General features: G+C 74.0%; 39 protein-coding genes and 1 other RNA gene. 21 read left to right on the top strand and 19 right to left on the bottom strand.

The features are described from left to right. Window positions 1–76: 76 nt before the first annotated feature. From ACFV6D_RS17465 to ACFV6D_RS17455, 3 genes are all read right to left on the bottom strand, one after another. Window positions 77–220 carry a VenA family class IV lanthipeptide gene (locus ACFV6D_RS17465; protein ID WP_159398410.1) on the bottom strand — a complete coding sequence of 48 codons (144 nt, stop codon included), beginning with the start codon at window positions 218–220 and terminating at the stop codon, window positions 77–79. 269 nt (window positions 221–489) lie between these two features. Further along, window positions 490–2,487, bottom strand: a complete 1,998-nt coding sequence (locus tag ACFV6D_RS17460) for an alpha/beta hydrolase family protein (RefSeq protein WP_380560417.1) — start codon at window positions 2,485–2,487, stop codon at window positions 490–492. Next, window positions 2,484–5,702: a lanthionine synthetase LanC family protein gene (locus ACFV6D_RS17455; protein WP_380560416.1), complete on the bottom strand. Its 3,219-nt coding sequence runs from the start codon at window positions 5,700–5,702 to the stop codon at window positions 2,484–2,486. Before ACFV6D_RS17455 ends, ACFV6D_RS17460 begins: the two co-directional genes overlap by 4 nt. 632 nt (window positions 5,703–6,334) lie before the next feature. Between ACFV6D_RS17455 and ACFV6D_RS17450 the strand changes: the two genes are divergently transcribed. Genes ACFV6D_RS17450 through ACFV6D_RS17440 form a run of 3 tightly spaced genes read left to right on the top strand, consistent with a single transcriptional unit; the run spans window position 6,335 to window position 9,079 of the window. Beyond that, window positions 6,335–7,171 (top strand): Nif3-like dinuclear metal center hexameric protein, encoded by an 837-nt coding sequence (locus ACFV6D_RS17450; RefSeq protein WP_380560415.1) that lies wholly within the window; start codon window positions 6,335–6,337, stop codon window positions 7,169–7,171. A 23-nt stretch (window positions 7,172–7,194) separates the two neighbouring features. Then, the gene (locus tag ACFV6D_RS17445) at window positions 7,195–7,938 is read left to right on the top strand and encodes a zinc ribbon domain-containing protein (protein WP_063347374.1); all 744 of its coding nucleotides are present in this window, start codon (window positions 7,195–7,197) and stop codon (window positions 7,936–7,938) included. 4 nt (window positions 7,939–7,942) lie between these two features. After that, window positions 7,943–9,079: a bifunctional RNase H/acid phosphatase gene (locus ACFV6D_RS17440; protein WP_063347373.1), complete on the top strand. Its 1,137-nt coding sequence runs from the start codon at window positions 7,943–7,945 to the stop codon at window positions 9,077–9,079. A 49-nt stretch (window positions 9,080–9,128) separates the two neighbouring features. Here the strand turns inward: ACFV6D_RS17440 and yaaA are convergent, their stop codons facing one another. Continuing rightward, window positions 9,129–9,914 (bottom strand): peroxide stress protein YaaA, encoded by a 786-nt coding sequence (yaaA, locus tag ACFV6D_RS17435; protein ID WP_380560414.1) that lies wholly within the window; start codon window positions 9,912–9,914, stop codon window positions 9,129–9,131. 117 nt (window positions 9,915–10,031) lie between these two features. Then, entirely contained in the window at window positions 10,032–10,472 is a 441-nt protein-coding gene (locus ACFV6D_RS17430) for a DUF3995 domain-containing protein (RefSeq protein ID WP_079135552.1), read from the bottom strand. A 142-nt stretch (window positions 10,473–10,614) separates the two neighbouring features. Here ACFV6D_RS17430 and ACFV6D_RS17425 point away from each other — a divergent pair, with 142 nt between their 5' ends. The 5 genes from ACFV6D_RS17425 (at window position 10,615) to rnpB (ending at window position 14,909) form a co-directional block, all read left to right on the top strand. Beyond that, a complete protein-coding gene (locus ACFV6D_RS17425) occupies window positions 10,615–10,965 on the top strand; it encodes a hypothetical protein (protein ID WP_380560413.1) in 351 nt (116 codons plus the stop codon). After that, on the top strand, window positions 10,962–11,333 hold the full coding sequence (locus tag ACFV6D_RS17420; protein WP_063347370.1) for a type II toxin-antitoxin system death-on-curing family toxin: 372 nt from the start codon (window positions 10,962–10,964) through the stop codon (window positions 11,331–11,333). Before ACFV6D_RS17425 ends, ACFV6D_RS17420 begins: the two co-directional genes overlap by 4 nt. Before the next feature lie 130 nt (window positions 11,334–11,463). Continuing rightward, complete coding sequence (locus ACFV6D_RS17415) at window positions 11,464–12,921, top strand: RNB domain-containing ribonuclease (protein WP_380560412.1); 1,458 nt, start codon at window positions 11,464–11,466, stop codon at window positions 12,919–12,921. Window positions 12,922–13,011: 90 nt separating this feature from the next. Beyond that, window positions 13,012–14,499, top strand: a complete 1,488-nt coding sequence (locus ACFV6D_RS17410; RefSeq protein WP_380560411.1) for an MFS transporter — start codon at window positions 13,012–13,014, stop codon at window positions 14,497–14,499. Between the two features lie 13 nt (window positions 14,500–14,512). Further along, window positions 14,513–14,909: RNase P RNA component class A (gene rnpB, locus ACFV6D_RS17405), an RNA gene on the top strand. Between the two features lie 137 nt (window positions 14,910–15,046). Here the strand turns inward: rnpB and ACFV6D_RS17400 are convergent. Together ACFV6D_RS17400 and ACFV6D_RS17395 are read right to left on the bottom strand one after the other, a co-directional pair. Next, window positions 15,047–15,304, bottom strand: a complete 258-nt coding sequence (locus ACFV6D_RS17400; protein WP_063347367.1) for a hypothetical protein — start codon at window positions 15,302–15,304, stop codon at window positions 15,047–15,049. 100 nt (window positions 15,305–15,404) lie between these two features. Beyond that, a complete protein-coding gene (locus ACFV6D_RS17395; RefSeq protein ID WP_380560410.1) occupies window positions 15,405–15,803 on the bottom strand; it encodes an ACT domain-containing protein in 399 nt (132 codons plus the stop codon). A 187-nt stretch (window positions 15,804–15,990) separates the two neighbouring features. Here ACFV6D_RS17395 and ACFV6D_RS17390 point away from each other — a divergent pair, with 187 nt between their 5' ends. Next, on the top strand, window positions 15,991–16,647 hold the full coding sequence (locus tag ACFV6D_RS17390) for a PadR family transcriptional regulator (RefSeq protein ID WP_380560409.1): 657 nt from the start codon (window positions 15,991–15,993) through the stop codon (window positions 16,645–16,647). 36 nt (window positions 16,648–16,683) lie between these two features. Here ACFV6D_RS17390 and ACFV6D_RS17385 read toward each other — a convergent pair whose 3' ends face one another. Both ACFV6D_RS17385 and ACFV6D_RS17380 read right to left on the bottom strand, forming a co-directional pair. Beyond that, window positions 16,684–16,881 (bottom strand): hypothetical protein, encoded by a 198-nt coding sequence (locus ACFV6D_RS17385; RefSeq protein ID WP_380560408.1) that lies wholly within the window; start codon window positions 16,879–16,881, stop codon window positions 16,684–16,686. Window positions 16,882–16,933: 52 nt separating this feature from the next. Further along, on the bottom strand, window positions 16,934–17,164 hold the full coding sequence (locus ACFV6D_RS17380; protein ID WP_063347363.1) for a hypothetical protein: 231 nt from the start codon (window positions 17,162–17,164) through the stop codon (window positions 16,934–16,936). Window positions 17,165–17,588: 424 nt separating this feature from the next. Here ACFV6D_RS17380 and ACFV6D_RS17375 point away from each other — a divergent pair, with 424 nt between their 5' ends. Beyond that, the gene (locus ACFV6D_RS17375) at window positions 17,589–18,290 is read left to right on the top strand and encodes a bifunctional DNA primase/polymerase (protein ID WP_063347362.1); all 702 of its coding nucleotides are present in this window, start codon (window positions 17,589–17,591) and stop codon (window positions 18,288–18,290) included. A gap of 70 nt (window positions 18,291–18,360) precedes the next feature. Here ACFV6D_RS17375 and map read toward each other — a convergent pair whose 3' ends face one another. Beyond that, a complete protein-coding gene (map, locus tag ACFV6D_RS17370; RefSeq protein ID WP_380560407.1) occupies window positions 18,361–19,206 on the bottom strand; it encodes a type I methionyl aminopeptidase in 846 nt (281 codons plus the stop codon). A gap of 104 nt (window positions 19,207–19,310) precedes the next feature. On the opposite strand from map, the gene ACFV6D_RS17365 reads away from it, so the two are divergent. Continuing rightward, window positions 19,311–19,544 (top strand): hypothetical protein, encoded by a 234-nt coding sequence (locus ACFV6D_RS17365; protein ID WP_063347360.1) that lies wholly within the window; start codon window positions 19,311–19,313, stop codon window positions 19,542–19,544. 57 nt (window positions 19,545–19,601) lie between these two features. Here the strand turns inward: ACFV6D_RS17365 and ACFV6D_RS17360 are convergent, their stop codons facing one another. After that, window positions 19,602–20,987, bottom strand: coding sequence for an MFS transporter (locus ACFV6D_RS17360; RefSeq protein WP_380560406.1), 1,386 nt, complete (start codon window positions 20,985–20,987; stop codon window positions 19,602–19,604). Between the two features lie 112 nt (window positions 20,988–21,099). Then, window positions 21,100–21,705 (bottom strand): hypothetical protein, encoded by a 606-nt coding sequence (locus ACFV6D_RS17355; RefSeq protein ID WP_380560405.1) that lies wholly within the window; start codon window positions 21,703–21,705, stop codon window positions 21,100–21,102. 47 nt (window positions 21,706–21,752) lie between these two features. Here ACFV6D_RS17355 and npdG point away from each other — a divergent pair, with 47 nt between their 5' ends. Continuing rightward, window positions 21,753–22,445, top strand: coding sequence for an NADPH-dependent F420 reductase (gene npdG, locus ACFV6D_RS17350; protein ID WP_380337556.1), 693 nt, complete (start codon window positions 21,753–21,755; stop codon window positions 22,443–22,445). Window positions 22,446–22,634: 189 nt separating this feature from the next. After that, window positions 22,635–22,835 carry a hypothetical protein gene (locus ACFV6D_RS17345; RefSeq protein ID WP_363372195.1) on the top strand — a complete coding sequence of 67 codons (201 nt, stop codon included), beginning with the start codon at window positions 22,635–22,637 and terminating at the stop codon, window positions 22,833–22,835. 166 nt (window positions 22,836–23,001) lie between these two features. Here ACFV6D_RS17345 and ACFV6D_RS17340 read toward each other — a convergent pair whose 3' ends face one another. After that, a complete protein-coding gene (locus tag ACFV6D_RS17340) occupies window positions 23,002–23,817 on the bottom strand; it encodes a site-2 protease family protein (protein ID WP_380560404.1) in 816 nt (271 codons plus the stop codon). A 181-nt stretch (window positions 23,818–23,998) separates the two neighbouring features. Between ACFV6D_RS17340 and ACFV6D_RS17335 the strand changes: the two genes are divergently transcribed. Next, window positions 23,999–27,385: a BTAD domain-containing putative transcriptional regulator gene (locus ACFV6D_RS17335; protein ID WP_380560403.1), complete on the top strand. Its 3,387-nt coding sequence runs from the start codon at window positions 23,999–24,001 to the stop codon at window positions 27,383–27,385. Between the two features lie 108 nt (window positions 27,386–27,493). Here ACFV6D_RS17335 and ACFV6D_RS17330 read toward each other — a convergent pair whose 3' ends face one another. The 3 genes from ACFV6D_RS17330 to panB all read right to left on the bottom strand — a co-directional run bounded on the left by ACFV6D_RS17330 (window position 27,494) and on the right by panB (window position 30,340). Then, window positions 27,494–28,306, bottom strand: coding sequence for an ABC transporter permease (locus ACFV6D_RS17330; protein WP_371516742.1), 813 nt, complete (start codon window positions 28,304–28,306; stop codon window positions 27,494–27,496). Then, entirely contained in the window at window positions 28,303–29,325 is a 1,023-nt protein-coding gene (locus ACFV6D_RS17325) for an ATP-binding cassette domain-containing protein (RefSeq protein ID WP_063347353.1), read from the bottom strand. Before ACFV6D_RS17325 ends, ACFV6D_RS17330 begins: the two co-directional genes overlap by 4 nt. A gap of 145 nt (window positions 29,326–29,470) precedes the next feature. Beyond that, a complete protein-coding gene (gene panB / locus ACFV6D_RS17320) occupies window positions 29,471–30,340 on the bottom strand; it encodes a 3-methyl-2-oxobutanoate hydroxymethyltransferase (RefSeq protein ID WP_063347352.1) in 870 nt (289 codons plus the stop codon). Window positions 30,341–30,608: 268 nt separating this feature from the next. Here panB and ACFV6D_RS17315 point away from each other — a divergent pair, with 268 nt between their 5' ends. The 3 genes from ACFV6D_RS17315 (at window position 30,609) to ACFV6D_RS17305 (ending at window position 34,369) form a co-directional block, all read left to right on the top strand. Next, window positions 30,609–32,219 carry an MFS transporter gene (locus ACFV6D_RS17315; protein WP_063347351.1) on the top strand — a complete coding sequence of 537 codons (1,611 nt, stop codon included), beginning with the start codon at window positions 30,609–30,611 and terminating at the stop codon, window positions 32,217–32,219. 189 nt (window positions 32,220–32,408) lie between these two features. Continuing rightward, entirely contained in the window at window positions 32,409–33,059 is a 651-nt protein-coding gene (locus tag ACFV6D_RS17310) for a TetR/AcrR family transcriptional regulator (protein ID WP_063347350.1), read from the top strand. 440 nt (window positions 33,060–33,499) lie between these two features. Beyond that, entirely contained in the window at window positions 33,500–34,369 is an 870-nt protein-coding gene (locus ACFV6D_RS17305; protein WP_380423754.1) for an endonuclease/exonuclease/phosphatase family protein, read from the top strand. An 8-nt stretch (window positions 34,370–34,377) separates the two neighbouring features. On the opposite strand, the gene ACFV6D_RS17300 is transcribed toward ACFV6D_RS17305, so the two are convergent. Next, on the bottom strand, window positions 34,378–36,132 hold the full coding sequence (locus ACFV6D_RS17300) for an NAD+ synthase (RefSeq protein ID WP_063347346.1): 1,755 nt from the start codon (window positions 36,130–36,132) through the stop codon (window positions 34,378–34,380). Between the two features lie 163 nt (window positions 36,133–36,295). Here ACFV6D_RS17300 and glnA point away from each other — a divergent pair, with 163 nt between their 5' ends. Both glnA and ACFV6D_RS17290 read left to right on the top strand, forming a co-directional pair. Continuing rightward, a complete protein-coding gene (gene glnA / locus ACFV6D_RS17295) occupies window positions 36,296–37,657 on the top strand; it encodes a type I glutamate--ammonia ligase (RefSeq protein WP_063347345.1) in 1,362 nt (453 codons plus the stop codon). A 165-nt stretch (window positions 37,658–37,822) separates the two neighbouring features. Continuing rightward, entirely contained in the window at window positions 37,823–39,040 is a 1,218-nt protein-coding gene (locus ACFV6D_RS17290; RefSeq protein ID WP_063347344.1) for a hypothetical protein, read from the top strand. Here the strand turns inward: ACFV6D_RS17290 and ACFV6D_RS17285 are convergent. Further along, window positions 39,012–40,154 (bottom strand): acyltransferase family protein, encoded by a 1,143-nt coding sequence (locus tag ACFV6D_RS17285; protein WP_380560402.1) that lies wholly within the window; start codon window positions 40,152–40,154, stop codon window positions 39,012–39,014. The two genes, ACFV6D_RS17290 and ACFV6D_RS17285, sit on opposite strands and share 29 nt — an antisense overlap. 206 nt (window positions 40,155–40,360) lie before the next feature. On the opposite strand from ACFV6D_RS17285, the gene ACFV6D_RS17280 reads away from it, so the two are divergent. Continuing rightward, a complete protein-coding gene (locus ACFV6D_RS17280; protein WP_063347342.1) occupies window positions 40,361–43,393 on the top strand; it encodes a bifunctional [glutamine synthetase] adenylyltransferase/[glutamine synthetase]-adenylyl-L-tyrosine phosphorylase in 3,033 nt (1,010 codons plus the stop codon). A gap of 113 nt (window positions 43,394–43,506) precedes the next feature. On the opposite strand, the gene ACFV6D_RS17275 is transcribed toward ACFV6D_RS17280, so the two are convergent. Continuing rightward, entirely contained in the window at window positions 43,507–44,472 is a 966-nt protein-coding gene (locus tag ACFV6D_RS17275) for a phosphatase PAP2 family protein (RefSeq protein WP_063347341.1), read from the bottom strand. Window positions 44,473–44,788: 316 nt separating this feature from the next. Here ACFV6D_RS17275 and pulA point away from each other — a divergent pair, with 316 nt between their 5' ends. Beyond that, complete coding sequence (pulA, locus tag ACFV6D_RS17270; RefSeq protein WP_380560401.1) at window positions 44,789–50,290, top strand: pullulanase-type alpha-1,6-glucosidase; 5,502 nt, start codon at window positions 44,789–44,791, stop codon at window positions 50,288–50,290. Window positions 50,291–50,423: the final 133 nt, after the last annotated feature.

Below are 50,423 nucleotides of genomic sequence, written 5' to 3'. Positions count from 1 at the left end.
TCGCAGAACTCCGGCTCGACCATGGGCTCGCCACCACCGGACAGCACGGCCTTCCACCCACGGCTCACCGCCTGGATCAGCTGTTGGTGAAGATCAGGCAGGTGAGGATGAGACAGGTGTACTGGCAGCCGGCGCCGTGGCCGGTCAGCTCGACGGACTCGGTCTCCGGCAGGTCCTGCAGCGCCGCGAGATCGGTCTCGAAGTCCACCATGTTCTCCATGATCGGGTTCCTCCCCTGGAACTACGCCCGCCGCGATCTGCCTGCGGGCATCGGGTGTCGCCCCCGGGCGGCTCGGTCCGCCGCGCCGGGGTGGTGCCCCGGGCCGCGTCGGGCCCGGGAGTCTGTGTGGTGAGGTGTCGACGTTCTGAGATGTCGAGATGTCGAGGTGCCGACGTCCTGAGGAGTCGAGGTACCGACGTGTCGACGTCCTGAGGAGTCGAGGAGTCGAGGAGTCGAGGGGTCGACGTACCGAGGTGCCGGGGCTCCGGTCAGCCCGGTCGGCCGGTCCGCAGGAAGGCGGCCAGCAGCTCGTGCAGCACGGCCGCGCCCTCCTCGGCGAGCACCTCGTGGCCCGATCCGGCCGCCTCGACGTACCGGAAGTCCGCGCCCTCGACCCGGCCGATCCGCAGCAACTCGTGCCGCAGCGAACGGGACTGGCTCACCGGCACGACCTCGTCCCGGTTGCCGTGCACCACCAGCAGCGGGGCGCTCAGCCGGTGCGCCAGCTGGAGGACGTCGCGCGGGCCACGGGCGTCGGTGATCGGCTCGTCGCCGGCCAGCCGGGTGGTCAACGCCCGTACGGGGGCCGCCGCTTCGGCCAGTAGCCGGGCGCCGGACAGGAACGGTGCGACCACCGCGCAGCGGGACACCTGCTCGGCCGGCGCGTGCGCGGCCGCCAGCAGCGCCAGGAACGCGCCGTAGCTGACCCCGAACAGGGCCGGCGGCTCCAGCCCGAGCGCCGCGCGCTGGCCGGCGATGCCGTCCAGCAGGTACAGCACGTCGTCCAGGTCGGGCCCGCCCCAGGCGCCTCGGATGGCCATCGCGTGCGCCACCCCGTAGCCGGTGGAGCCGCGCTGGTTCGGTGCGATCACGGCCAGGCCCTCGGCGGCCATCCGCTGAAGGGCCGGGTCGAACTCCAGCCGCCAGGCGTCCGCCGGGCCCCCGTGCAGCGCCAGCACCAGGTGCGGGCTGCTCAGCCAGGTGTCCCCGCCGTACACCACGGCCTCCAACGGCCCCGCAGGACCGGCGAGTTCGAGGCTCTGCGCGGGCTGCCAGCGGCCGCCGTCCCCGGGTGCGGTGCTGCCGTCCACCCGCCAACCCGGCGGCTGGGTACGGGGGGTGCGCGGACCGCCGGGCTGCCAGGGCAGCACGGTGTCCCGCCACGGGCCGGGCAGGCCGGAGCCCAGCGGCGCCAGTTGCAGCGGCAGCGGCAGCGGCATCGGGCCGGACCCGGCCTTCGCCGGGCCGTGTGCCAGCAGCGCGTCCACGTCCAGGGCGGCCAGCGCCGCCGGGTGGTCGGGCGAGGAGTAAGGGAGCCGCAGCGCCGCCCCGCCCCAGTGGCCGACCGCGCCGAGCCGGCCGGGCGGCACCGGCAGCTGGTCCAGCCGGCCGGCGGCGGCCCGCCACAGGGCGAGCGCGGAGCCGGCGCCGTGGTCGACCTGCACCGCCACCTGCGGGCCGTCCGCCGTCCGCCGCAGCGCGACCGGCCGCAGGAACATGCCCGCGACGTGCAGGCACTCCGGGAACCGCAGCGGTTCGCCGCCGCCCAGCACGCCCCAGCCGAGCCGGTCGGTGCCCGGTGCGTCGCTGCGCACCATCGCGAACCGGCTGTCCGGGTCGAACAGCACCAGCCGGTCGTTGCTGCGCTCGCCGATCTCCAGCAGCGGGGTGGTCGTGCCGCTGCGCAGGTCCAGCACCACGGTGCGGACGAGCCCCGCGTTCACCCGGTCCAGCGCCAGCAGCGCCCCGGCGTGGTCCAGCCAGGCGCCGCCGCCGTGCAACCCCGGGATCTCGGCGACCCGTTCGGGCTCGCTGCCGTCCGTCCGCACCAGCCAGGCGGTGGTCGCCGGGCGGGTGTCCGTCCCGAGGGCGAGCGCCACCGGCGTGCGCGGACCGGCCCCGGGGGGCGTCGGGATCGGCAGCAGCCGCAGCCCGGGCATCCGGATCGTGGCCACCTGTTGTTCCACGGCGCCGTTCTCGCCGTACGAGAGGCGGACCAGGTCGTGCCGCTCGCCGTCGTGCCGGCAGACCAGCACCGAGCCGTCCGGCAGCGCGACCAGTTGCGAACGCAGGCTCTCCGACCGGTTGCCGGGCAGCGGCAACGCGAGCGGCGTGGCCGGCCCGCCGTCCGACGGCAGCCGCCAACTCTCCACGTACCAGCCGCCGTCGGCGGCCGAGGCGAGGCAGGCGGCGTGACCGCCGTCGGCGGCGAAGGTGAAACTCAGTCGGCGCAGCGCCTGCGCGACGGTCCGGGTGGCCACGTTCATGCCCCGCTCACCCCGCTTGCCGCGCCCTGGGACCGGCGTACGGCGGGCGGCACCGGATCCACCCAGAGCCGGGGGCCGCCGTGCCGCAGCCGCAGCAGGAAGGCCAATGCGCCCGCCGCGCCGGTGCCGTAGCCTGCCGCGCAGCCCGTCCCGGTCTCGTCCGGCAGCACCAGCAGGCCGCCCCGCAGCGCCGACCGAGCAGCGATCAGCTGCGCCAACTCCTCGGCGCTGGACCGAAATTCCGGCTCGTCGGCGACATCGGCGGCCTCGGCGAGGTCGAGCAGGTACTCGCCGTCGCCGGCCAGGCCGTGGCAGGCGCTCACCCCGCCGTGCCAGCGCCCGGCCAGTACGGCCCGCCCGGCGGCCAGCGCCAGCCCGTGCGCGGTGGCGTCGCCGGTGGCCCGCCAGAGCCGCAGCAGGAAGGTGCCCACGCCGGATGAGCCGCTGCACCAGTGCGCCAGCCTGACGCGGTCCGGATCGTCCGCGCTCTGCGGCCACCAGGCGCTCTCGCGCGGCGCGTCCCAGCGGACGGTCGCGGCGAGTGTGCGCCCGGCCTCGACGGCGCCGGCGAGCAGGTCGCGGTCGCCGGTCGCCTCGGCGGCGGCCAGCAGGAAGGTGCCCACACCGGCCACGCCGTGCGCGAAGCCGAGGTGGGTGATCCCGGCGAGCGCCGAGTCGAAGTCCGCCGGTACCGGCCACACCCGCCCGTACGGCTCGTGCCGGGCGGCGGCGAGCAGGGCGCGGCCGCAGTGGGCGGCGCGGTCGAGGAAGGCCGGATCGAGGGAGGTGATGTCTGCCGCCGCAAAGCGGAGTTGGGTGAACCCGGAGCCGGCCGCGCCGTGGCAGACGTCGGGGTTGGGCCACTCGACGGGGATCCGCCGGGCGAGCGCGGCGGCCCGAACGGCCAGCGCGTCGTCGCCCAACGCCCGGGCGGCGTCCAGCAGCGCCCAGGCCGTCCCCGACCGTCCGAAGTGCAGCCCGGGCAGCACCACCGGCTCGGCGGCCAGGCGCTGTTCGATCCACCCGGCGGCCGTCCGTGCCGTCCGCGCGGCCTCCGCGCGCACCTCGCCCGGCAGGCCCTCCGCCGCCACCGCCCGCGCCAGCACCGCCAGCACCCCGGCGGCGCCGTGCTGCACATTGCACGGATCCGTCCGCTCCCCGGCGGGCACGACCGGCCACAACCGGTCCCGCCGCAGCGGCGTGGCCGTGACGGCCAGCTGCCGCAGGCCGTCGCACAGCACCCGGTCGAGGAGGCCGACCGACGCGCGGCAGGCGGCGTCCGCAGCGGCGCCGTCGGGTCGGACGGCAGCCCGGGGGCCGCCGGTCGCGGCGGTCGCGGCGGTCGGGTCGGCCGGGTCGGTCGCGGAACGGTCGTCGTGGGCGTCGGTGGAGTGCTCGGCGGGCGCGGCCCGGTGGGCCGCAGCGCGCCACGGCGGAGCGGCGGCGGCCCGCATGGCACCGGCCCTGGCGGGCGCGGCACTGCCGTCGGCGGCTCGCTGCGGGGGTGCGGTGGCGGCGGCGCCGGTCGGGCCGGCGGCATGCGGGCCGTCGGGGTGCCCGGTGTGCGCGGTCCGCCGGTTCGGGGCCTGCCACAGAGGGGTGACGGCGGCGGTGGTCTCATGCCCGTGCGCGGCACCGGGAGCCCCGCCCGGGCGTGTGTCATCGCCGCGCCGGGCGTCCGCAGTGGCTCCGCCCGCGAGTTCCGCCCTGACCTGGGCGAGGCTCCAGCGCTGCCCCGGCTGTTCGGCCCGGAGGCCGAGGACGGCGGGGGCGAGGCGGCGGGCGGTGGTGCCGGTGCGGGCGGCGAGGGCGAGCCAGCGGCCGAGGCGCTCGGTGACCGGGCGGGCCCGGGGGAGGTCGTCCGGGAGCAGCGGGTCGTGGCCGGTGGCGAGGAGGAAGAGCAGGCCACCGAGGGCGTACAGGTCGACGGCCGGGTCGGCGACGCAGGTGCCGTCGTGGACGAGGCCGAGCCGGCCGGGCCCCTGTTCGGGGGCGCGGTAGCCGGGGGTGCCGGCGGAGCCGGCGGGGCGGCCGGTTTCGGCGGCGAGTTCGAGGTCGACGAGCCGGAGGCGGCCGTCGGGGCGGACCATCACGTTGCCGGGGGAGAGGTCGCGCAGGACGAGTCCTTGGGCGTGCACCCGTTCGACGAGGTCGAGGAGGGCGTGCGCGACCGGTCCGGCGTCGGCCCAGTCGACGTCGGGGCTGCCGTCGCGCCGCAGCCGGGCGGCGACCCACGCGCCGAGCGGCTGTCCGGCGATTCGTTCCTGCACGAGGAAGACGGAGTCGTCCCGTTCGATCAGTTCGATCGGGCGGGGTGCCAGGCCCTGCCCGTCCAGCCGGGTCAGCAGGGCGGCCTCGTGCCGCAGGGCGTCGCGGGCGTCGGTGCCGGCCCGGTCGATCTCGATGTGTGCGCGGGCCTGCTTGACCACGACCTCGGCGCCGCTCGCGGCCTCCCGGCCGAGGAAGACCCCGCCCTTGGTGCTGTGCCGTACGGCGGCGGTGATCGCGTACCGCTCGGCGAGCAGCACGCCCGCGCCGCGTTTCGGCCCCGGCCGGGCCGCACCGGTCTCCAGCGGGTCGCTGGCCCAGGACGGCGCCCGGTAGGAGGCGCCGCGCACGTCCTCGGCCCGTTCGCCGTCCGGCCCGTGCAGGACGGACCGGTACTCCCCGTCGTGGCCGAGCTCGGCGCGGGCCGCGAAGGCGCCGTACCGGTAGTGGACCAGGCTGCCGGGCCGGTAGGGGCGGTCGGAGAGCACGACGGGCCCGGGCAGTCCGGCGGTGGCCCGGTCGAGTCCGGCGGCCAGCCGCCGGAACTGGGCGTCGTCGGCCGGGTAGACGGTGATGAACTTGCCCGCCGAACCCCGATCGCTGTTACGGGAGTTGAGTTCGCGCAGCCGCTGCTCCCCGGCGGCGAACTTGAACGGGCACGGGTCGTCGGCGAGAGCCCGTACGACGGCCGCGAGCACTGCTTCGCCCGCCGCCGAGGCCGCGCTGACGTGGAGCTTCCAGCCCTGCTCCGGGAGTGGAACCGACGCGGGCGGCCTGGCCGTGCACCAGAAGCCCCCGGCGGTGACCTCCCAGTCGCCGCCGCCTCCCCGGCCGCCGGCCTCCGCCAGCGCCGCCCGCGTCGTCTCCGGCCACGGTCCGGCCGCATCCGGCCCGTGGCCCGCCGATTCCCCGCCCCCGGCCGTACGCAGCGATGTGCCCGCCGCCATTCGCCACCACATCCCTTCGTCTCGTCCGCCGCCCGTGGGTGCCCACCTGCTCCGGCACCCGGGCGTGCGGCCCGGCCTGATCGGTTTCCTCGGAAGGAGCGGGAGTGCCGCCCCTGAACGGGAGTGCCGCCTCGGTGTGGCGTGCCGCCCCGGTGCGGCGCACCGCCCTGGTACGGCGGTGCCGCGCCTGGGGCAGTAGCCCCGGCCGCGTCCGCCCCGGGCCCGGTCTCGCCAGGGCCCGTGTCCGGCGGAGCGCCTTCCCGACCCCCGGTCGGGGCAACTCCCGTTCGCAGGACTGAAGTTACTTTCGAGGCGGGAGTGGCTCAACGTAGAGCCGGTCACTTCACTCGTAAGGGTGATCGGGAAGCGGTTTCGAATTCGTGCGAGGGCTCCCGTGTGAGCAGTGGGCGCCGGGCGCGCGGGCGCGTGCGACCGGCGCCGGCCCCTCCCGGGCGCCCCCGCCGCAGATTGACGCGCGTCCGTACGCCATCGGCACCCGTGTCCGAACCGCGCCGCCACCGCGCCGCCGCCGCATCCCCGCTGCACCGGCCGCCCCGCTGCCGCCGCCCCGCCGCCCAGGTCGCCGAACGGCCGAGGCCCGACCGCCCCCGCGCGCACGGTAGTCTCGACAGGTGCCGAAACTGTCCGACGTCATCACCGCGCTCGAAGAGGTCTACCCGCCGCAGTGGGCGGAGGCCTGGGACGCCGTCGGCCTGGTCTGCGGAGACCCCCAGGCCGAGGTCGGCCGCGTGCTGTTCGCCGTCGACCCCGTGCAGACGGTCGTCGACGAGGCCGTCGAGTGGGGCGCCGACCTGGTGGTCACCCACCACCCCCTTTATCTGCGCGGCACCACCAGCGTCGCCGCGACCACCTTCAAGGGCCGGGTCGTGCACACGCTGATCAGCAACGGCATCGCCCTGCACGTCGCGCACACCAACGCCGACCACGCCGACCCCGGCGTCTCGGACGCGCTCGCCGAGGCCGTGGGCCTGCGGGTGACCGGCCCGCTGGTGCCGGACCCGACCGACCCGCTGGGCCGCCGCGGCACCGGCCGCATCGGCTTGCTGGAGCCCCCGCTGCCCCTGTCGGCCTTCGCCGCGCAGGTGGCCGAGGGCCTGCCGGCCACCGCCACGGGCGTCCGGGTCTCCGGCGACCCGGACCGGCTGGTGAGCCGGGTCGCGGTGTGCGGCGGCTCGGGCGACAGCTTCTTCGCCGAGGTGCGGGCGGCCGGGGTGGACGCCTACCTCACCGCCGACCTGCGCCACCACCCCGCGTCCGAGGCCGCCGAGGCGGCGCCGGTCGCCCTGGTCGACGCCGCGCACTGGGCCACCGAGTGGCCCTGGCTCGCCCTGGCCGAGCGGGCCCTGCACGCCGCCGCCGACCGGCGCGGCTGGGCCGTGGAGACCAAGGTCTCCCACCGGGTCACCGACCCGTGGACCGCGCACGCCCCCATGTCCTTCACCGCCTGACCCGATTCACAGGAGCCTTCCCCTTGAACGCCGCGCCCGCCGACCAGATCCGCCTGCTCGACCTCCAGGCCTTCGACTCGAAGCTCGACCAGCTGGCCCACCGGCGCCGGAGCCTGCCCGAGCACGCCGAGATCGAGAAGGCCTCCGCCGACCACACCGCGCTCAAGGACCTGGTGGTCGCCGCCGAGGCCCAGCAGGGCGACACCACGCGTGAGCTGACCAAGGCCGAGCAGGACGTGGAGCAGGTCCGCGCCCGGTCCGCCCGCAACCAGCAGCGCCTGGACTCCGGCGCGATCACCTCGCCGAGGGACCTGGAGAACCTCCAGCACGAGATCGGCTCGCTGGCCAAGCGCCAGGGCGACCTGGAGGAGATCGTGCTGGAGGTCATGGAGCGGCTGGAGAGCGCCCAGACCCGGGTCACCGAGCTGACCGCGCGCCTGCAGCACTCCACCGTCGTCCTCACCGAGGCCGAGACCCGCCGGGACGCCGCCTTCGCCGAGATCGACACCGAGGCCGACAAGGTCAAGCGGGACCGCGAGACCGTCGCCGCCGTCGTCCCCGCCGACCTGCTGAAGGTCTACACCAAGCTGCGCCAGACGCAGGGCGGCGTCGGCGCGGCCCGCCTCTACCAGCGCCGCTGCGAGGGCTGCCGCACCGAGTTCTCCATCACCGAGTTCAACGCCATCAAGGCCGAGCCGGCCGACAAGGTGGTCCGCTGCGAGAACTGCTCGCGGATCCTGGTCCGCACCGCCGATTCGGGCGCCTGACCCGGTGGCGGCTCGCTTCATCGTCGAGGCGGACGGCGGGTCCCGGGGCAACCCGGGGCCGGCCGGCTACGGCGCGGTGGTCCGGGACGGCGACACCGGACAGATCATCGCCGAGGCCGCCGAGTTCATCGGCCACGCCACCAACAACGTGGCCGAGTACAAGGGCCTGATCGCCGGCCTCAAGGCGGCCCGGGAGCTCGACCCGGACGCCTCGGTGGACGTCCGGATGGACTCCAAGCTGGTCGTCGAGCAGATGTCCGGGCGCTGGAAGATCAAGCACCCCGACATGCAGCCGCTCGCCGCCGAGGCCCGCACGATCCTCCCGCGCGCCCGGGTGACGTACACCTGGATCCCGCGCGAGCGGAACAAGGACGCCGACCGGCTCGCCAACGAGGCGATGGACGCGGGCAAGGCCGGCCGCCAGTGGGAGCCCAGGCCGCGGGCCGCCGCGGTGGTGGACGAGCCGCCGCTGGAGACCGCCGCCCCCAAGGCCGGCTGGGCCGCCCCCGCCGACCTCGGCACCCCGACCACCTTCGTCCTGCTCCGCCACGGCGAGACCGCGCTGACCCCGCAGAAGCGCTTCTCCGGCAGCGGCGGCAGCGACCCGGAACTGTCCGACAAGGGCCGCTGGCAGGCCGCGCGGGCCGCCGAGGAACTGGCCGCCCGCGGCAGCATCCAGGCCGTGGTGGCCTCGCCGATGCGCCGCACCCGGGAGACCGCCGAGATCGTCGCCGCCCGGCTCGGCCTGGAGGTCCGGTACGAGGACGGGCTGCGCGAGGTCGACTTCGGCGACTGGGAGGGCCTGACCTTCGCCGAGGTGCAGGAGCGCCACCCGGAGGACCTGGCGGCCTGGCTCGGCTCGGCGAAGGCCAAGCCCACCGGCAGCACGGAGAGCTTCACCACGCTCACCCACCGGGCCGGCGTCGCCCGGGACAAGATCATCGCCCGGCACCCCGGCAGGACCGTGCTGGTGGTCTCCCACGTCAGCCCGATCAAGACGCTGGTCCGGCTGGCGCTCGGCGCCCCGCCGGACGCGCTGTACCGGATGGAGCTGTCCGCCGCCTCTTTCTGCGCCGTCCAGTACTACGCGGACGGCAACGCCTCGCTGCGGCTGCTCAACGACACCTCGCACCTGCGCTGAACGCCTGGCTTCGGGGGAGCGGTGCGGGGGACCGCCCCCCGGAGCGGGCTCAGTGCACCTCGGTGACCACCACGTCCAGCTGCCACGGCTTGCGTGCCGTGCCTTCGGCGGCGAGCTCCACCCGGTGCCCCAGGCTCCGCAGCGCGTCCAGCAGCTCGCCCGGCGTCTTCGGCTCGATCCCCGCGACCAGCAGGTCCCGCACCAGGCGCCCCTTGGTCGCCTTGTTGAAGTGGCTGACGACCGTGCGCTTGCCGTTGCGCTCCTGGAGCACCCGGACGGTCGCCGTCCGGGACGTCACCTCGCCGGCCGGCTTCCACGCCGCCGCGTACGCCGAACTGCGCAGGTCCAGCACCAGCCCGTCCGCCACCTCCGGCAGCACGGACGCCATCGCGCCCCGCCAGTACGCGCCGAGCGCCCCCGGGCCGGGCAGTTTCACGCCCATCGAGCAGCGGTAGGGCGGGATCCGGTCGGAGATCCGCACGGCGCCCCACAGGCCGGAGAAGACCAGCAGCGACCGCTCGGCCCGGCCGTACGCGGCCGCGTCCAGCGTGGCCAGACCCAGGTTGTCGAACAGCACCCCGGTGTACACCTCGCCCGCCGGACGGGCACCCGCCTCAGGCAGCCCGGCGTTGCGGGCGATCTCGCCGCGCAGCCCGGGGCTGAGCCCCAGCACCTCCGCGGCGGTGTCCTCGTCACCCCGGCAGAGACCGACCAGCGCGTCCAGCACCTCGCCGCGCGCGGCCGTCAGCCCGGGAAGCGACAGCCGGTCGAGCGCCACCGGCACCCCGTCCCCGGATGCGGCCTTGCCCTCCGAAGGCGGCAACAGCACCAGCACAGCGGACTCCTCAACACTCTGTGGCGGATGAACCCCGCCACCCTACGCAAAACCGGCGCGCCCCGGGCGGCCCGCCCGCCCCGTCCGTCCGCCCCGAGACGGTTGCCCCGGCCGCGGCTACTCGGCGCCGCCGGCCCCCGCGACCACGGCCGTCCCGGCCGCCAGCGCCAGGCAGAGCGGCGAGTAGTACCGGGTGTCCAGCCGCTTGAACCGCTCCGAGCGCTCGACGGCCCTCCCGAACAGCACCAGGCCGCCGGCGCCGCGCGCCAGCATCACCCCGGCCACCGCCCGCACCCCGGCCCGCCGCAGCCGCCGCGGCCCCACCGCAGGCAGCACCCCGGCCTCCGCCCCCACCAGGTACGCGGCCGTCCCGAGCAGCCCCGCCACCGCGACGCAGGCCGCCGGGGACGGTGGTCCGTCGCCCGCGCCGACCACGGTGTCCGCGAACTCCTCCGGCGTCCGCAGCGGCCACGGCGTCACCGCCCACACCGCGTGCAGCGCCCCCGTCGCCGCCAACACCCCCGACACCGCCGCCCCGGTCACCTTCACCGCACCCATTGCCCGAACCCCCTTCGTGAACGACCACTTGACCCCAGCCTACGAGTGCTCACACCCGGGCCCCACCCCGCCCGGGGGTTGGAAATCCGGTGGGGCCGCCCGGCGTTCGCCACTACGGTGAGCAGCGAGGAGTGTGAGCGAGATGACCCTGCGACCTCTGGACCTGGTGCCCGGCGACGACGACGCCGTGGAGGAGTCCCTGTCCGTGCGCCTGCCCGCCGGCCTGCCGGCGGAGACCCGGCAGGCCCTGGAGTTCGCGGTGCGGGCCGCCGCCGAGGCCGTGATGGCCGGGCGGGTGCGGGTGACCGAGGCCCCGGCCGGGTCGGACACCGCCGAGCTGGCCTTCGAGGTCCGCCAGTCCGAGGTGCCGGACGCGCTCACCGATCAGTCGCAGGAGCCCGGCCAGCAGAGCCGGTCCGAGCGCCGGGCCGCCATGGTCGCCCGGATCCGTGCCGCCAACGCGGAGACGCTGGAGAGGCTCAAGGACCTGTGACCGAGTACCTGGACCTGGAGGACGTCACCTACCTGGCCGGCGGCCCGGAGAACATCCGGGACCTCGGCGGCCTGCTCTCGGCGATCGCCCGTCCGCAGGCGAGCCTGTTCGGCGGGGACGCCTACCCGGACCCGTGGACCAAGGCCGCCGCCCTCGGCCAGAGCCTGTCCCGCAACCACCCGCTGATCGACCGGAACAAGCGCACCGCCTTCGAGGCGATGCTGCTGTTCCTGGACTACAACGGCGAGCCGTACACCGACCCGCACCCGGACGACGCGGTGGCCTTCATGCTCCGGCTGGCCACCGGCGGCTACGACGACGCCGTCGTGCTCGCGGGCAAGGACCTGAAGTCGCTGCTGGGGCGCTGAGCCCACCAGCACCGGCAGTCCAGTGGCACCGGCAGCACCGGCAGCACCGGCAGCCCCGGCCGCCCGGCCGCCCGGCGCGTCCGGCGGGGTGATCCGTCCGGAATCACCCGATTCGCCCTACGCTGCCTGCATGCCTCGCCGAAAACTGCGCGTCAAGGCCGCCGACTCCGCCCGGATCAACACCGAACTGACCGAACTCCGCGCCCGCCTGGAGATCCACACCGAGTGGCCGGAGCCGGTGCTGGCCGAGGCGGAGGAGGCGGCCGAGCGCCCCCGGCTGCCCGAGCACGACGCCACCGACCTGCCGCTGTTCACCGTCGACCCGCCCGGCTCGCGCGACCTCGACCAGGCCATGCACCTGCTCCACCGTTCCGGCGGCGGCTACCGGGTGTACTACGCCATCGCGGACGTCGCCGCCTTCGTCCGTCCGGGCGGCGCCATCGACGCCGAGGCCCGCCGCCGGGTCGAGACCCTGTACTTCCCGGACCACCGCGTCCCGCTGCACCCCGCCCGGATCTCCGAGGACGCCGCCAGCCTGCTGCCCGGCGAGCCCCGGCCCGCCCTGCTCTGGCAGCTGGACCTGGACGCCGACGGCGCCGTGGTGCTCGCCGACCTGCGCCGCGCCCTGGTCCGCTCGCACCGCCGCCTCGACTACGCGGCCGTCCAGCGCGCGGTGGACCTCGGCGGCGCCGACGAACAGCTCGCCCTGCTCGCCACCGTCGGCCGGCTGCGCGAGGAGCAGGAGCGCGCGCGGGGCGGGATCAGCCTCCCGGTGCCCGAGCAGGAGGTCGAGGAGACCCTGCACGGCTACGTCCTCGGCTACCGCGCGCCCGGCCCCGCCGACGGCTGGAACGCGCAGATCTCGCTGCTCACCGGCCTGGCCGCGGCCGACCTGATGCTCGACGCGGGCGTCGGCCTGCTGCGCACCCTGCCCGCCGCGCCCGCCGCCGCGTACGAGCGGCTGCGCCGGATCGCCGCCGCGCTGGACGTGGACTGGCCGCAGGCGCTCCCGTACCCGGAGCTGATCCGCTCCCTGGACCCGGACGCGCCGATGGACGCCGCCTTCCTCAACGCGTGCACCGGCCTGCTGCGCGGCGCCGGCTACCACGCCTTCGACGAGTCCCGGGGCCTGCCCGCCCCGGCCGACCCGGGCCACGCCGCGCTCGCCGCGCCGTACGCACACTGCACCGCGCCGCTGCGCAGGCTCGGCGACCGCTTCGCGCAGGAGGTGTGCGCGGCGGTGGCGGCGGGGGAGGAGGTGCCGGACTGGGCGCGGGAGGCGCTGCCCGCCGTGCCGGGCCTGATGGCGAGCGGGGACCGCCGCGCGGCCGAGGTCGAACGGGCCTGCGTGGACCTGGTGGAGGCGGAGCTGCTGGCCGGCCGGGAGGGCGAGGACTTCACCGCCGTGGTGATCGACGTGGACGAGCGGCGGCCCGCGGCCGGCACGGTGCAGCTGCGCCGGCCCGCCGTCCGGGCCCGCTGCGACGGCGCCGATCCCGGGGCGGTGCTGCCGCTCGGCGGGCTGATCCGGGTCCGGCTGACGCAGGCCGACCCGCTCACCCGCACCGTCCGCTTCGCCGCCGTCTGACCCCTACCGCTTCCACGCGCCCCCGGCGCCGCCACCCGGACGGTCCGTCACGCGGCCCCCGAGCACCGCCCAGGTGGGAGGATCGGTCCCGTGCCCGAAGCCCAGCCCTCCGTCGCCCCGGGGCGCCGCCGCCGACTGCTCGTCCTGGCGATCTGCTGCCTGAGCCTGTTCATCGTCGGCCTGGACAACACCGTGGTGAACATCGCCCTGCCGGCGATCCAGCGGGACCTGGACGCCCCGGCGTCCGGGCTGCAGTGGATCATCGACGCCTACACCCTGGTCCTGGCCTCGCTGCTGATGCTGTTCGGCTCGGTGGCCGACCGCTTCGGCCGCCGCCGGGTGTTCCAGACCGGGCTGCTGTGCTTCGCGCTCGGCTCGCTGCTGTGCAGTCTGGCGCCGAGCCTGGAGTGGCTGGTGGCGTTCCGGGCGTTGCAGGCGGTCGGCGGTTCGATGCTGAACCCGGTGGCGATGTCGATCATCACCAACACCTTCACCGACCCGAAGGAGCGGGCCCGGGCGATCGGCGTCTGGGGCGGCGTGGTCGGCATCTCGATGGCGCTCGGCCCGTTGCTGGGCGGCTTCCTGGTGGAGGGCGCGGGCTGGCCGTCGATCTTCCTGATCAACGTTCCGGTCGCCGTGGTCGCGATGCTCCTGACCGCCCGTTACGTCCCGGAGTCGCGCTCGCCCCGGCCGCGCCGGCTGGACCCGGTCGGGCAGCTGCTGATGATCGTCCTGCTGGGCTGCGGCACCGCGGCCATCATCGAGGGCCCGGGCAGCGGCTGGACGTCCCCGCTGATCCTCGCCCTGGCGGCCGCCGCCGTGGCCGCGCTGATCGCCTTCCCGCTGTGGGAGCGGAGGGTGGCCGAGCCGCTGGTGGACCCGCGGTTCTTCGCCAGCGCGCCGTTCACCGGCGCCACCGTCACCGCGGTCTGCGCCTTCTCGGCCCTGGGCGGCTTCCTCTTCCTCAACACGCTCTACCTGCAGAACGTCCGGCACTACGACCCGTTCGAGGCGGGCCTGTGGACGCTGCCGATGGCCGCGATGATGCTGGTCTGCGCGCCGCTGTCCGGCCGGATCGTCGGCAGCCGGGGCCCGCGCGGCCCGCTGGTCGCGGCCGGGCTGGGCCTGGTCGCGAGCGGGCTGCTGCTGACCAGGCTGGCCGCCGACTCCCCGGCGGCGCTGCTGCTGGCGGCGTACGGGCTGTTCGGCTTCGGCTTCGGCATGGTCAACGCGCCGATCACCAACGCGGCCGTCTCCGGCATGCCGCGCGCCCAGGCGGGGGTGGCCGCGGCGGTCGCCTCGACGAGCCGCCAGATCGGCCAGTCGCTGGGGGTGGCGGTGATCGGTACGGTCGTCACCTCGGCCGTGGTCGGCCCGGTGGCGACGGGCTTCGCCCCGGCCAGCCACGCCGGCTGGTGGATCCTGGTGGGCCTGGGCGCCGCGATCCTCCTCCTCGGCCTGGCGACCACCACCCCGTGGGCGACCGCGACCGCCGTCCGGGTGGCCGCCCGCCTCGGCGGCGATCCGCCCGTGGTCCGCTCCGGTGTACGGGAGGCCCCACCCGAGCGGCTACGATGACCACTACGGCGGAAGAGCCGGCCGGGCGGCCGCGACGGGTCCTTGACCCGCCGAGGAACGTCCGGGCTCCACAGAGCAGGGTAGTGGGTAACGCCCACCCGGGGTGACCCGCGGGACAGTGCCACAGAAAACAGACCGCCCACCGCTTCGGCGGCGGGTAAGGGTGAAACGGTGGTGTAAGAGACCACCAGCGACCGGGGTGACTCGGCCGGCTCGGTAAACCCCACCTGGAGCAAGGTCAAGATCGGTGCCCTCGGGCGCCGTGCGCGGATGACTGAGGGCTGCTCGCCCGAGTCCGCGGGTAGACCGCACGAGGCTGTCGGCAACGGCAGTCCTAGATGGATGGCCGCCTCCCCGGGCCGCGCGAGCACCCCGGGAGACAGAACCCGGCGTACAGGCCGACTCTTCCGCCGCCCTAGCTTGACTGAGGCCCCCTGATCTGCGAAGTCGCAGGTCAGGGGGCCTTTGTCGTGGGGCCGCCCCGGTCGCGCGAGCGGCTCGGGAGACAGAACCGGGGGTACAGGCCGACTGTTCCGCTTGCCTGCCGTTACGCGGGGCGGGCGCCGACGGCGTCGCGGATCTGGTCGCCGAGGCCGCCGTTGACGCGGGCGCAGTTGGCGCAGCAGAAGAAGCGGCCGGCCACTTCGACGCCGTGGCCGACGATGCGGACCTGGCACTGCTCGCAGCGCGGCGCGAGCTTCTCCATCGCGCACTCGAAGCTGTCGAAGGTGTAGGTGTCGCCGGTGATGGTCTTGATCTCGAAGGCGAGCCAGTAGTCGTTGCCGCAGGTGACGCAGGTGGCCATGGCGGCCGTCTCCTTCCGGTGGGGGCCGGCCGGCCGGGGTGGCCGGGCAGCCGTTCCCAGTGTCGGAGGGCCGTGCGGGGGCGGCCACTCGACGGCGTCGTCAGGCGGAGCGGCTGGCGAGTTCCTCCAGGGCCCGGACGGCGCGGTCGGCGTCGTCGGCGGTGACGAACAGGTGGTCGTGGTGGAAGCCGGCCACCACGTTGCAGCTGATCCCCTCCTCGGCGAGGCGCCCGGCGACGGCCGCGGTGAGGCCGACGGCCTCCAGGGCGGAGTGGATCTGCAGGGTGATCCAGGCGGCCACGTACTCGTAGCGCAGCCCGAGTGCGTCGGCCTCCTCCTGGGCGACGACGACCGTGACCCCTTCGGGTTCGGCGACGGTCACCACCGGCCGCATGCCCGCGGGCACCTTGGCGGGCAGCGTGCAGTACACGTACCGCCCCGGGTTGAGCAGCGGGCGCATCCCGTGCAGCAGCTTCGCGAGGTCTCGTTCACCGGCCATGCCCGTCACCGTAGCGGCCGGACGGGGCCTGGGCGGTGGGGTGGGGCGCCGGTGCGCCGTTCGTGTCGGAATCCGTTGACGAGCGACAGTCGCCGATATATCGTCGAGCTATCGAGACAGTAACTCGACTGGCTCGGTGAACGAGGAGGTGAGCGCCATGCGCTCAGGAAACCGAGGAAATCCGGGAATGCGGTTCAGCGGCGAGGGTCCGCGCGGTGGCTGGCGCCGCGGGCCGGGGCCGGACTTCGAAGGGCGGGAGTTCGAGGGCCGGGAGGCCTTCGGCGGCTTCGGCCCGCCGCCGTTCGGCGGCGGTGGCCCCGGGCGGCCGATGGGCGGTCCGTTCGGGCACGGCTTCGGCGGCCACGGCGGGCGCCGCGGCGGTCCGCACGGGCGGCGTGGCGGCCGGGCGCGGCGCGGGGACGTCAGGGCCTCGCTGCTGGCGCTGCTCAAGGAGCGGCCGATGCACGGCTACGAGATGATCGCCGAGATCTCCGAGCGGACGGGTGGGGCCTGGCGGCCCAGCCCGGGCTCGATCTACCCCAACCTCCAACTGCTGGAGGAGGAGGGCCTGATCACCGCGGAGGAGGTCGGCGGCAAGCGGCTGGTGTCGCTCACCGAGGCGGGCCGGGCCGAGGCCGAGGCGGGGCCCGCCGAGCCGTGGGCGGAGGCCGGCCGGGAGGTCGACTGGGAGGCCGTCCAGGAGGTCGGCCAGGCGCTGGCCGCGGTCGACCAGGCGATCCGCCAGGTGATGGCGACGGGCACCGAGGCGCAGCGCGCCAAGGGCCTGACGGTGCTCACCGAGGCGCGCAAGAAGCTCTACCTGATCCTCGCCGAGGAGGACTGACCGCCGTGGGGGGCTGGGCACAGGCGGTGCGGCTGCTCAGGGGCGGACCGTGAACAGGGCCACGCAGGCGAGCAGCAGCACCGCCCAGCCGAACCAGAGCCAGCCGTTCGGGCCGATCACCACGGTGTAGACGCACACCGCCACCAGCAGCGCCCCGGTGACGCCGGCGACCTGCCGGTTGTGGTGCGCGACCGCCTGGGGGCGGCTGCGGGGGTGCCGTGCCGTTCTCGCCATGCCGTCCTCCCGGGGAGGCTGGGGGCGGCGGCCGGTGCGGGCGGCGCGGCCGTCAGCCGGACGCGCGGGCGGTGGCCGCCTCGTCGAACTCGTAGCGCCAGTGCCAGCTGATGCCCCGCACCTGCTTGGACCGGACGTACACCAGTGTGCGCGCGGGGGAGTCGCCGTGCGCGGGGACCGGCACCTTGTAGGTCTTCGGCACGCCGAACATCGGCCCCAGCGGGATGGGGAGGATGCGGCCGTCCAGGGGGCCGCCGACGAATTCGGTGTCCGCGCTCTTCACCCCACCAGGGTCTCACCTCCGCACGGGTGACCGGCGCACACGCCCGGGGCCCGTCCGGCGGATCCTGCCGGGTGCGGGGAGTGTGACCGGAGAGGCACCGCCCCCGGTCATCCGGAGGCCCCGCGCACCCTTATCCTTCCTGTTACGCCCCCGGGGTTCACCCGGGTCAGCGGGCCCCGTACGGGCCGGGCGGGGCGCGGATCCGCGCGCCCTCCGGCCGACCTGGCGCGGACAGCGTGCTGCCGCGACTGCGTACCGTGACCCGGGCGTCGGCCCTCCGGTGACCCCGGTTCCCGGTCGGCAGGGCGTGGACAGCAGGGCCGAGCACCGCCCCGGGAAGCAGCGGGGGGCGCTGTGCGTTGCGTCGGAGTGGTACGTCGAACGCTGTGCCGCACCAGGTACGGCAGTGCGCGGAAGGGGCCCGATGGAAGCCGGCGGCAGGTGGACGACCTGGTGGCAGAAGCGTGAGCGTCAGCGGGCCCGGTCGGGTGACGTGGACGGCCCCGCCGCCCGACTCGATCAGCTGCTCGGCGCGGTGCGCGCCGGATTCCCGCTCGCGCCGGCCGCGCATCCGGCCGGCTACCGCTGTTCCTGCGACCGGGTGGCATGTCCGGCCCCCGCCCAGCACCCGGTCTCCTTCGCCTGGCAGACCCAGGCCACGACCGATCCCGAGCAGCTCGCCCGCTGGCTCGCCCGCGATCCGCAGACCAACTTCATCACCGCCACCGGGCGCGCCCACGACGTGCTGGACGTCCCGGTCGAGGCCGGCCGGCTGGCCCTGGAACGGCTGACCGAGCGGGGCGTCGAGGGCCCGGTCGCCGCCGTCGGCGAGGACCGCTACCTGTTCTTCACCGCCACCCGGGGCACCCCGCAGGACGAGGACGAGTGGTGGCCGAGCGTCCTCGACTCCACCCCGGACACCATGTCCGAGCACCCCGGCCTGCGCTGGCACTGCCGCGGCTCGTACACCCTGCTGCCGCCGGCCGCGCTGCCGGACGGCTCGCAGGTGCGGTGGCTGCGCGGGCCCGAGCAGCCGCTGCCGGACCCGCTGCGCGTCCTGGACGTGCTCACCGACGCCTGCACCGAGGTGGGCGCCGTCGCCGAGGAGCAGTGGCTCATCGGCTGAACCGGCGCCCCACGGCTCGGCGGCTCGGCGGCTCGGCGGTTTCCAGGGGCCGCCCGGCGCCCGGCCGGGGTCACGGCAGGGTGAGGACCTCCGCGCCGTCCGCCGTGACCACCAGGGTGTGCTCGAACTGGGCGGTGCGCTTGCGGTCCTTGGTGACGACCGTCCAGCCGTCCGGCCAGATCTCGTAGTCGTAGGTGCCCAGGGTGAGCATCGGCTCGATGGTGAAGGTCATCCCCGGCTTGATCACCTCGGTGGCCCGCTCGCTGTCGTAGTGCGGGATGATCAGGCCGGAGTGGAACGACGTGTTGATGCCGTGCCCGGTGAAGTCCCGCACCACGCCGTAGTCGAAGCGCTTGGCGTAGGACTCGATGACCCGCCCGATCACGTTGATCTGACGGCCGGGCTTGACGGCCTTGATCGCCCGGTCGAGGGATTCGCGGGTCCGCTCGACCAGCAGCCGGGACTCCTCGTCGACGTCGCCGACCAGGTAGGTGGCGTTGAGGTCGCCGTGCACCCCGTGGATGTACGCGGTGGCGTCGATGTTGACGATGTCGCCGTCCTGGAGCACGGTCGAGTCCGGGATGCCGTGGCAGATCACCTCGTTGATCGAGGTGCAGACCGACTTGGGGAAGCCGCGGTAGCCGAGGTCGGACGGGTACGCGTCGTGGTCGCACATGTAGGTGTGGGCGACGGCGTCCAGCGCGTCGGTGGTGACGCCGGGGGCGATCAGCTTGGCGGCCTCCGCCATCGCCCGGGCGGCGATCCGGCTCGCGATCCGCATCTTCTCGATCGTCTCGGCGGTCTGCACCTCGGGCCCGGTGTACGGCGTCGGGGCGGGCCGCCCGACGTACTCGGGGCGCGCGATGTGCGCCGGGACCTTGCGGGTGGGGGACTGGATGCCGGGTACGAGAGCCATGGCCGCGAGTCTAACGGCCGCCCCCGGCGCGCCCGGGCGGTGTGCGCGGAGGCCCCGGCCGGGGAATGATCGGTACGACCCCAACGCGTCGACGGGAGGGCACCATGCCCCTGGGATTCCACCGCAAGCCGACCGGAAAGCCCGGCGAGTGGTTCTACTGCATCAAGCACGGCAAGGTCGAGGAGGGGCCGGAGTGCCCCGCCAAGGACCGCCTCGGCCCGTACGACAGCCCGGAGGAGGCCGCGCACGCCCTGCAACTCGCCGACGAGCGCAACCGGGAGTGGCGGCAGGGGGACGAGCGCTGGAACGACACGCCGAAGGACGGCGGCGGCGAGTAGCGTCCGGGGCGGCGTCCGGCTTTCTGCCGTCAAGCCGGCGCCGTCAGCAAGTCGGCGTCAGTCCGTCGCCGCGGCGGCCTCCCGTTCGCCTTGCTGCCCCCGCTCGCGCTGCTGTTCCCGCTCGCGCTCCGCGCGCTCGTGCCCGGCGCGGACGGCGGCGGTGTGCGGGTCGGTGCGGTCGTCGTAGGCGAGCAGCTTGGGCAGCGCGGCGGCCACCGCGAGGACGGCGACGACGCAGATCAGACCGCCGCTCCAGACGGCGGCGCGGACGCCGACCAGCCCGGCCATGGTGCCGGCCCGGACCTGGCCGAGCTGGGGGCCGACGGAGTAGCTGAGCAGTTCGACGCCGGCCATCCGGCCGCGCACCTCGTCCGGGATGGACTGGTTCCACATGGTCGAGCGGGCCAGCCCGCTGATCTCGTCGGCGCCGCCGGCCAGCGCCAGGCCGAGCAGCACCAGCCAGATGCTCCCGGACAGGCCGGCCAGGGCCATGGCCGCGCCCCAGCCGACGGCGGCGACCACCAGCAGTCGGCCGTGCCGGTGGATCCGGGACGTCCAGCCGCTGGTCGCCCCGACCAGCAGGGCGCCGGCCGCGGAGGCCGCGTACATCGGGCCGAGCGCCCAGTCCGCGCCCAACTCGGAGGCCAGGAAGGGGAAGACGGCCACCGGGAAGGCGAACAGCATCGCGCAGAGGTCGATCGTGTAGGTGCCGAGCAGGTCCTTGCGGCTCCACGCGTACCGGACGCCGGTGAGCACCGCCCGCACCGACGGCCGCTCGGCGCCGGTGGCCGGCGGCACCGCCCGGATCCGGACGAGCAGCAGCAGCGAGGCGGCGAAGGTGAGCACGTCCAGCGCGTACGCCGTCCCCACCCCGGAGAACGCCACCACGACGCCGGCCAGCGCCGGCCCGGCCACCGAAGCGGCGTTGCGGTACAGGGAGTTGAGGGCGAACGCGGCGGTCAGGTGCTGGTGCGGGACGATCCGCGGGGTGAGCGAGTCCAGGGCCGGGCGCTGCAACCCGTCGCAGGCCGCGACCAGCGCGGCGACCAGGTAGATCGGCCAGAGCAGCGGGGACGGCAGCAGCGCGTTGAGCAGCAGCAGGCCGGCGAGCAGGCCCAGCCCGGCCTCGGCGCGCAGCACCAGCTTCCGGCGGTCCAGGGCGTCGGCGAGGGCGCCGCCCCACAGGCCGAAGACGATCAGCGGGACGAGCTCGAAGGCGCCGATCAGGCCGACCGCGAAGGAGGAACCGGTCAGTTCCTTGATCTGCATCGGCACGGCGACGTAGGTCAGGTAGCTGCCGAAGCTGGTGACGCAGCCGGAGAGCCAGAGGAAGCGGAAGTCGCGGGAGGCGCGCCAGGGCGAGAGGTCGGGCGCGAGCGAGCGCAGCAGCGTGCGAGACCGTCCGGAGGTGCCGGGGGGATGCGGGGGTTCGTCGTCGTTCACGAACCAGCATCCTCGAACGCGGGCCGCCGGGTTCGCAAAGGGTTTTTCAGCCCGGCACACGGCCGTCACGGCCGGGCCGGGGTGGGCAGGGGTGGGCCGGGCCCGGCCCGGGCTACCAGCGGCTGATCGCGGGCGGTACGGTCAGCCGGCCGGCGAGTTCGGCGAGCCGGTCCAGCGCGGTGCGGCGGCCCGGGGACCGCCCGGCGGCGGCGCTGACCAGGTGCTGGGCGAGGTCGAAGGGCTGCTCGTCGGCGGTGCCGACGGCGAGCCGCTCGTGCGCGAGCCCGCCGAGGTCGCCCGGCTCGGCGGGGGCGGCGCCGTCCAGTGCGAGCACGGTCGCGCCGTGCCGGCGGGCGTCCTGCACCCGTTCCAGCAGTGTCGGGCCGGCCGCCTCCGGCGCCACCACCAGGACGGTGGCGCCGCGCCCGGCCCCGGTGAGCCGGCGCAGGCCGTGCGCGAGGTGCGCCGGGGCGCCGGCCGGCGGAGCGTGCCGCAGCAGGGTGGGCACCAGTCGGGGGACGGCCGACCAGGCGGCCTCGTCCGCCAGGTGCGCGGCCAGATGCCAGGGCTCGTACGCCTCGGTGCCGACCAGCAGCAGCTCGCCGGCCGCGCGCCGCGACACCGAGCGCCGCAGCGATCCGGCGAAGCCGCCGACCGCCTCCAGCCAGCCGGTGCCCGCCAGGTGCTGCCGGAGTGCCGAAACTCTCACCGCGTCCATGCGGCCCAGAATGTCGCGTCCGGCCGGGGGTTTGACAGGATCGGCCCATGACTTCCCTCGATTCAGCGACAAACCCGGCCCACGAACTGCCGGACGTCTCACAGCTGGTGGTCGGTGTCCTCGGCGGCACCGGCGACCAGGGGCGCGGCCTGGCCCTGCGACTGGCCAAGTCCGGCCAGCAGGTGATCATCGGTTCGCGCGACGCGGCCCGGGCCGAGGCCTCCGCCGCCGAACTGGGCCGCGGCGTGCGTGGCGCCGACAACGCCACCGCCGCCCGGGAGAGCGACGTGGTGATCGTCGCGGTGCCCTGGGACGGGCACGCCGCGACCCTGACCGCGCTGCGCGAGGAACTGGCCGGCAAGATCGTGGTTGACTGCGTCAACCCGCTCGGCTTCGACAAGCAGGGCGCGTACGCGCTGAAGCCGGAGGAGGGCAGCGCCGCCCAGCAGGCCGCCGCGCTGCTGCCGGACTCCCGGGTCACCGCCGCCTTCCACCACCTCTCGGCGGTGCTGCTCCAGGACGAGTCGGTGGAGCAGATCGACACCGACGTCATGGTGCTCGGCGAGGAGCGGGCCGCCACCGACATCGTGCAGGCGCTGGCCGGCCGGATCCCCGGCATGCGGGGGATCTTCGCGGGCCGACTGCGCAACGCGCACCAGGTGGAGTCGCTGGTGGCCAACCTGATCTCGGTCAACCGCCGCTACAAGGCCCACGCGGGCCTGCGGGTGACGGACGTCTGAGACCGGACCGTCTGAGATCGGACGGTCTGGGAGCGAACGGTCTGGGACCGGACCGTTCGGGACAGTCCGCTCCGAGATCCGGTCGAGCCGTGTCGGCCTCACCCCTGGACCAGTTCCGGAGGTGAGGTCGGCGACAATGGGTGCGGCCGCAACCCGGCTGACCGCACCCGGCCCTAGGAGCCTCCCGCCATGCCCCGCACGTCTCTCTTCGCCCTGATCGTCGTCGTCCTCGCGCTGGCGGCCGCCGTGGTCTCGCTGACCCAGGGCTTCTGGCTGGGCCTGATCTGGCTCCCGATGGCCGGCGTGGCGAGCAACGTGCTCTGGATGAACCGCCGCCGCGCGAAGATCGCCGAGGCCACGGCCGCCGCTGCGGCAGCCGAGCAGGGCTAGGGGCTCTCTTTCGGATCACGCCGGGCGCGCGACGCCGGAGCACGCACCTCGCCGCGTTGTCGTCGGTCGCCGATACTCCGCATGGACTCCCTCCTCCGCCTTGCGATGCACGCACTCCGACGCCGCGCGCTGATCCGACGTGATCCGAAAGAGAGCCCCTAGCCGGCTAGTTCTTCCAGAAGCTGAACAGGTACCGGCCGAGCGTCGCGTAGTCCTGGTCCACGCCGAACAGGCTCATCAGGTCGTGGATGACCCCGAAGAAGAACGAGTTCACCTCGGGCTGCCACAGCAGCGCGAACACGGCCAGCAGCCCGTACGGCGCGAACGGCTCGACCGCGCGCCGGGTCTTGTAGGACAGCCAGGGCTCGACGATCCCGTAGCCGTCCAGGCCGGGCACCGGCAGCAGGTTCAGCAGGGCGGCGCTGAGCTGGAGCAGGCCGAGGAAGCCGAGCGCGGCCGCGAACGGCGAGACGTTCAGCTCGTAGCCGTTCCAGACCGCGTGCACCGTCGGGTCGTCCAGCCAGCCGGCGCCGATCGGGATCAGCAGCAGGGCCGCGCACACCACGTTCACCAGCGGCCCGGCCGCCGAGATCAGGCTGTGCTTGAGTCGGCCCTGGATCCGGTCCCGCTCGATCCAGACCGAGCCGCCGGGCAGGCCGATGCCGCCCATGATCACGAAGACGATCGGCAGCACGAAGCTGAGCAGCACGTTGGTGTACTTCAGCGGGTTGAGCGTGAGGTAGCCCTTGGCGCCGACGCTGATGTCGCCGCCGTGCAGCGCGGTGCGGGCGTGCGCGTACTCGTGCAGGCACAGCGAGACCATCCAGCCCGCCACCACGAACAGGAACACCCCGAACGAGGCGTTCCCGTAGCCCGAGTACACCGCCCAGCCGGAGGTGGCGAGGACGGCGAGGAGCACCCAGAACACCGGGCTGATCCGGCGGTCCTCGCTGCGTGAGCGCTGCGTGGCGGCGAAGGTCATGGTGTGGGTGCTCCGGGTGTCCGAGGAAAAGCGGGCAGGGGATCGATCATGCCGGGCGGGCCGGTGACCGGACAAGCCGTCCCGGGTGAACGTCCGAGGGCCCCGTCCGGGTTCCGCCGCCGGTGAGGGACCCCTGGACAATTGTGCGCCCCGAGCGCCGCCCATCGACCAGAATGGACCGGTGTACTACGGCATCCTCGGGACCACGACGGCTCACCACGACGACGGCACCCCGGTGCCGCTAGGCGGCGCCCGGCTGCGGGCACTGCTCACCGCGCTCGCCCTCCGGCAGGGCCGCCCGGTGCCCGCCGACCTGCTGGTGGACGAGGTGTGGGAGGCCGAGCCGCCCCAGGACTCCTCCGCCGCGCTCCAGACCCTGGTCGGCCGGCTGCGCCGGACCGTCGGCCGGGACGAGATCGGCTCCGGCCCGGCCGGGTACTGGCTGACCGACCCGGCCACCGACCTCGCCGAGTTCCAGCGGCTCGGCGCCGAAGGCCGCCGCGCCCTCGACACCGGGGACCACGCGCTCGCCGCCGACCGGCTGCGCGCCGCCCTGGCGCTGTGGCGCGGCCCCGCCCTGGCCGACCTGCCGGACCGCAGCGGCCCGGCCGCCCGGCTGGAGACCCAGCGCGAGGAGGCCCGCCGCCACCGGATCACCGCCGAGCTCGGGCTCGGCCGGGCCGCCGAACTGGTCGCCGAACTCACCGAGCTCTGCGAACGGCAGCCGCTGGACGAGCCGTTGCAGCAGCTGATGATCCGGGCGCTGCACGAGAGCGGCCGCACCGCCGAGGCGCTGCGCCACTACGAGCGGACCAGGCGCGCCCTCGCCGAGGAGCTCGGCGTCGACCCGGGGCGCCAACTCCAGGCCCTGTACGCCACGTTGCTGACCCCGGCCGAGGTCGAACCGGCCCCCGCGCCGACCGCGCCCGCGACCGTGCCCGCGCCGGAGCCCATACCGGCCCCGCCGGCCGCCGAACGGTCCGGGGCGCTCCAGCCCCCGCGCGTCGGCGGCAACCTGCGCGGCCGGCTGACCAGCTTCGTCGGCCGCGAGGGCGATCTCGCCGCGCTGCGCGGAACGTTGACGAACAGTCGGCTGATCACCCTGACTGGCCCCGGCGGCTCCGGCAAGACCAGGCTCTCGATCGAGGCAGGCCGCGCCGAGCAGTCCGCCGGGCACTGGCCGGACGGCGTCTGGGTGGCCGAACTCGCCCCGCTGGAGAGCCCGGACGCGGTGCCCGCCGCCGTGGTCTCCGCGCTCGGCCTGCGCGAGATCGTGCTGCACAGCGGCGGCATGGTCGCCGAGGTGATCGAGAAGCGCGCCGAGGACCCGGTGCGCCGGCTGGTCGAGCACTGCGGCCACCGCCGGATGCTGCTCGTCCTGGATAACTGCGAGCACCTGATCCAGGCCGCCGCCGACCTCGCCGACGTCCTGCTCGCCGAGTGCCCCGAACTGACCGTGCTCGCCACCAGCCGGGAGCCGCTCGGCGTGCCCGGCGAGACCGTGCTGCCGGTCGAGCCGCTGCCCGACCCGGTGGCGCTGCGCCTGCTCACCGAGCGCGCCACCGCCGCCCGCCCCGGCTTCGACCCGGACACCGACCCGGCGGCCTGCGCCGAGATCTGCCGCCGCCTGGACGGCCTGCCGCTGGCCATCGAACTCGCCGCCGCCCGGCTGCGGGTGATGACGGCGCGCCAGATCGCCGACCGCCTGGACGGCCGGTTCGCCCTGCTCACCGCGGGCAGCCGCACCCTGCTGCCGCGCCAGCAGACCCTGCGCGCGGTGGTCGACTGGAGCTGGGACCTGCTGGGCAAGCGCGAACGGGCGGTGCTGCGCCGGCTCTCGGTGTTCGCCGGCGGCTGGCAGCTGGAGGACGCCGAGGCGATCTGCGCCGACGGCACCGAGGTGGTCGGCGGGGAGGTCGCCGACCTGCTGCTGTCGCTGGTCGACAAGTCCCTGCTGGTCGCCGACCTGGACGACGGCAGCCTGCCGCGCTACCGGATGCTGGAGACCATCCACGAGTACGCGACCGAGCGCCTCGCCGAGTCCGAGGAGGAGCGCGACGCGACCGGGGCCCGCCACCTGGCGCACTTCCGGAGCGTCGTCGCCACCGCCTTCCTGAACATGCACGGCCCCCAGCAGCTGCACTGGCTGACGGTGCTGGAGCGCGAGCTGGACAACGTCCGGGCCGCGCTGAGGCGCGCCATCGACCTCGGGGACGAGGAGCAGTCGCTGGTCCTCACCCTCGGCATGAGCTGGTACTGGTCGCTGCGCGGCTACAGCATGGAGGCCCGCGGCTGGTACGACGCCGTCGCGGCGCTCGGGCCGGATCCGTTCGGCCCGCAGCCGCCCGTACCGCTGGAGCGGGACGTGCTCTCCTACGGCCTGCCGATGCCCGAAGGGGTCGTCGAGGAGGCCCGCCGACTGCTCGCGATGTACCGGCTGATGGGCATGTTCGAGGGGAACCTGGACGTGCTCGGCAACCCGGTGGCGATCGCCGTCGCGGAGCAGCTGCTGGACGTCTACACCCCGGAGCTGCCGCAGGCCTACCGGTTCCCGGGCCTGATACGGGTGTTCGGGGCGTTCCTGGCCGGCCGGCTGGAGCTGATGAAGAGCCTGCTGGACGACGCCGTCCGCGGCTGCGAGGAGCACGGCGGGCCGAACGACCTCGCGTTCATCCTGCAGCTCCGGGCCAAGATGCTGAACGACTGGCCGGGCGGGGCCGACCAGGGAATCCTGGACGGCGCGCGCTCCCTGGAGCTGTACGAGCGGGCCGGCAACCTCTGGGGGGTCTCCCAGGCGCTGGCGGCCCAGGGCGAGTCGCTGGCCAACCGGGGCGATCCGGCGGCCGCCGCCGCAGCGTACGAGCGGGCGATCGAGCTGGCCGAGGAGCTGGGGACACCGCACGAGGTGCCGATGCTGCGGGTGAACCTCGGCTCCGCCCTGCTGGAGCAGGACATGGAACACGGCGAGCGGATCATCCGGGAGGCGCTGGCCGGGCTGGACTCCCACAGCGCGGACCACTCCTCCACCGGCGCGCTGCTGTTCGGCGGCCTCACGCTCTGCGGCGTCCACATGCTGCGCGGCGAGCACGAGCAGGCGCTGGCCGAGCTGGACCGGATGGAGGCGACCAGCGTCGGCAGCTTCGCCCCGGGGATCGTGACCGGGATGCTGACCACCACCCGGGGCTGGATCACCGCCCGGGCAGGCCGGCCGGACGAGGGGCTCGCGGCACTGCGCGAGGGGCGGACGCTGCTCCGTCAGACGGCGAGCACAAGCGGCTTCGGCGAGCAGATGACGGTCATGGTGGTGCCCGCGGTGGTGGGGGTGCTGCGTTCCTTCGCCGAGCGCGACGGCGACCTGGAGCGGGCCCGGCAGGCCACCGTGCTGCACGGGGCGCACCACATGCTGAACGGCCCGAAGGGCGGCTACCTGGACCGCGTCGAGCGCGGCCGGGCGGCGGCCTCCCTGCGGGCCCTGCTGGGCGACGCCGCGTTCGAGGCCGCCCACACCGCCGGCGAGGGCCTGACCCCGGAACAGGTCCGGGAGCGGATGTACGAGTGGATCGGCTGACCGGCGTCCGTCCCTGGTCACCGGTCAGCCGTTCCGTCGGCCGGCCCCGTCCCCTGGTGCCGGCCGGTCGCCCCCCGGCCCTCCCCCGCGGAGGGCCGGCGGCCGTTCTCAGGTCCGCTTGCGGAAGCGGGCGACGGCGAGCGGCGCGAAGATCGCGGTGGTGGCCACCGACCAGATCAGCACGACCATCACCGGGTGGGCCAGCGGCCCCTGGCCGTTGAGCAGGGAGCGGGAGGCGTCGGCGAGCGCCGACAGCGGGTTGACCTTGGTGAAGGCCTGGAGCCAGCCCGGCATGGTGTCGGTCGGCGCGAAGATCGAGCTGCCGAACTGCATCGGCATCAGGACCAGCATGGCCACGCCCTGGACGGCCTGGGCGCTGCGCAGTGCCATGCCCAGCAGCATCGAGACCCAGACGATCGACATGCCGAACACCAGCGACAGGCCGACCGCGGCCACGACCTCCAGCGGACCGGTCTTCACCTCGAAGCCGATGCACATCGCGAAGCCGATCAGGATCACGAAGGAGAGCAGCGCCCGGCAGGTCTCGGCGGCCATCTTGGAGAGCAGGACGGAGGCCCGGCCGATCGGCAGGGTCCGGAAGCGGTCCATCACGCCGGTCTGGAAGTCGCTGTTCAGGCCGGTGCCGACGGCCATCGCGAGGGTGAGGCCGGTCTGCCCGAGCAGGCCGGGGATCATGTACTGCTTGTAGGAGTCCTGGTTGCCGGAGACGGCGCCGCCGAAGACGTAGACGAACAGCACCGTGAAGATGACCGGCATCAGCACGGCGTCGAACATCGACTCCGGGTCGGCCTTGATCCGCATCAGGTTGCGGCGGGTCAGCGCGCCGACGTGGCGGAAGGTGCCGGACAGGCCGATCCGGGAGTCCTCCACCCGGGCGGGGGCGATGGTGGCGGTGGTCATGCGACGGGCTCCTTGGCGAGGCTGGGGACGGCGTCCGCGGTGTCGGCGGGCTTGCCGGTGATGGCGAGGAAGACCTCGTCGAGGCTGGGCACCTTGGTGTCGATGCCGGCTATCGCGAAGCCGCGGCCGCCGAGCACCCCGATGACGGTGGTCAGCTGCTCGTCGTCGGTGATCGGCACGGCGAGCAGGCCGGTGTCGGTGGAGACGGTGGCGCTGGTGATGCCGCGGTCGTGCAGGCAGCGGGCCATCTCGGGCAGCTCGGCCGGGTGGGCGGCGCGGATCTGGAGGGTCTGGCCGCCGACCTTGGCCTTGAGCTCGGCCACGCCGCCGTTGGCGATCACCCGGCCGCGGTCGATGACGGTCAGCTCGTCGGCGAGCTGCTCCGCCTCCTCCATGTACTGGGTGGTGAGCAGCACGGTGCTGCCCTCGGCGACCATCCGCTGGACCTCGTCCCAGACCTCGTTGCGGGTGCGCGGGTCGAGGCCGGTGGTGGGTTCGTCCAGGTAGAGCACCTTGGGGCGGCCGATCATGCTGGCGGCCAGGTCGAGGCGGCGGCGCATACCGCCGGAGTAGGTCTTGGCGGTTCGTTTGGCGGCCTCGGTGAGTGAGAAGCGCTCCAGCAGTTCGGTGGCCCGGGCCTTGGCCTCGCGGCGGGGGAGGTCGAGCAGCCGGCCGATCAGGTAGAGGTTCTCGTACCCGGAGAGGAGTTCGTCGACGGAGGCGTACTGACCGGTGAGGCCGATGGTGCGGCGCAGCTGCTTGGGCTGGCGCAGGACGTCGTAGCCGCCGACGAACGCGGTGCCGGCGTCGGGCTTGATCAGGGTGGAGAGGACCCGGACCAGGGTGGTCTTGCCGGCGCCGTTGGGGCCGAGCACGCCGAGCACGGTGCCCTCGCGGACGGTGAGGTCGACCCCGTCGAGGGCCTTGGTGGTGCCGTAGTGCTTGACGATGCCGCGGACTTCGACGGCGTTGCCCGCGGCGGTCCCCCGGTCGTTCGGGGCGGTGGCGATTCGTGTCATGCCCCCAGGCTGTCCGGCCCGGCTGTCAGCGGGCTGTCATGAGGGGGGCGGGCCAGGCGCTGCGCTGTCAGACCGCTGTCACCGGGGGAGCGGGCACGGCAGCGGCCCCGCTCCCCGGGCGGGGGAGCGGGGCCGTCGGGGGCCGTCAGTGGAAGCTGTGCTCCGCCGCCGGGAAGGCGCCGCCGCGGACGTCCTCGGCGAACGCGCGGGCGGCGTCGCCGAGGACGGTCCGCAGGTCGGCGTACTGCTTGACGAACTTGGGCACCCGGCCCGCCGTCATGCCGGCCATGTCGGTCCAGACCAGGACCTGGGCGTCGGTGTCGGGCCCGCCGCCGATGCCGACGGTCGGGATGGTCAGCTGCTCGGTGACCTGGGCGGCCAGCTCGGCCGGCACCGCCTCCAGCACGACCGCGAAGGCGCCCGACTGCTGGACGGCCTTGGCGTCGCGCAGCAGCTGGTGCGCCGCCTCGTCGCCGCGGCCCTGGACGGGGTAGCCGCCGAAGGCGTGTACGGACTGCGGGGTGAGGCCGATGTGCGCCATCACCGGGACGCCGGCCTCGACCAGCAGCTCGATCGAGCGGGCGCTGCGCTCCCCGCCCTCCAGCTTGACCGCGCCGACCCCGGCCTCCTTCATCAGCCGGGCCGCGTTGCGCATGGCCTGCGCGGGGGACTCCTGGTAGGAGCCGAACGGCAGGTCGGCGACGATCATCGCGCGCTTGGTGCCGCGGACGACGGCGGCGGAGAGCATCACCATCTGATCCATGGTCACCGGCACGGTGGTCTCGTAGCCGAGGTGGCAGTTGCCGGCGGAGTCGCCGACCAGCAGGACGGGGATGCCGGCCTCGTCGAACACCCCGGCGGTGAGGGCGTCGTAGGCGGTCAGCATCGACCACTTCTCGCCGCGCTGTTTGGCGGTGGCGAGGTCGCGGACGGTGATGCGGCGGTTGGTGACCCCGCCGTAGAGGGTGGCGGTCGCCGCCTGGTTCTGGGCAGGCGAAGGCGAAGAAGCGTTCATCGAACGGACTCCTGAAGGGTTGTCGTCTCGTGGCGCCGTACGGCGTCCCCGGATCACCTCCATGCTTGCACGCCCCGGCGTGCGCGCAAAGGGGCGTGCAGGCGCGCGGGTGCGATCTGTGGCACACCGGCCGGCGGGCTTTGCCGCGTTTTTACGAAACGGATTCGTCTCGTATCGAAATGGCCGCTACCCTGGTGCCGGGGGGTTACGAGACGACCATGGCTCGGAATTGCCCGCCAGTGCCACACCACCACGGACGGGAAGACCAATGACCACCGCAGCCGCGCCACCCCGCGTGCCGGAAGCCATCCACCGCCGCCGCTGGGCGATCCTCTGCACCCTGGTGCTCGCCCTGCTCGTCGTCGTCCTCGACAACTCGATCCTCAACGTCGCGATGAAGACCATCGCGACCCCCGCGCCGGTCGGCCTCGGCGCCAGCCAGAGCGACCTGGAGTGGTCGATCAACTCCTACACCCTGGTGTTCGCCGGGCTGCTCTTCACCTCCGGCCTGCTCGGCGACCGCTTCGGCCGCAAGCGCGCGCTGCTCGGCGGCATGGTGGTCTTCGGCATCGCCTCGCTGCTCTCCGCGCTGGCCGCCTCGCCCGGTGAACTCGTCGGCTACCGCGCCCTGATGGGCGTCGGCGCCGCGCTCGCGATGCCCGCGACGCTGGCCATCATCATGAACGTGTTCGAGCGCTCCGAGCAGCCCAAGGCGATCGGCATCTGGGCCGGCGCGGTCGGCCTGGCCATCGCCATCGGCCCGATCACCGGCGGCCTGCTGATCGAGCACTTCTGGTGGGGCTCGGTCTTCCTGGTCAACGTCCCGATCGTGATCGTCGCGGTGATCGCGATGGTCGTCCTGGTGCCCGAGTCCAAGGACCCGAACCCCGGCAAGCTCGACCCGATAGGCGTGCTGCTGTCGATCATCGGCCTGGTCGCGCTGATCTACGGCATCATCAAGGGCGGCGAGCTGGCCGACTTCACCGCCGCCGAGGCCTGGGTGCCGACGCTGATCGGCGTGCTGGCGCTGGCCGCCTTCGTCTGGTTCGAGCGCCGCACCCGCTTCCCCGCGCTGGACGTCACCTGGTTCCGCAACAAGGTGTTCAGCGCCTCCGTCGTGGTCGTCGGCGTGGTCTTCTTCGCGCTGATGGGCGTCTCCTTCTTCGGCGTCTTCTACATCCAGAGCGTGCGCGGCTACAGCGCGCTCCAGGCCGGCCTGCTGATGCTGCCGCTGGCCGTCGCCCAACTGCTGTTCGCGCCGCGGGCCCGGCTGGTGGTCGACCGCTTCGGCGTCGCCGCCACCGCCGCCGTCGGCATGCTGCTGATCGCGGTCGGCTTCGTCGGCTACACCCTGCTGGGCGTCGACACGCCGATCTGGGTGCTGATCGTGCTCGGCCTGCTGATGGGCACCGGAATGGCGCACGTCATGCCGCCGGTCACCGTCGCGATCATGGCCTCGCTGCCCCGCGAGAAGGCCGGCGCGGGCTCGGCCGTCAACAATACCTTCCGCCAGGTCGGCGGCTCGCTCGGCGTCGCCGTGCTCGGCGCGGTGCTCTCCACCGTCTACCGCGACGGCATGGCCGACACGCTCAACCAGCTGCCCGACGACCTGCGCGGCAAGGCCGGCGAGTCGCTGGAGGCCACCCTGGCCATCGCCGAGCGGATGGGCCCCAAGGGCGCCGCGCTGATCGGCCCGGCCGACGACGCCTTCGTCAGCGCCATGCACGTGGTGGCCTCGCTCTCCGCGGGCATCACGGTGGTCGGCGCGCTGATCGCCTGGTTCCTGCTGCCGCGCCGGTCGGCCGCCCCCGGCGGCCCGGCCGGGAAGGCCGCCGAGCAGCCCGACCAGAGCCGCAAGGCCGTGGCCGCGGACGCCTGACCCGCGATCGCGCTGAGCGACAATGGCCCTGTCACCCGGGTGGACCCCCGGGCGGCAGGGCCGAGGTCCAGGACGGCGGCCGCCACCCGGCCCGGTCCACGGACCACCATCGGAACCCGGTCCACGGACCATCATCGGAAACGGAACGGCGCCCGTGCGCCACGCGGACAGCGAGGGAGTACAGCGGGGATGAAGACGGACACCCCGGCCGCCGGGGCCGGACAGCCCTGCGCCGCCGTACGCCGCGGCCGCCCGCGCAGCGAGGCCGCCGAGCAGGCCATCTTCGCCGCCGTCGAGGACCTGATGGCCGGCGGCACCGCGCTGTCCGAGCTCACCATCGAGGGCATCGCCGCCGCGGCCGGCGTCGGCAAGGCCACCATCTACCGGCGCTGGCCCAACAAGGAGGCCCTGCTGGTCGACGTGGTCAGCCGGCTGGAAGTCCCGATGCCCGCGCCGACCGACGGCACCGCCCGGGACCACCTGATCGAGATGATCGACTACATGCGCCGGCGCGGCCTCGCCAAGCGCTCCCGCTGGGTGCTCAAGGCCGCCCTCGGCCAGATGCAGAGCCTGCCCGACCTGTACAGCGCGTACCGCGACCGGGTGATCAAGCCCCGCAGGGAGGCGGGGCTCGCCCTGATCCGCCGCGCCATGGACGAGGGCGTGCTGCGGACCGACCTCGACGTCGAGCTCCTCGGCGACATGCTGATGGGCCCGATCCTGTACCGCAGCATCCTCTGGGACGACTCCGACCTGGAGGACCCGGACCTGGCCCGCCGGATGGTCGACTCGCTGCTCGAAGGCCTGGCGCCGCACGCGGCCTCCGGCTCCCGCGGCTGAACGCGCTCCCGCGCCCCGGACCCCGCGCCCCGGTCCCGTGCCCGCAGCGACCTGCACCGACCTGTGTCCGACCCGCGCCCGGCGTGGCCTGGCTCACCAAACCGGGCCACGCCGGAACCCGCTCCGACGGCCCCGCGTCTGTCCCGGCATAGGCTGAGCCGGGTATCCGATCAAACCGGCACCAGTCCGGCACCCGCCCGTACCGCACGGGCCGGACACCGGACCGGCGACGGCACGAACAACGGGAGCCACGGATGACGCAGGCGGACAGGACCGACCGGAGCACGGCCGGCCCCTGGGGCGAGGCGGGCGCCCCGGCCCCCGCGGGCCGTCCCGGAGGATTCCTGGGCCTGCGGTACTGGGGCCGGGACGGCCGTGGCGCCACCACCTGGCGGCGCGGCCTGGTCGTCGCGGTGCTGGCCGTGCTCGCCGCCCTGCTGATGGCCCTCCACGCCGACGTCCCCAACAGCGCCGGCAACCTCGGCAGCCTGCTGGAGACCTTCCTGCCCTGGATCGGCCTGGCCGTCCCGGTGCTGCTGGCCCCCGCGCTGCTGCGCCGCTCCGCCACCGCGCTGATCGCGCTGCTGCTGCCCGTCGCGATCTGGCTCAACCTGTTCGGCGGCCTGCTCAGCGACAAGAGCGGCGGCACCGGCGACTGGACGGTGGTCAGCCACAACGTCGCCGCCGCCAACCCCGACGTGCCGGGCACCGTCCGCGGCCTGGTGGCCTCCGGCGCCCAGATCGTCGCCCTCCAGGAACTGGCCGGCAAGCCGCTGCGCGACTACGAGAGCGGGCTCGCCGAGGCGTACCCGTACCACGAGGTGGAAGGGACGGTCGGCCTCTGGTCGAAGTACCCGATCAGCGGAGTCTCGCCGGTGGACCTCAAGATGGGCTGGACCAGGGCGTTCCGGGCCCAGGTCGCCACCCCGCAGGGCCCGGTCGCGGTGTACGTCGCGCACCTGCCGTCGGTGCGGCTGAAGGCCGAGGGCGGCTTCACCGTCGACCAGCGGGACGTCAGCGCGCAGGCGCTCGGCGACGCGATCCAGGCCGAGCCGGTGAAGAAGGTCCTGCTGCTCGGCGACCTCAACGGCACCATGAACGACCGCAGCCTGGCGCCGGTCACCTCGCAGATGCGCTCGGCCCAGGGCGCCGCCGGGGACGGCTTCGGCTTCAGCTGGCCGGCGTCCTTCCCGATGGCCCGGATCGACCAGATCATGAGCAAGGGCGGCCTCGCGCCGGTCGACTCCCGCACCCTGCCCCGGGACGGCAGCGACCACCTCGCGGTGGCCGCCACCTACCGGTTCGGCTAGGTCCTGGCTCAGCCCCGCCGCCAGCGGTTGGTGATCGGCAGGCGGCGGTCCCGGCCGAAGTTCTTGACCGAGATCTTGGGGCCCGGCGGGTACTGCCGCCGCTTGTACTCGGCCGTGTCGACCAGCCGGACCACCCGGTCCACCACGGCCGGGTCGAAGCCGGCCGCGACGATCGCGTCCCGCCCCTCGTCGCCCTCGATGTAGCGGGCCAGCACGCTGTCCAGCAGGTCGTAGTCGGGCAGTGAGTCGCTGTCCTTCTGGTCCGGCCGCAGCTCGGCGGACGGCGGCTTGGAGATGGTGTTCTCCGGGATCGGCGGCACCTCGCCGCGCCGCCCGGCCTCCTCGTTGCGCCAGTGGGCCAGCCGGAAGACCAGCGACTTGTAGACGTCCTTGATCGGCCCGAACGCGCCCACCGAGTCGCCGTACAGGGTCGAGTAGCCGACGGCCAGCTCGCTCTTGTTGCCGGGCGCGAGCACGATGTGCCCCTCCTGGTTGGAGATCGCCATCAGCAGGGTGCCGCGCAGCCGGGACTGCAGGTTCTCCTCGGCCAGGCCGGTCAGCTCGGTCGCGCCCAGGTAGGCGTCGAACATCGGGGCGATGGAGACGGTGCGGTAGTGCAGCCCGGTCCGGCGGGCCAGCTCGGCCGCGTCGTCCCGGGAGTGCTGCGAGGAGTAGCGGCTGGGCATCGAGACGCAGTACACGTTCTCGGCGCCGATCGCGTCCACCGCGATGGCGGCCACCAGCGCCGAGTCGATGCCGCCGGAGAGGCCGATCAGCACCGAACGGAAGCCGTTCTTGGTGACGTACGCCCGGGTGCCGGAGACCAGCGCGGCCCAGATCTCCGCCTCGTCGGACAGCCGCGGCGCCACCTCGGGGGCCGGGGTGTCCGCGGGCGCGGCCTGCGGCTCGCCGCCCAGGTCGGTGCGGACGAGGTGCAGCCCGTCGCTCAGCAGCAGGCCGTCGGTGTGGTCGTCGCCGGCGGCCGGCAGGTCGAGGTCCAGCACCAGCAGGTGCTCCTCGAACTGCGGGGAGCGGGCCAGCACCTCGCCGTCCGCGCCGACCACGATCGAGTCGCCGTCGAAGACCAGCTCGTCCTGGCCGCCGACCATGTTGACGTAGGCCAGCGGGCAGCCCGCCTCGGCGGCCCGGCGCCGGACCAGCTCCAGCCGCTGGTCGTCCTTGTTCCGCTCGTACGGCGAGCCGTTGACCACCAGCAGCAGCCCGGCCCCGGCCTCGCGGGCCGCGGTGACCCGGCCGCCGTCCTGCCAGATGTCCTCGCAGATGGCCAGCGCGACGTCCACTCCGTGCAGCCGCAGCACCGGCAGCTGCTCGCCCGGGACGAACCAGCGGTACTCGTCGAACACTCCGTAGTTGGGCAGGTGGTGCTTGGCGAAGCGGGTCACCACCTCGCCCCGGTGCAGCACGGCGGCGCAGTTCTGCGGGGAGCCGGCCGGGCGGCCGAACCTCGGCGAGGCGTGCTCGGAGCGTCCGAGGTAGCCGACCACCACCGGCACCTCGCCCAGCCCGTCGGCGGCCAGCCGCCCGGCCAGCTCGACCAGCGCGCCCCGGGACGCCTCGACGAAGGAACTGCGCAGGGCGAGGTCCTCGACGGGGTAGCCGGTCAGGGCCATCTCGGGGAAGGCGACCAGCTGGGCGCCGGCCTCCACGGCCTGCCTGGTCCAGCGCACCACCTCATCGCTGTTGCGGGCGATGTCACCGACCCAGGGGTCGATCTGGCTCAGGGCGAGACGGAGATTGGGCATGCCCCCGAGTGTAATCGTCGAACTGACGCAATGTGCTGTCCGGGGGGTCGGACCAGGGTCCGGACTGCCGTCCCGCGCGGTGATCGGCCATGATGGGGGCAGCCGCGTCCGGGGGTCTTCCGGGCGTAACACGAGCGTAAAGAGCAGAGGTGAGACTGTCCCCATGGGCAAGCAGCAGCAGTTCGTGCTTCGGACGCTTGAGGAGCGTGACATCCGGTTCGTCCGGCTGTGGTTCACCGACGTGCTCGGGTTCCTGAAGTCGGTCGCGGTGGCTCCGGCCGAACTGGAGCAGGCCTTCGAGGAGGGCATCGGCTTCGACGGCTCGGCGATCGAGGGCTTCGCCCGGGTCTACGAGTCCGACATGATCGCCAAGCCGGACCCGACCACCTTCCAGATCCTGCCGTGGCGCTCGGAGACCCCCGGCACCGCCCGGATGTTCTGCGACATCCTGATGCCCGACGGCTCGCCGTCCTACGCCGACCCCCGGTTCGTGCTCAAGCGCACCCTGGAGAAGGCCTCCGCCCAGGGCTTCACCTTCTACACCCACCCCGAGATCGAGTTCTTCCTGCTGAAGAACCTGCCCGGCGACGGCACCCCGCCGATCCCCGCCGACCAGTCCGGCTACTTCGACCACACCCCGCGCGGGGTCGGCCACGACTTCCGTCGACAGGCCATCACCATGCTGGAGTCGATGGGCATCTCGGTGGAGTTCTCCCACCACGAGGGCGCCCCCGGCCAGCAGGAGATCGACCTGCGCTACGCCGACGCGCTGTCCACCGCCGACAACATCATGACCTTCCGTCTGGTCATGAAGGAGGTCGCGCTGGAGCAGGGCGTGCACGCCAGCTTCATGCCCAAGCCGTTCTCCGACCACCCCGGCTCGGGCATGCACACCCACCTGTCGCTGTTCGAGGGCGACCGCAACGCCTTCCACGAGACCGGTGCCGAGTACCAGCTCTCCAAGGTCGGCCGCTCCTTCATCGCCGGTCTGCTCAAGCACGCCGCCGAGACCGCCGCCGTCACCAACCAGTGGGTGAACTCCTACAAGCGGATCTGGGGCGGCTCCCAGCGCACCGCCGGGGCCGGCGGCGAGGCCCCGTCCTACATCTGCTGGGGCCACAACAACCGCTCGGCGCTGATCCGGGTGCCGATGTACAAGCCCGGCAAGCAGGGCTCCACCCGGATCGAGGTCCGCTCCCTGGACACCGGCTGCAACCCGTACCTCGCCTACGCCGTCACCCTCGCGGCCGGCCTCAAGGGCATCGAGGAGGGCTACGAGCTCCCGCCGGGCGCCGACGACGACGTCTGGGCGCTGACCGACTCCGAGCGCCGCGCCCTCGGGATCCAGCCGATGCCGCAGAACCTCGGCGAGGCGATCGACCTGATGCAGCGCAGCGAGCTCGTCGCCGAGACCCTCGGCGAGCACGTCTTCGACTTCTTCCTGCGCAACAAGCGGCAGGAGTGGGAGGAGTACCGCTCCGAGGTGACACCGTTCGAGCTGCGCAAGAACCTCCAGGTGCTCTGAGCGCCTGAGCGGCTCAAACACCTTCGGGCCCGCTGTCGTTCGATCGGATGACAGCGGGCCGTCCGCTCGGGTGGATCGTTTCCCCAATGGCGGTATGTGAAGATCCTGTGACGGACGGTTGTGGTCCGATGGGCGTGCTCGTCCGTTCCGTCCCGAGAGGATCCCATGCCCTCCTCCGCTGTCAGCCGCGCCGCCGCGGCCCGTCTGCTCGCCCGCCGGACCGTCGTCGCGGGCGCCGCCCTCGCCGCCGTCGCGAGCCAGCTGCTGGCCACCCCGATCGCCGACGCCCGTGGCTCCGGCTCCGGCTCGTCGAACCCGCACCCGCGCGCCGAGACCATCTCCGAGAACCCGCTGCCGTTCACCACCCGCTTCCAGGGCGACTTCCACGGCTCCGTCACCAGGATCAGCAACTCGCTGATGACCTGTGACGAGACCAAGGCACCCCTCGACCCGGAGCAGCCGCCCTGCGAGGACGCCCGCAAGGGCCTCGGCAGCATGCCGATCAACAACAAGTACGAGATGAAGTACATCAACATCGACCCGGGCTCCATCGGCCCGCTCGGTGACCCGATCTACTCCGCCAGCTCCGCCGACCTCGGCCTGATCGACGGCTCCAAGGTCAAGTACGCCCGGCTGTACTGGGGCGGCACCCGCGGCATCGGCGACACCGTGCTGCCGGAGAACCAGATCGACGAGGTGTACCTCAAGGTCCCGGGCGAGAAGCAGTACCGGGACATCGCCAACGACCAGCCGTCCATCGGCTACATCACCACCGACGTGGAGAGCAGCTACCAGGCCTCCGCCGACATCACCGACCTGGTCAGGAACGCCGGCAACGGCACCTACACCGTCGCCAACATGGACTCGGTGGTGAAGCCGCACAGCTGGGGCGGCTGGACGATCGTCGTCGCGTACGAGAACGACTGCAAGCCGATGCGGCACATCCACCTGTGGGACGGCTTCCAGGTCGAGCTGCCGGACAGCCCGACGCGGCAGATCAAGCTCGCGGGGCTGCAGACGCCGCAGAGCGGTCAGCTCCACGGCAAGCTCGGCTGGGTGGTCTACGACGGCGACCTCAAGTGGACCGGCGACACCCTGTCGGTCAAGTCCACCAACGGGCCCGAGACGCTGTTCTCCGACATCAACCACGCGCCGAACGACGCCTTCAACTCCACCATCGAGGAGTTGACCCCGGAGGACCAGTTCGTCCGCAACCCGTACAACCGCAACAACTTCGGCTACGACTCCAACCGCTGGGACATCTCGCCGTACCTGCGCAACGGGGACACCGACCTCACCGCCACCTTCAACACCCAGAAGGACGGCTACGACATCGGCGTCTTCTACGCCTACGTCAACCTGGACGGCTCCACCGACGCCTGACCGGCGCCGCCGCGTTCCCGCCGGGCCGGCGCGGCGAGCCGCGCAGCAGCCGCTCGCACGGCCGCTCCACCCAGCGGTACAGGCCCGCCGCCACCGCCAGCGACCCCCCGGCCAGCAGCAGCCAGACCCCGAGCGCCGCCGCCCCGGGCGCCGGGCGGCCCAACTCGGCGAGCCAGCAGCGGATGCCGATCTCGTGCACCAGGTACCAGGCGTAGGACCACTCGCCGAGCCGCACCGCCGTCCGCCCGGCCAGACCCCGTCCGACCGGACCCTGTCCTCCTGGCGGCCGGGGCACCGCACCGGCCGCGTCCCGCTGGGCCGCCGCCACCAGCAGCGCCGCGAACAGCGCCGCCGGCACCAGCTGGGAGGCGCTGTACGGGCCCCACCACAGCGCGTCCGGGACGGCCGCGTGCCAGGGCGCCAGCAGCAGGTGCCAGCCCGCCACCGCCGCGGCCGCCGCGCCGAGCTGCACCCGGGGGACCATCCCGTGCCGCACCGCCAGCCCGACCGCCACCCCGAGCACGAACTGCGGGGTACGGGCCAGCGGCAGGTAGTCCAGCAGCCAGCCGCGCACCGTCGGATCGGCCGGCAGCAGCGGGCCCGCCGCCCACAGCGCCGGGCCGAGCGCCGCGCACACCGCCGCCACCGGCAGCCAGGCCCGGCGGCGCGGCGCCAGCAACCGCAGCAGCAGCGGGAACAGCAGGTAGAACCAGGCCTCGGCGCCCAGCGACCAGGACGCCGGATTGCCGCCGTACACCGTCGCCTGCGCCCACGGATGCACCAGCAGCAGCGACCAGAGCGCGGCCGCCACCGGCAGCGCCGTGCCGATCGCGGCGTCCGCGCCCAGCGACAGCACGGTGCTCAGCACGTGCAGCGGCCAGATCCGGGCGAACCGGCGGCGGGCGAACGCCCCGGCGGGGACGGGCGAGCCGCCGTACGTCCAGGCCAGGACGAAACCGGACAGGACGAAGAAGAACGTCACCCCCGAACGCCCGTACCAGGCGAGCGGGTCGAGCACCGGCAGCCCGCCGACCTTGCGGGACAGGTGGTAGAGCACCACCAGCAGGGCCGCCCAGAAGCGCAGCCCGGTGAGCGAGGGCAGGCGGCTGGGCATCGGCGCTCCGGAACGGGACGGGACGGGGTGGGACGGGGTGGGACGGGGTGGGACGGGGTGGCACGGTCGGCGCGGGGAGAACGAGCGCGGCGGGCCCGAGGTCACGGACGGACGGCGCGGCGCGCGGCGGCGGGCCGTCCGGCGGTCGTGTCCGGCGCCGGGCCGTCAGGGCGCGTAACCTGCTGGGGCGGACGGATGGAGGGGCCATGGCGGTGGACGAACAGCGGGCCGGGAGCCGGGTCAGCAGGCCGGAGATCAGGCTGGTCAGGCGCGGGTTCACCGACCCGGCGCAGGCGGTGCGGCTGCTGGCGGGCCCCGGCCTGGAAGGCCTGGCCGACGACCCCGTGCTGCTGGACGCGCTCGGCGCCACCGCCGACCCCGACCTCGCCCTGCTCGGCCTGGCCCGGCTGCTGGAGGCCGCCGACCAGGCCGAACGGCACACCCTGCGCGACACCCTCACCACCTCCAAGCCGCTGCGCGACCGGCTGCTCGGCGTGCTCGGCGTCTCCACCGCGCTCGCCGACCACCTGGCCCGGCACCCGCACGACTGGCACATGCTGGTCACCTTCGAGCTGCGCGACATGCACCCCGGCCCGGAGGACTTCCGCCGCGCGCTCGCCGAGGGCGTCCGGCGCGGCCGGGAGGGCGGCCGCAGCCCGGCGGACGCGCTGCGCGTCGCCTACCGCCGCTGCCTGCTCGCCATCGCCGCCCGCGACCTCACCGGCACCACCGACCTCGCGCAGACCGCCGCCGAACTCGCCGACCTGGCCGGCGCCACCCTGCAGACCGCCCTGGACCTCGCCGCCGAGCAGGACCAGGACGCCGCCCGGGCCTGCCGGCTCGCCGTGATCGGCATGGGCAAGTGCGGCGGCCGCGAACTCAACTACGTCTCCGACGTGGACGTCATCTTCGTCGCCGAGCCGCGCGAGGGCGTGGACGAGCACGAGGCCGTCAAGGCCGCCACCCGGCTCGCCGCCGCCCTCACCCGGCTCTGCGCGGACACCACCGGCGAGGGCACCATCTGGCCGGTGGACGCCAACCTGCGCCCCGAGGGCCGCAACGGCCCGCTGGTGCGCACCCTGGCCAGCCACCTCGCCTACTACCAGCGCTGGGCCAAGACCTGGGAGTTCCAGGCGCTGCTCAAGGCCCGCCCGGTCGCCGGGGACGCCGAACTCGGCGCCGCCTACCTGGAGGCGCTGGCCCCGATGGTCTGGCAGGCCGCCGCCCGGGACAACTTCGTCACCGACGTGCAGCAGATGCGCCGCCGGGTCATCGACTCGATCCCCGCCACCGAACTGGACCGCCAGCTCAAGCTCGGCCCCGGCGGGCTGCGCGACGTCGAGTTCTCCGTCCAACTGCTCCAACTGGTGCACGGCCGCACCGATCCGGCGCTGCGCAGCGGCAACACCCTGGAGGCGCTGGCCGCGCTCTCCCGCGGCGGGTACGTCGGCCGGGCGGACGCCGTCTCGCTGGACACCGCCTACCGCTTCCTGCGCTCCCTGGAGCACCGGATCCAGCTCTACCGGCTGCGCCGCACCCACCTGATGCCCACCGGCGCGGAGGACCTGCGCCGGCTGGCCCGCTCGCTGGCCGCGCTGATCAACGACGACACCCGCTCCGACCCGGTGGCCGCGCTGCAGCGCGAGTGGAAGCGGCACGCGGTGGAGGTCCGGCGGCTGCACGAGAAGCTGTTCTACCGGCCACTGCTCGACGCCGTCGCCGAACTGCCGCCGGGCGCGGCCGGGTTGACCCCGGACGCGGCCCGGGCCCGGCTGGAGGCGCTGGGCTACGCAGACCCGGCCGCCGCGCTGCGCCACCTCAGCGCGCTCGCCTCCGGGGTGAGCCGCAAGGCCGCGATCCAGCGCACCCTGCTGCCGGTGCTGCTCGGCTGGTTCGCCGACTCGGCCGATCCGGACGCCGGGCTGCTCAACTTCCGCCAGGTCTCCGACGCGCTCGGCCGCACCCCCTGGTACCTGCGGCTGCTGCGCGACGAGAGCGCCGCCGCCGAGCAGCTGGCCCGCGTGCTGTCGGCCGGCCGGCTCGCCCCCGACCTGCTGCTCCGCGCCCCCGAGGCGGTCGCCATGCTGGGCGACCCGCAGGGCCTGGCGCCGCGCGGCCGGGCCGCCCTGGAGCAGGAGATACTGGCCGCCGTCGGCCGGGCCGGATCCACCGCCGCAGCCGTCGCCGCCGCCCGCTCGGTGCGCCGCCGGGAGCTGTTCCGCACCGCCGCCGCGGACGTCCTCGGCCGCCTCGGCGAGGACCCGGCCGAGGCGCTGGACACCGCGGGGGAGGCGCTGACCGCGCTGAACGCCGCCACCCTCCAGGGCGCGCTGCGCGCCTGCACGGCCGGCTGGGAGGCCGAGCACGGCGACCTGCCGACCCGGATCGCGGTGATCGCGATGGGCCGGTTCGGCGGCCACGAGCTGGGCTACGGCTCGGACGCCGACGTGCTCTTCGTCCACGAGCCGCTGCTCGGCTCGCTGGAGCAGGACGCCGCCCGGGCCGCCCAGGCGGTCTGCAACGAGCTGCGGACCCTGCTCGGCGCGCCGTCCACCGAGCCGCCGCTGCTGGTCGACGCCGACCTGCGGCCGGAGGGGCGCAGCGGCCCGCTGGTGCGCACCCTCGCCTCGTACGCGGCGTACTACCGGCGCTGGTCGCACGCCTGGGAGAGCCAGGCGCTGCTGCGCGCCGAGCCGGTGGCCGGGGACGAGGAGCTGGGTGCGCGGTTCCGGCAGCTGATCGACCCGCTGCGCTACCCGGGCGTCGGGGTGCCGGAGCGGGACCTGGTGGAGATCCGCCGGATCAAGGCGCGGATCGAGGCCGAGCGGCTGCCGCGCGGCGCCGACCCGACCACGCATACCAAGATCGGCCGCGGCGGGCTGGCCGACGTGGAGTGGACGGTGCAACTGTTCCAGCTCCAGCACGGGCACGAGCTGCCGGCCCTGCGCACCACCCGGACCAGGGCCGCGCTGGCGGCCGCCGCCGGGGCCGGGCTGGTCGGGCGGTCGGACGCGCAGGTGCTGGACGCGGCCTGGGTGCTGGCCTCCCGGGTGCGCTCGGCGGTGATGCTGGTGCGCGGCCGGCCCGGCGACAGCTTCCCCGGGGAGGCCCGGGAGCTGGCCGGGGTGGCCCGCTACCTCGGGTACGGCGCCGGGCACAGCGGCGAGCTGGTGGACGACTACCGGCGGACCACCCGGCGGGCCCGGGCGGTGGTGGAGCGGCTGTTCTACGGCGGCTGAGACCGGCGGCTGAGGCCGGGGGCTGAGACCGGCGTCGAGGCCCGCGGCCGAGGCTCGGGCACGCGAAAGGGGCCCCGGGTGGGGCCCCTTCGGTTCGTCCAGGTCCGGCAGCTCTACCGGCGGGCGCTGCTCACCGCGGGTTCGCTCCACTGCTCGGGGACGGTGATCGGCTCCTCCGCCGTCTCCCGGGCGGGCACCTGGGGCAGTTTGTAGACCCAGGAGCGGTACATCCAGCGGGCGGTGAGGAAGCCCAGGGCGAGGCAGAGCTCACCGCCGACGGCGTCCATCCAGAAGTGGTTGGCGGTCGAGACGATCACCGTCAGGGTGGCCAGCGGGTAGAGCAGGCCGAGCACCCGGACCCACGTCCGGCGGGCCAGGTAGAAGATGGCCAGCCCGCACCACATCGACCAGCCGATGTGCATCGAGGGCATCGCCGCGTACTGGTTGGACACGTGCGCGGCGGGCCCGGAGGCCATCGAGCCCCAGGTGCCGTGGACCTTCACGGTGTCGATGAAGCCGCCGTCGGTCATCAGCCGGGGCGGGGCCAGCGGGAAGAAGTAGAAGCCGATCAGGGCGATCGCGGTGGTGGCGAACAGCACGGTGCGGGCGGCGACGTAGCGGCCGGGGTGGCGGCGGTAGAGCCAGACCAGCACGCCGATGGTCACGATGAAGTGCAGGGTCGCGTAGTAGTAGTTCATCCCGGTGATGAGCCACCCGACGCTGTCGACGGCGTGGTTGATCGAACGCTCGACGGCGATGCCCAGCGACTGCTCCAGGTCCCAGATCCAGCGGGTGTGCTTCTGGGCTATCGAGGCCTGTTCCGGGACGGCGTTGCGGATGATCGAGTAGATCCAGTAGCTGATCCCGATCAGGGCCAGTTCGAACCAGATCTTCGGCCGGGCCGGTGAGCGCCGTTGGTCGCGGATGCGGCCGCGCAGTGCGGCGATACGGGACTGGGTGGCGCGGGCGGCTCCGTCGGGCAGGCGTCCCGAGGAGGCCGGCCGTGCTCCGGAACCGTCACCGAGCGCCGCTTCGGCCCGCTGTGCGCGGCCGTGTTGGATCTTGGTCGGTTCCCCCATGGACGAGAAGTCTGCCAGACGTCCCGTCGCCGTCCGATCATCCCCTGGCAGTGGATTCTTCACCGGCTGTCCCCCTTGAGGGCTAGGGGGAGGCTCCCACCGGGGTAGGGGGTGAGGTCGGGTCTGGTGCTTACCGGTGGGACAGGCATGCGTCCCATTGTTACGCCGACCGCTCCAAGGGCGTAATCGGGGTGGCGGCAACGGTCCTGGCCTGGAGTTTCCCGGAAAGAAACCGTTTCTGCATCTTGCTGAAACATATTGCAGGCCGCTAGCTTCCAGGGAACTCGCTCACCCCTTCCCCTAAGGGAGACCCTCAGTGGCCGATGTCCGGCTCCGCCCCCGGCGGAGCACCCCCCGACGCAGACCCGGCCGTACGGCCGTCCTGCTGGCCGCCGCGCTGACCGCAGCCACCCTCGGCAGCGCCCCCGCGGCCCTCGCCGCCGCCCCGCCGCCCCCGCCCTCGGACGCCGCCCTGGCGGCCACCGCCGGGCGGCACGACCTCAGCCGCGAGCAGTTCTACTTCGTCCTGCCCGACCGCTTCGCCAACGGCGACCCCGCCAACGACACGGGGGGCATCACCGGCGGCCGGCTGGACCACGGCTTCGACCCGGCCGACAAGGGCTTCTACCACGGCGGCGACCTGGCCGGCCTGATCCAGCGGCTCGACTACATCCAGAACCTCGGCACCACCGCGATCTGGATGGCGCCGATCTTCAAGAACAAGCCGGTCCAGGGCAGCGGCGACCAGGCCTCGGCCGGCTACCACGGCTACTGGATCACCGACTTCACCCAGGTCGACCCGCACTTCGGCACCAACGACCAGCTCAAGGACCTGATAGCCAAGGCCCACGCCCGCGGCATCAAGGTCTTCTTCGACGTCATCACCAACCACACCGCCGACGTCATCGACGACGCCGAGCAGCAGCACGGCTACCGCTCCGTCGGCGCCTACCCGACCCTCGACGCCGACGGCAACCCCGTCGACGAGACCGCGATCGCCGACGCGGGCGCGCCCTGGCCGCGGCTCACCAAGGACTCCTTCCCCTACACCCCGGTCTTCCGCAAGCCCGCCGACGCCACGGCCAAGACCCCGTCCTGGCTCAACGACCCCGCGCTCTACCACAACCGCGGTGACTCGACCTTCGTCGGCGAGTCCGCCACCGAGGGCGACTTCAGCGGCCTGGACGACCTGGACACCCAGAACCCCCGGGTGGTGAAGGGCTTCGAGAAGGTCTACCAGCAGTGGGTCAAGGACGCCGGCGTGGACGGCTTCCGGATCGACACCGTCAAGCACGTCAACATGGCGTTCTGGCAGCAGTGGGCGCCCGCGCTCAAGGACTTCGCCGCCAAGCAGGGCAACAAGAAGTTCTTCATGTTCGGCGAGGTCTACTCCGGCGACCCGGCGATCACCTCGCCGTACGTCACCAAGGGCAAGCTCCAGGCCACCCTGGACTTCCCGTTCCAGGGCGCCGCCCGCGGCTACGTCTCCCAGGGCGGCTCGGCGAAGAACCTCGCCGACGTCTACGGCCAGGACTACCGCTACACCACCGCCGACACCGACGCGTACGAGCTGCCGACCTTCCTCGGCAACCACGACATGGGCCGGTTCGGCTCCTTCCTGCTCGCCGACAACCCGGGCGCCGACGAGGCCACCCTGCTGAAGAAGGACCGGCTCGGCACCGAGCTCCAGTTCCTCACCCGCGGCCAGCCCGTCGTCTACTACGGCGACGAACAGGGCTTCACCGGCGCGGGCGGCGACCAGGACGCCCGACAGGACATGTTCGCCTCCAAGACGCCCTCCTACAACAGTGACCGGGTGCTCGGCGGCCCCTCCGGCCCGGCCGACCGGTACGGGCAGGGCGGCGCGCTCTACCAGGACGTCGCCGCGCTGGCCAAGCTGCGCCGCGACAACCCGGCGCTCGCCGACGGCGCCCAGATCGAGCGCTACGCCGCCGACGGCGCGGGCGTGTACGCCTTCTCCCGGATCGACGCCGGGCAGCGGACCGAGTACCTGGTGGCGGTCAACAACGCCGCCGAGGCGAAGACCGTCACCCTGGACACCTTCTCCGCCGGGATGGGCTTCGACCGGATCTACCCGGCAACGGGCGGGAAGGCGACCTCCGGCGCCGACCGCAAGGTCACCGTGACCGTGCCGGCGCTCTCCTCGGTGGTGTTCAAGGCGGGCGCCGGGCTCGCCCCCACCACGGCGGCGCCGCAGCTCTCCGTGCAGCCGCCGGCCGACGGTTCGAGCGGCACCGTCACCGTCGGCGCCACGACCGGCGGCGGCTTCAACCGCGTCACCTTCGCCGCCCAGATCGGCACCGGGCCCTGGCAGACCCTGGGCACCGCCGACACCGGGAAGAACCTGGTCACCCAGGACCTGGGCGCCACCGCCCCCGGCACGGTCGTCCGCTACAAGGCCGTCGTCCAGGACTCCAGCGGCCGACTGCGCTCCGCCACCGCGAGCTTCACCACCGGCGCCCCCGCGCCCAAGCCGGTGCCCACCGCCGCCGCCCGCCCGTACGCCGTCGTGCACTACAACCGGCCGGACGGCGACTACGACGGCTGGAACCTCTACGCCTGGGGCGACCTCGCCGACGGCGAGGCCACCCCGTGGCCCGCCGGGCACGCCTTCACCGGCCGGGACGCGTACGGCGCCTTCGCCTACGTGAAGCTCAAGCCCGGCGCCTCGGACGTCGGGTTCGTCGTCGAGAAGAACGGCGTCAAGGACGTCGACGCCGACCGACACGTCGACGTCGGCGCCACCGGCGAGGTCTGGCTCCGGCAGGGCGACCCGGCCGTGCGCACCGCCGACCCGGGCCCGGCGAACACTCCGCCCGCCAACACCGCCGTCCTCCACTACAACCGGGCCGACGGCGACTACGACGGCTGGGGCCTGCACGACTGGACCGGCGCCGCCACCCCCACCGACTGGGGCAAGCCGCTGATGCCGGTGCGCCGCGACGCCTTCGGCGCCGTCTTCGAGGTGCCGCTGGCCCCCGGCGCGACCAGCCTCAGCTACATCCTGCACAAGGGCAACGACAAGGACCTGCCCACCGACCAGTCCCTGGACCTCGCCGTCGACGGCCGCGAGGTGTGGCTGCTCGGCGGCCGCGAGGGCCACCTGCTGCCGCAGAACGCCGCCGCCTCCGCGCAGGTGGACCTCGGCACCGCCAAGGCCCAGTGGATCGACGCCAGGACCGTCGTCGTCCCGGCGGCCTACGGCGCGGGCGACGCGGCCCTGGCCGGCGGCACCAGCGCCCAGCTGGTGTACGACCCCGAGGGCGGCATCCGCGCCGACAAGGGCGTGCTGACCAAGCCCGGCCGGTGGATCCGGCTCAACGCCGCCCAGGGCGGCCTGACCGCCGCGCAGAAGGCCGCGTTCCCGCACCTGGCGGGCTACCGGGCCTTCACCGTGGACGCCCGGGACACCGCCCGCGTCCCGGCCGCGCTGCGCAGCCAGCTGCTGTTCACCGAACACCTGCCCAGCGGCGCCGTGCTGGCCGCCACCGGCGTGCAGACCCCCGGCGTGCTGGACGACCTCTACGCGCGCCGCACCGGCCGGGTGGACTTCGGCCCGGCCTACTACAACGGCAAGGTGGCGCTGTCGGTGTGGGCGCCGACCGCGCAGGAGGTGTCCGTCCAGGTCTTCGACAGTGCGACCGGCGGCACCCCGAAGACGCTGCCGCTGAAGCTGGACGACGAGACCGGCGTCTGGGAAGTCGTCCGCGACAAGGGCGAGTTGGACGGCAAGTACTACCTGTACCAGGTGAAGGTCTGGGCGCCCTCCGTCCAGCAGGTGGTGGTCAACACCGTCACCGACCCGTACTCGGTCGCGCTGTCCACCGACTCCAGGCGCAGCCTGGTCGCCGACCTCGCCGCCAAGGAGCTCAAGCCCGCGGGCTGGGAGGAGCAGAACGTCCCCGAGCCCGTCCCGCCGGCGCAGCAGCAGATCCAGGAACTGCACGTCCGGGACTTCTCGGTGGAGGACACCACCGTCCCGGCCGCCGAGCGCGGCACCTATCTGGCGTTCACCGAGTCGCAGTCGGCCGGCATGCGGCACCTGCGGGAGCTCGCCCAGGCCGGGGTGACCACCGTCCACCTGCTGCCGACCTTCGACATCGCCACCATCCGGGAGAACCGGGCCGACCAGAAGCTGCCGGCCTGCGACCTCAAGTCCCTGCCCCCGGACGGTCCGAAGCAGCAGGAGTGCGTGGCGGCCGTCGCGGCCGACGACGCGTACAACTGGGGCTACGACCCGCTGCACTACACCGTGCCGGAGGGGTCGTACGCCACGGAGCCGAACGGGACGGCGCGCACCGTCGAATTCCGGCGGATGGTGCAGGCGATGCACGAGGCCGGGCTGCGGGTGGTGCTGGACGTGGTCTACAACCACACCGCCGCCAGCGGCCAGGCCGAGCACTCGGTGCTGGACAGGGTCGTCCCCGGCTACTACCAGCGGTTGGACGACAACGGCAAGGTCACCGCGGACAGTTGCTGCGCCGACACCGCGCCCGAGCACGCCATGATGAACCGGCTCGTGGTCGACTCGGTGACCACCTGGGCCCGCGAGTACAAGGTCGACGGCTTCCGCTTCGACCTGATGGGCCTGGACCCGAAGTCCACCATGCTGGACGTGCAGGCCGCGCTGCGGAAGATGACGCCCGCCTCGGACGGCATCGACGGGAAGAACGTCTTCCTCTACGGCGAGGGCTGGAACTTCGGCGTCGTCGCGAACAACGCCCGGTTCGAACAGGCCACCCAGCTCAACCTGGCCGGCACCGGCATCGCCACCTTCGACGACCGGCTCCGCGACGCCGCCCGCGGCGGCAACTTCATGCTGAACTCCGCCCCGCAGCAGGGCTTCGCCTCGGGCCTGTACACCGACCCCAACGGCTCGCCCGCCAACGGCACCCCGCAGGAGCAGAAGGACCGGCTGCTGCACCAGATGGACCAGCTGAAGGTCGGACTGGCCGGCAACCTGGCCGGCTACTCCTTCACCGACAGCTCGGGCCGGGCCGTCACCGGCGCGCAGGTCGACTACAACGGCGCCCCGACCGGGTACGCGGCCACGCCGGGCGAGGCGGTGGAGTACGTGGACGCCCACGACAACACCGACCTGTTCGACGCGCTCGCGTACAAGCTGCCGACCGGCACCGCGCCCGCCGACCGGGCCCGGATGCAGGCGCTCGGGCTCTCGCTCACCGCGCTCACCCAGGGCGCGGGCTTCGCCCAGGCCGGCAGCGACCTGCTGCGCTCCAAGTCGCTGGACGCCAACTCCTACGACTCGGGCGACTGGTTCAACGCCATCCACTGGGACGCGACGCAGGGCAACGGCTGGGGCCGGGGCCTGCCGCCGGCGGCCGACAACAAGGAGATGTGGCCGACCGCGCAGTCCCTGCTGGCGAACCCGCGGCTGACCGTGGGGGCGGCCGAGATCCGCGCGACCTCCGCGCAGTACCAGGAGTTCCTGCGGATCAAGCAGTCCTCGCCGCTGTTCTCGCTGCCCACCCTGGCCGCCGTCCAGCAGCGGCTGTCCTACCCGCTCTCCGGCACGCCCGGTGAGACGCCCGGGGTGATCACCCTGCACCTGGACGGCACCGGGCTGAAGGGCGCCGAGAAGGGCGTCACCGTGGTGTTCAACGCCACGCCCACCGCGCAGGCGCAGACCGTGGCGGCCCTGAAGGGGACGGGCCAGGCCCTGCACCCGGTCCAGGCGGGCGGCGCGGACGCGGTGGTGAAGCAGTCCGGCTTCGATGCCGCGACCGGCACCTTCACCGTGCCGGGCCGCACTGTGGCGGTGTTCGTCCAGGGCTGATCGACGAACTCCGGAACCCCCGGGGGGGGGGGCGGGGGGGGCCGCGGGGGGCGGGGCGGGGGGGCGGTGGCGGGGGGGGGGCGGGGGCGGCGGGGCGGCGGCGGGCGGGCGGGGGGGGGGGGGGCGCGGCGGC

The organism is Kitasatospora sp. NPDC059812, from assembly GCF_042732075.1.
Taxonomy (GTDB): Bacteria; Actinomycetota; Actinomycetes; order Streptomycetales; family Streptomycetaceae; genus Kitasatospora.
Note: the sequence above shows the minus strand (reverse complement) of the source record. Positions and strands in the feature narration are given on the sequence as shown.

Coding starts and splice junctions, on each gene's coding strand:
- ACFV6D_RS17285 (WP_380560402.1), bottom strand. CDS start 40,154: ATGCCCAGCCGCCTGCCCTCGCTCACCGGGCTGCGCTTCTGGGCGGCC.
- ACFV6D_RS17400 (WP_063347367.1), bottom strand. CDS start 15,304: ATGGCCACCTGCGTCACCTGCGGCAACGACTACTGGCTCGCCTTCGAG.
- ACFV6D_RS17280 (WP_063347342.1), top strand. CDS start 40,361: ATGGCGGTGGACGAACAGCGGGCCGGGAGCCGGGTCAGCAGGCCGGAG.
- ACFV6D_RS17290 (WP_063347344.1), top strand. CDS start 37,823: ATGCCCTCCTCCGCTGTCAGCCGCGCCGCCGCGGCCCGTCTGCTCGCC.
- ACFV6D_RS17460 (WP_380560417.1), bottom strand. CDS start 2,487: ATGAACGTGGCCACCCGGACCGTCGCGCAGGCGCTGCGCCGACTGAGT.
- ACFV6D_RS17415 (WP_380560412.1), top strand. CDS start 11,464: ATGCCTCGCCGAAAACTGCGCGTCAAGGCCGCCGACTCCGCCCGGATC.
- ACFV6D_RS17395 (WP_380560410.1), bottom strand. CDS start 15,803: ATGGCCGGTGAACGAGACCTCGCGAAGCTGCTGCACGGGATGCGCCCG.
- ACFV6D_RS17385 (WP_380560408.1), bottom strand. CDS start 16,881: ATGGCGAGAACGGCACGGCACCCCCGCAGCCGCCCCCAGGCGGTCGCG.
- ACFV6D_RS17430 (WP_079135552.1), bottom strand. CDS start 10,472: ATGGGTGCGGTGAAGGTGACCGGGGCGGCGGTGTCGGGGGTGTTGGCG.
- ACFV6D_RS17345 (WP_363372195.1), top strand. CDS start 22,635: ATGCCCCGCACGTCTCTCTTCGCCCTGATCGTCGTCGTCCTCGCGCTG.
- ACFV6D_RS17275 (WP_063347341.1), bottom strand. CDS start 44,472: ATGGGGGAACCGACCAAGATCCAACACGGCCGCGCACAGCGGGCCGAA.
- ACFV6D_RS17300 (WP_063347346.1), bottom strand. CDS start 36,132: ATGCCCAATCTCCGTCTCGCCCTGAGCCAGATCGACCCCTGGGTCGGT.
- map (WP_380560407.1), bottom strand. CDS start 19,206: ATGGCTCTCGTACCCGGCATCCAGTCCCCCACCCGCAAGGTCCCGGCG.
- ACFV6D_RS17390 (WP_380560409.1), top strand. CDS start 15,991: ATGCGGTTCAGCGGCGAGGGTCCGCGCGGTGGCTGGCGCCGCGGGCCG.
- ACFV6D_RS17355 (WP_380560405.1), bottom strand. CDS start 21,705: ATGGACGCGGTGAGAGTTTCGGCACTCCGGCAGCACCTGGCGGGCACC.
- ACFV6D_RS17330 (WP_371516742.1), bottom strand. CDS start 28,306: ATGACCACCGCCACCATCGCCCCCGCCCGGGTGGAGGACTCCCGGATC.
- ACFV6D_RS17305 (WP_380423754.1), top strand. CDS start 33,500: ATGGCCCTCCACGCCGACGTCCCCAACAGCGCCGGCAACCTCGGCAGC.
- ACFV6D_RS17365 (WP_063347360.1), top strand. CDS start 19,311: ATGCCCCTGGGATTCCACCGCAAGCCGACCGGAAAGCCCGGCGAGTGG.
- ACFV6D_RS17425 (WP_380560413.1), top strand. CDS start 10,615: ATGACCCTGCGACCTCTGGACCTGGTGCCCGGCGACGACGACGCCGTG.
- ACFV6D_RS17375 (WP_063347362.1), top strand. CDS start 17,589: ATGGAAGCCGGCGGCAGGTGGACGACCTGGTGGCAGAAGCGTGAGCGT.
- ACFV6D_RS17310 (WP_063347350.1), top strand. CDS start 32,409: ATGAAGACGGACACCCCGGCCGCCGGGGCCGGACAGCCCTGCGCCGCC.
- ACFV6D_RS17465 (WP_159398410.1), bottom strand. CDS start 220: ATGGAGAACATGGTGGACTTCGAGACCGATCTCGCGGCGCTGCAGGAC.
- panB (WP_063347352.1), bottom strand. CDS start 30,340: ATGAACGCTTCTTCGCCTTCGCCTGCCCAGAACCAGGCGGCGACCGCC.
- ACFV6D_RS17325 (WP_063347353.1), bottom strand. CDS start 29,325: ATGACACGAATCGCCACCGCCCCGAACGACCGGGGGACCGCCGCGGGC.
- npdG (WP_380337556.1), top strand. CDS start 21,753: ATGACTTCCCTCGATTCAGCGACAAACCCGGCCCACGAACTGCCGGAC.
- ACFV6D_RS17315 (WP_063347351.1), top strand. CDS start 30,609: ATGACCACCGCAGCCGCGCCACCCCGCGTGCCGGAAGCCATCCACCGC.
- ACFV6D_RS17455 (WP_380560416.1), bottom strand. CDS start 5,702: ATGGCGGCGGGCACATCGCTGCGTACGGCCGGGGGCGGGGAATCGGCG.
- ACFV6D_RS17340 (WP_380560404.1), bottom strand. CDS start 23,817: ATGACCTTCGCCGCCACGCAGCGCTCACGCAGCGAGGACCGCCGGATC.
- glnA (WP_063347345.1), top strand. CDS start 36,296: ATGGGCAAGCAGCAGCAGTTCGTGCTTCGGACGCTTGAGGAGCGTGAC.